Source organism: Bradyrhizobium sp. UNPF46 (genome assembly GCF_006658625.1).
Lineage (GTDB): Bacteria > Pseudomonadota > Alphaproteobacteria > Rhizobiales > Xanthobacteraceae > Bradyrhizobium > Bradyrhizobium nitroreducens.
Map to the genome: position 1 here is coordinate 1 of NZ_LFJB01000048.1, position 56,095 is coordinate 56,095.

Sequence of the window (56,095 nt, forward strand, 5' to 3'; positions counted from 1 at the left end):
GCCGCTCCGACATCAAACTTCCGACCAAGGTCCAACCCAAACGCCAATCAGCAACGAATTTGCCGGTTTTTCAGCAGACTGCTAGTGGCGCAGGGTCGAAATTGGGGAGGAGCGGAAAAGGGCCGTTAACGCCAGTTGCGCCCGGAGCTCCACCAGGATTTCCGGCGCGACGGGCTGGCGACGCACTTCGGGCCGCTCAGCGTGCTCCATGGCCGCAAGCAGCCCCGACAGCCAAAGCCGGCTACCTGCCTCGCTTCGCCAATTCTGGTGCTGCCGTTCTGGCCGCATCGCTTGCCTCGCTCCCTGTTGCCGGACGCGGGAGACAATCCCCGGCACGGCCGCCTGTTCCGCTCATACCCCCGAAAGAATCCGGGGAGATGTGATCCACTTCACATAAGTCTGGTCGGACCTGTCCTAGACCGTCGCCATGAGCAAAGAGACCCAAACCTCATTTGACGTGCAGGACGACCTCCGCACCGATTTTGCCCTGATCGTCACCGGCGTCGGGGCGGCTCTGGTTGCGCTGGTCTATCTCCTGCTGGTCTGAAGCGAGCCGAAGGCTCCCGGCGCGTGCCTTTTTGGCGCGCTTTTCGATACGTCTGCGCGCCAATTCATTAGGTTCAGGGTTTCGGGATATTTCCGTGGCGTGGTCGCGGCCGCTTTTGGCGCCGCGCAGGTTCCGCAAAAATCCGTCAAGCGCGGCGCGTGCTGCGGCTGCTAATCATCCACCGCTTTTAAGATCGGTTGATAGCGGCCAGCTTTTGCTTCCGCTTTGGTCTGCGGCGGCGCTTTATCCCGGCCCCGCATCCGCCCAAGAAAATTGCTAAGCACGTCCGACCATGGCCCTGACTGATTCGAACGTCCTCAAACTCGCGCCCGATGCCGGAACTCCCGCCTATCGGAGCGCTCCGCATAACATCGAGGCGGAGCAGAGCCTCCTGGGCGCGATTCTGGTCAACAACGATGCCTTTTACCGCGTCTCCGACTTCCTGGAGGCGAAGCATTTCTTCGAGCCGCTGCACCAGACCATCTTCGAGACCGCCGGCAGCCTGATCCGGATGGGCAAGATCGCAACGCCCGTCACCCTGAAGACCTTCCTGCCCGCCGACACCGATGTCGGCGGCATGACCATCGGGCAGTATCTTGCGCGGCTCGCCGCCGAAGCGACCACCATCATCAACGCGCAGGACTACGGGCGCACCGTCTACGACCTGTCGCTGCGGCGCGACCTGATCGGCATCGGCGAGGACATGGTCAATGTCGCCTATGACGCACCGGTCGACTTCCAGCCGCGGGCGCAGATCGAGGACGCCGAGCGAAAGCTTTATGAGCTCGCCGAGTCTGGCCGCTATGACGGCGGCTTCCAGAAATTCTCGCAGGCGCTGGCGGTCGCGGTCGATCTCGCGGCCAAGGCGTTCCAGCGCGACGGAAAGCTGTCGGGCATCTCGACGGGCATGCGCGACCTCGATACCAAGATGGGCGGCCTGCAGCACTCCGACCTCATCATCGTCGCGGGCCGTCCCGGCATGGGCAAGACCTCGCTTGCGACCAACATCGCCTACAATGTCGCACGCGCCTACGTCCCGGAACTCCAGGCCGACGGCACCACGAGGGCCGCCAATGGCGGCGTGATCGGCTTCTTCTCCTGCGAAATGTCGGCCGACCAGCTCGCCACGCGTATCGTGGCCGAGCGCACCGGCGTTCCCTCCTCCCACATCCGCCGCGGCGGCATCTCGGAGGCCGATTTCGAGAAGATCCGGGAGGTCTCGATCGAGCTGCAATCCCTGCCCTTCTATGTCGACGCCACCGGTGGCCTGTCGATCGCGCAGCTGATGGCGCGCGCGCGCCGGCTGAAGCGCCAGAAGGGCCTCGACCTGCTGGTGATCGACTACATCCAGCTACTCTCGGGCTCGGGCAAGCGAAGCGATAACCGCGTGCAGGAGATCACGGAGATCACGACCAGCCTGAAGGCGCTGGCGAAGGAACTCAACGTTCCCGTGATCGCGCTGTCCCAGCTCTCGCGCCAGGTCGAATCCCGCGACGACAAGCGGCCGCAGCTCTCCGACTTGCGTGAATCCGGATCGATCGAGCAGGACGCCGACGTCGTGCTGTTCGTGTACCGCGAGGAATATTACCTCGCGATGAAGGAGCCCCGCCCGGGCACGCCCGAACACGAGAAGTGGCAGCTTGACATGAGCCTTGCGCACGGAAAGGCAGAGGTCATCATCGGCAAGCAGCGCCACGGCCCGACCGGCACCGTCGATCTGGCGTTCGAAGCTTCGGTCACGCGGTTCGGCGACCTCGCGCCTGACGCTCAGCTGCCGGCTCGCAGCGGCAACGACTACTGAGTTCCTTGAACCGAGCCTGCCTCTTGCGTAAAACGACGCCATGACAATGGCGTCCGACCCGAAAACGATCTCGCAATCCGGCCTTCTCTCCGCGGAAGCCAATCAGGCTGCCGCGCTCGCTGCCTATGGCGGCGTGCTGACCGTCGATCTCGACGCCATCATCGCCAACTGGCGCAAGCTCGAGAAGACGGCGGTGCCGGCCGAGTGCTCGGCGGTGATCAAGGCCGACGCCTATGGCTGCGGCGCCGAGCAGGTCGCGCGTGCCCTGAGCAAGGCCGGCTGCAAGACCTTCTTCGTCGCCACCATCGAGGAAGCGCGCAAGGTGCGCGCGGCCGTCCCGGAGCCCACGATCTACGTGCTCGGCGGCTATTTCCAGAACACCGGCGAGCACTACGCCAAGATCAATTGCCGTCCTGTCATCGGCGACCTCAACGAGCTCGCCGAATGGGACGTGTTCTGCCGCCGCACCGGCTGGACCGGAGGCGCGGCTATTCACATCGACACCGGCATGAACCGGCTGGGCCTCACGCTTTCGGAGGCGCAGGCCATCATTCCCCGCATCAACGCCGGCGATCACGGCATCACGCTGGTGATGAGCCATCTGGTCTCGGCCGAGCAGCTCAACAGCCCGGTCAATGCGAAGCAGCTCGCGGCCTTCCGCGGCATCGCCAGCGAGTTCTCCGGCGTGCCGGCGGCGCTCGCCAATTCCTCCGGCATCTTCCTGGGGGCGCCGTTCCAGTTCGACCTGGTGCGGCCGGGGGCTGCGCTCTACGGCGTCAACCCGACGCCGGAGGCAGACAATCCGATGCAGCCGGTGGTGGACCTCAAGGCACGCATCGTGCAGATCCGCAACGTCGAACGCGGCGAGAGCGTCGGTTATGGCGGCACATGGACTGCGCGGCGGCCGACCAAGCTCGCCATCATCGCGGTCGGCTATGCCGACGGCTATTTCCGCGCCGCCAGCTCCAATGACGGCACCCGCGGCGCCGAGGTGATCGTCGCCGGCAAGCGTTGCCCGGTCGCGGGCCGAATCTCCATGGATCTGATCGCGATCGACATCACCGATCTGCCGCCGAATGCGGTGCGGCGCGGCCATATGGTGACGCTGCTCGGCGAGGGCATCACCGTCGACGAGCTCGCGCATCATTTTGGCACCATCGGCTATGAGGTGCTGACCAGCCTCGGCCACCGCTACGCCCGCATCTACAAGGGCGGCAATGTCGAGGAATCGCTGGCGAAGCCGGAGCCCGCGCCGAACGCCGCGCAGCCGCCCTCGCCGCCGCCGATCGAGCAGCCCACGGCCCCGCCGCCGCTACCGGGCTGAGTTCTCGTGCCCCCGGGCGCAGCGCCGCGTGACTTCGACGGTGCGCTGCTGGGCCCGGGCCCATCTCTCAACATCGGACCGTGCGGCCCTCTGGGTCCCGGCTCGCGCTGCGCGCGTCCGGGACACGAGGCCGGTTCGCTTACTTCTTCTTCCTGTTGTCCAGCGCCGACTTGCAGGTGGCGCTGAGCTGGTCGTGCTTCTCGCTGAGGCAGGCGACGATGCGACCGCCGCCCGGCGCGATGCCGGCGCAGAATTTGTCATAATCTGCCTTGCAGGCGCCGCGCGGGTCGGAGGATTGTGCCGACGCGAGCCCGGAGAGCGCGACGGCGACGACGATGGCGGCAAAGTTCAACTTGGACATGATGTCTCCGGTATGGGGCGGCAGCAGCCGGTAGCTCTACATGAAGATCGCGACATTCAACATCAACAACATCAACCGCCGCCTGCCCAATCTCTTGGCATGGCTGCGCGCGGCGAAACCCGATGTCGTCGCACTTCAGGAGTTGAAGGCAAGTGATGGCGAATTTCCGGCGGCCGCGATCGAAAAGGCCGGCTATGGCGCGGTGTGGCACGGACAAAGAACCTGGAACGGGGTCGCCATCCTCGCCCGCAAGGCCGAGCCCATTCTCACCCGCGACCGCTTGCCGGGAAGACCCGGCGATCACGAAGCCCGCTATATCGAGGCCGCCGTACGCGGCATCATCGTCACCAGCATCTATCTGCCGAACGGCAATCCGCAGCCGGGTCCGAAATTCGACGCCAAGCTCGACTGGTTCGCACGCCTCAAGCGCCACGCCAAGACCTTCATCAAGCAGGATCTGCCCGTCGTGCTCGCCGGCGACTACAACGTCGCGCCCACGGAGATCGACATCTATCCGACGCGCTCATGGGACAAGGATGCGTTGATCCAGCCGAAGAGCCGCGCGGCGTATGCCTCGCTGGTCGAGCAAGGCTGGTGCGACGCGATCCGCGCATTGCATCCGGACAAGCGCATCTACACGTTCTGGGACTACAAGCGGAACCGGTGGCCGCGCGATGCGGGCCTGCGGCTCGATCATCTCCTGCTCAGCCCTGCCATCGCCCCGCGCCTCGCCAAGGCCGGCGTCGACAGACACGTCCGCGGCGAGGATGGCGCCTCCGATCACGCGCCGGCATGGGTGGTGTTGCGGTGACGGCCTGGCCCCATCAGGGTCGAATCATGGACACGCTACGCCTTGCCCCTACAAGAGCAGCGAGAGCGTCGGCTCACCACAAATTCTTGCCGTCGATCATGTTCACCGGCACCGCATCGAGATCGAAATCATCGAACAGGCGCGCGTTCACCGCGACCTTGGGATTGTCGAAATCGGGTTTGCCGGTCGACCAGTCCGGCGATTCCGAATAGGTGCCGCAGCCGCACGTCGCGCAGAAATGGTGTTTGACCGTGCGGCTTCCCCAGAGATAGGTCGCGACATTCTCCGGTGGCGACAGCAGCCGAAACTGCGCCGGCGTGTAATAGGCCCACAACGCGCCGCGCTTGGCGCAGAGCGAACAGGTGCAGCGCGTCACGCTCGAAGGCGCCTCCGTCACCTCGAACACCGTCTCACCGCAATGACAGCTTGCCTCGATCGGCATGACCCGCTCTCCCCGTTTGTCAGGAGAATGGTCGTAGCCGGCCCCTGCTGCCAACATGCTGTCAGCAGCGCAACCTTAGGGAACTTCGTTCGCGGAGAGCCGCTTGGCATTGGCGGCGACGTGCTCCCGATAGCGCTGGACGATGGCTGCCGGCGTTGCCCCGGCAAGCAGGCTCACGGTTGCCTCGAACGCCGCGGCGATCTTCTCGCTGACCATCAGCACAGCTTCCCGCCCGGCCGCTTCGTCGCCATGGCTGAGCTTCTCGCAGCGCAGCCGCACCACCTCGCCCGCCTCCAGCGCCAGCATTGTGCCGGCAACCCAGGGAAAGCCGTTGTCGGACCCGCTGAGCACTGCGTGGCGGTCGAGGGCGGAGAATGAATGGTGGTCGGGCATTGCGAGCCTCAAATTCTTTGAGCGGACGCTCCGATCAATACGCGTCAAATTCTAAGGATCAGGCCGGGGAACCGGTTGGATTGGGCACCCCTGCAACATCAGCCGTTAACCAAGGCCCTTGACGCGATCTGCGCGGCCGACCGCGAATGAAGCCGTGACGGCCGTGCGCGGCTGTCACGGTCAATGCAAGATCAGGAAGAACATTCCACGGGTCTCGTCATCGGATCCGACCACGCCGGCTGGCTGCTCGAGCAGACCGTGATCGACCACATCCGCAAGCTCGGCCACGACGTCCATTCGGCCGATCAGTGCGTCGGGCATGACGACGTCAACGTCATGTGCATCGGTGCGCAGATCGCCGGCGCCTGGCTCGCCGTCGATCTCGTGTCCTCGTACCTCTCCGCTGAATTCTACACCGACGAAGACTTCCGCCGCCGGGTGGAGAAACCGCGCGTCATGGACGAGCAAGGCTGACGGCGCGCTGCTGCTCTTCTTCCGTCACTGCGAGGAGCGAAGCGACGAAGCAATCCAGAAATGCATCCGCGGAGAATATCTGGATTGCGTCGCTGCGCTCGCGATGACGGTGCTAGACTGCTGCGATTCCCGGAGCGTCCCCTTGGCCTTCCTGTTCGTCCTCGCCGTCGGCCTCGTCGCCGGCACCATCTCAGGCATCGTCGGCACCGGCTCGTCGATCATGCTGATGCCGGTGCTGGTCTATGCCTATGGGCCGAAGGAAGCGGTGCCGATCATGGCGGTGGCGTCCGTGATGGCGAATTTCTCGCGCATCCTGGCCTGGTGGCGCGAGGTCGACTGGCGGGCCTGCGCGGCCTATTCGGTTACGGGGATTCCGGCCGCAGTGCTGGGCGCGCGCACGCTGCTGGCGTTGCCTTCGCATGCCGTCGATCTCGCCATCGGCGTCTTCCTGATCGCGATGGTGCCGGTGCGGCACTGGCTGGCGCGGCACGACCTCAAGGCCAATCTCTGGCATCTGGCCATCGGCGGCGCGGTGATCGGCTATCTCACCGGCATCGTGGTCTCGACCGGTCCGCTCAGCGTGCCGCTGTTCCTGTTCTACGGTCTGTCCAAGGGCGCCTTCCTCGCCACCGAGGCCGCAAGCTCGCTCGGCCTCTATTTCGCGAAGTCCGTCACCTTCGAACGTTTCGGCGCGTTGACCGGCGAGGTCTTCATGAAGGGCCTGATCGCGGGTGCCTCGCTGATGTCGGGCGCGTTCATCGCAAAACGCTTCGTGCTGCACCTGAAGCCGGACGTGTTCCGCCTGCTGATGGACGCGATCATGATCGCCGCCGGGCTCTCGATGCTGTGGAACGCGACGCAGCCATAAGCCGCCGCGATCAGGCGAATTCGGGTGCGATCGGCGGGCTGTCGGCGAGGACGCGGGTCTCGGCCGTCGGCCGCTTCTCGAGCCCCTGCAGCACGGCATCGAGCGGCTGCGGCCGCTGATAGAAATAGCCCTGCCCGAACCTCACGCCCATCTCGCGCATGGCCTCGGCCTGTTCGGCGCGCTCGATGCCCTCGGCGACCAGCGTGAGCCCGAGCGTGCCCGCGAGCGATGCGATCACGCCGACGATCGCCTTGTCTTCCGCGCTGTCGGGGATTTCGCTGATGAACGCCTTGTCGATCTTGACCTTGTCGAGCGGGAAGCGCCTGAGATGCGCCAGCGAGCTGTAGCCGGTGCCGAAATCGTCGAGCGCGATCGTGGCCCCCAGGCGCCGCAGACGATGCAAGGTCTCGGAGGCGCTGGCGATGTTGTTGATCAGTGAGCCCTCGGTGATCTCGAGCTCCAGCAGCGACGCGGGCACATCGAAGCGCGCGCAAGTCGCGCGCAGCTCCGCGGCGAGCGAATGATCGGCGAGCTCGGAGGGCGGCAGATTGATCGCGATCCGGATCTGCGGCCTGCCGGCAGCCGCCAGGCGTTGCAGCGCCCAGCAGGCATCGGTGAGCACGTAGCGGGTCAGCCGAGCATTGTTGCCGCTGCGCTCGATCAGCGGCAGGAATTCGGCCGGACCGATCACGCCATGGTCGGGATGGCGCCAGCGGATCAACGCTTCCAGGCCGACGATCTCCTGGCTTTCGAGGTCGACCTGGCTCTGGTACCAGACCTCGAACTGCCCCTCGGCAAAGCCCGCGGGAATCGCGAGCTCGAGATCCCTGTGGCGGCGATAGTCGCGCTGCAGCGCCTCGTCCAGCACGGCGACCGTGCCGGGCGCCTTGCTCTTGGCATGATAGAGCGCGATGTCGGCGAGCGTCGGCAGATGCGACAGCTCCGGATCGTCGGCGCGGCGCACGGCAAGGCCGATGCTGGCACGCGGCACGACCTGCTTGTCATGAAGCCGGATCGGCTCGGAAATGGCGGCAAGCACCTGCTGGGCGAAGGCATGCGCCGAGGCTTCGTTGCAGACCTCGGGGCGGATGACGACGAATTCGTCGCCGCCGAGCCGGGCGACCCAATCCTCGGCCTCGACCGAGGTGCGAAGACGCCGGGAAATCTGCACGAGGAATTCGTCGCCGGCCTCGTGTCCGAAGGTGTCGTTGATGCCCTTGAAATCGTCGAGATCGATGAAGCAGAACGCGACCAGCGCGTCCGGCCTGCCTCCACCGCGGCTCGCCACGGCCAGCCGCTCCGTCAGGGAGCGCCGGTTGGGCAGCCCCGTGAGCGGATCGTGCCCGGCCATGTGCCCGAGCCGGTCGAGCGCACCCGATGTCGTGTCCTGCATGGCGTTGAAGGCGCGCGCGAGCTGGCCGAATTCGTTGGAGGATTTGACGTCCGCCGGATAGGCCCGGCCGTCCTGCTTGCTGCGCTGGATCGCCGACATCATGGCCGCCAGCGGCCTGCCGATGAAGATATTGGCGGAGATCCGCATGGCGATCAGGGTCGCGAACGTTGCGAGCAGGCCGACCACCAGCAGCAGCACCAGCCGGCTGCCCGCGTTCGCGTAAAGCGCCGCGTGGGAATAGGCGATCGTGATGCGGCCGGCCTGAACGGCCATGTTGCCGTTGCTGTAATGGATCGGACGCGAGACCTCCGCGATCGACGGGCCCTCCGAGCGCGCCACCACGCGGGCAATCGCAGCGCCGGTATCGTCATAGACGGCCGCTGCCGCGATGGTCTCGTCGTGCATGATCTCGTTGAGCACGCCCGTGACCTGGTCGTAGCGCATCTTCCAGAGCGGCTCGGCAATCAGCTCGGCGCGGCTCTCGGCGACGCGGGCCATGCGGGCGTCGAGCTGCCTGACCTGCGACCAGAAGCTCGAAGCCTCGACGCCGGCGGAGGCGAGCAATTGCACCAGCAGAAGAACGGGCACGGTGGCCCAGATCATGGCGCGAACGACCGGGCGCAAGCGCGGCGCGGCCGGCTCGTTGCTTGCGGGGTCGCTCATCGATTCATCCTTGCGCATCAGTCGGCGGCGCCTTCGGGAAGCGGCAGGGACGAAATCAGCGCGTCGAGGGAGAAGTCGTAGTGACCGCAGCGTCCCGGCTTCGCCCTGAACCGCGTAAAGTCGATCCGGTCGAACGCACGGGTCTTGATGAGGTCACCGACCGAGCCGAGATTCTGCCGGGTGATGGCGGAGGTCTTGACCTCGACCCGGGGTGAGACCGCCGCGAAATCGCAGCCATCGGCATAGTCGCGCAGCAGGACGATCGACCAGCCGCCGAGCAGGAAATGCCCGCCGTCGGTCAGCAGCAGACGGCCTGCCCTGATCTCGCGGAGCGCGTCCTCCGACCAGTTGAGGCCGACCAGCTGGATGTCGCGGCCGGGCACGAGGCCGGCGGCGACCACCGCGCGCAGCGCACCCAGCGCCATCGGATCGTTCCCGGCCCAGATGCCGGCGGGCCGGATCTCCTTGCGCGAGGCCCAGCCCAGATAATTCGTGGTGACCTGCTCGGCCTCCGACTGCGTCCAGTTGGCGAACAGCAGCCGGTCCACCACGACGTCGGGCGCGGCATCCACCGCCAGCTTGAGACCGGCATTGCGCGCGATCGAGGCGGGCGTGATCTCGTCGCCGCCGATGCCGAGAAGGTGGATCTTGCCATCCGGGCTCTGCCATTTCTCGGCGCGCGCCGTCGCGATCAGCGCGTTGGCCATCCGCGCGCCCGCGGTCTGAAGATCGGTCGTGATATCGCCGAGCCAGGTCTTGAGCTTCTGGCGCGGCGGTCCGAGACGTACCGCATCCTCGCCGATCAGCGTGTTCGAGAGCAGCAGCGTCTTGACGCCCGCAGCCTCGGCCGCCTCCAGGATCGGGACGGCGGCGGATTCCTCGTTCGACAGGATGAGGAAATCGGGCTTGTCGCGGCGCGCCACCACGCCGAAGCCGAGCTCCTGCATGGTGCGATAATTGCGTTCGCTAGTCAGCACCTCGACATGGGCGTCGAGCCTGCGGCCGGCGGCCTGCATGCTCTGCGCGACCATGTCCCAGAACACCTCGCCGGTCTTGCCGGGATTGATGAAGACGATCTCGAGGGGCTTCGCAGGAGGATTGGCAAGGCTCGGGCCGGCGGGCGCGAAAACGCCGCAGGCGGCGCCCACAGCGAGCAATAGTCGCAGGAATCTCGTCATTTCACTTCGCCGCCCCAGATGGTTCCAAGGTTGGACCTGCGTCCGCTAACACTTCGCAAAATCCACCCGGCCACAACGGCATAGAGCTAATGAAAGGTATATCTGCCGCGCCGAATTGAGGTATTCGAGGCGGCGGCGATCACCCTCGTCATTCCGTGCTATCAGCAAGCTGAAACCGCGACTCAAGCGTCCCCCATGGCCAAGAACACGCTTTCCTTCGTCTGCCAGAACTGCGGCGCGGCCTATAACCGCTGGCAGGGCAAGTGCGAGTCCTGCGGCGAGTGGAATACGCTCGCGGAAGAAGACAGCAGCGGCAGCGTCCCGGTCTCGATCCGCTCCAAGCGCAAGGGGCGAACGTTCGCGCTGGAGAGCCTTGCCGGCAAGAGCCCGGATGCGCCGCGACTGTCCTCAGGCATGACCGAGCTCGACCGCGTCACCGGCGGCGGCTTCGTCCGCGGCTCGGTGCTGCTGGTCGGCGGCGATCCCGGCATCGGCAAATCGACGCTGCTGACACAGGCGACCAGCATGATGGCGCGCGCCGGCCACCGCATCGTCTACATCTCCGGCGAAGAGGCGGTCGCGCAGGTGCGGCTGCGCGCCGAGCGGCTCGGCCTGTCGGATGCGCCGGTACAGCTTGCGGCCGAGACCTCGGTCGAGGACATCGTCTCGACGCTGTCGGAAGGCGCCGTCCCGCGCCTCATCGTGATCGACTCGATCCAGACCATGTGGACCGACACTGTGGAATCGGCCCCCGGCACGGTGACGCAGGTGCGCGCCTCGGCGCAGGCGCTGATCCGCTTTGCCAAGAAGACGGGCGCGGCCATCATCCTGGTCGGCCACGTCACCAAGGACGGGCAGATCGCAGGTCCCCGCGTGGTCGAGCACATGGTCGACGCGGTGCTGTCGTTCGAGGGCGAAGGCTCGCAGCAATTCCGCATCCTGCGCGCGGTGAAGAACCGCTTCGGCCCGACCGACGAGATCGGCGTGTTCGAGATGACGGGCCTGGGCCTGCGCGAGGTCACCAACCCTTCCGAGCTGTTCCTGTCCGAGCGCGATCTCGGCACGCCCGGCACCGCAGTCTTCGCGGGTATCGAGGGCACGCGGCCCGTTCTGGTCGAATTGCAGGCCCTGGTGGCGCCGACCTCGCTCGGCACGCCGCGGCGCGCGGTGGTCGGCTGGGACCCGAGCCGCCTATCGATGGTGCTGGCGGTGCTGGAAGCCCATTGCGGGGTCAAGCTGTCCGGTCACGACGTCTATCTGAATGTCGCCGGCGGCCTGCGCATCCACGAGCCAGCGGCCGACCTCGCCGCCGCGGCGGCCCTGGTGTCATCCTTGGTTAATGCGCAATTGCCGACGGATGCGGTCTATTTCGGCGAGATCTCGCTGTCCGGCGTGGTGCGCCCGGTGGCACAGACCCCGGCCCGGCTGAAGGAAGCGGCGAAACTCGGCTTTCAGCGCGCCGTGCTGCCCGAATCGGCCCGAGGCGAGACCGGTGGCGACGCAGGATTGTCGTTGAACGCGGTCAACAGCCTGACCACCTTGGTCGCCGAGATCGCCGCCCGCGGCTCCCGCCGGGGCGAATCGAATGCGCCAGCGGAGAAAAATGCCACACCGGCAAGATTCCGCCGTGGAGAGGGTTAGCCGGAGGTGACGCCGGAGGCCCCCGCCGCTATACAGCCGTCACAAAAGCAGCATGGGATTGCGTGGTTGCGGCCTTGCCGGGAACGCCGTCTGCCCCTCTTTTAGGGCAGCGGCCAAGCACCGATTCGCTAGAGCACCTTTGACGTACGAGCGGACCAGACCAGCCGATGCCAGTAACCATCCTCGACCTGATCCTGCTCGGTGTGATGCTGATCTCGGGCCTGCTCGCCATGGTCCGCGGCTTCATGCGTGAAATCCTGTCGATCGCGGCCTGGGGCGCGGCGGCGATCGTGACGCTGTACTCCTTCTCGAAACTGCTGCCGACCGCCAAGACCTATTTCAACAACGACACGGTGGCGAGCGTCGTCGTGGTCGCGGGCGTGTTCGTCGGCACCCTGGTCGTGGTCTCCGTGATCACGGTCCGGATCTCCGACATGATCCTGGATTCGCGCATCGGCGCGCTGGACCGCACCCTGGGTTTCCTGTTCGGCCTGGCTCGCGGGCTTTTGATCGTCGTGGTCGCGTTCCTGTTCTTCACCTGGCTGGTGCCGGACAAGCAGCGCCCGGACTGGGTCACGGGGGCAAAGTCCCGTGTGGTGCTCCAGGGAACCGGGGATTGGCTGATGGCCCTCTTGCCTGACGACCCCGAGAACACCATCTTGAAGAGATTCAAGAAAAACAAACCAGATGATGATCAAGCTGATTCCGAGCAGCAGCCTTCGGGCAGTGGCGACGGATACAGTAAACCTGCTCGTGACAGTTTGAAGAAACTGATCGAGAAACCTGCGGCGCGTTGATTGCCCTTAGAGAGAGGCGCGGACGAGATGCGACACCCTGACCAGGACGCCCAACTTGATCTCGATCCAAACGCCGGCCCAGGTCCGGCCGCGCTAGAGGTTCAGGACGATCTGGAGGGGGATACGCTGCGCGAGGAATGCGGCGTCTTCGGCATCTACGGCCATCCTGATGCTGCCGCCATCACCGCGCTCGGTCTGCATGCCCTTCAACACCGAGGCCAGGAAGCCGCCGGCATCGTCTCCTATGACGGCAGCCGCTTTCACAGCGAACGCCGGCTCGGCCTCGTCGGCGACACCTTCTCCCGCCGCGAGGTGATCGACCGCCTGCCCGGCAACATGGCCGTCGGCCATGTCCGCTATTCCACCACCGGCGCCACCATCCTGCGCAACGTGCAGCCACTGTTCGCCGAGCTCAATGCCGGCGGCCTCGCGGTCGCCCACAACGGCAACCTCACCAACGGCCTGACGCTGCGCCGCGAGCTCGTGAAGAGCGGTGCGATGATGCAGTCGACCACCGACACCGAGGTGATCCTGCATCTGGTCGCGCGCTCCCGGCGCAGCCGCTTCATCGAGCGCTATATCGACGCGCTGCGTGAGATCGAGGGCGCCTATGCCCTGGTCTCGCTGACCAACAAGAAGCTGGTCGGCGCGCGCGATCCGCGCGGCATCCGTCCCCTCGTGCTCGGCGAGCTCGATGGCTGCCCGATCCTGACGTCGGAGACCTGCGCCCTCGACATCATCGGCGCGCGCTTCATCCGCGACATCGAGCCCGGTGAAGTCATCGTGTTCGACGAGCACGGCCAGGACATCCACAAGCCGTTCCCGCCGATGGCGCCGCGCCCCTGCATCTTCGAATACATCTATTTCGCGCGTCCCGATTCCGTGGTGCATGGCCGCTCGGTCTACGAGGTCCGCAAGGCCTTCGGTGCCCAGCTCGCGCGCGAGAGCCACGTGCCGATCGACGTCGTGGTGCCGGTGCCGGATTCCGGCGTGCCCGCCGCGGTCGGCTACAGCCAGCATTCCGGCGTGCCGTTCGAGCTCGGCATCATCCGCAACCACTATGTCGGCCGCACCTTCATCCAGCCGACGCAGGCGATCCGCGAATCCGGCGTGCGCATGAAGCACTCGGCCAACCGCGCCGCGATCGAAGGCAAGCGCATCATCCTGATCGACGACTCGCTGGTGCGCGGCACGACCTCCAAGAAGATCGTGCGCATGATGCGCGATGCCGGCGCCAAGGAAGTACACTTCCGCCTCGCTTCGCCCCCGATCCTCTATCCCGATTATTACGGCATCGACCTGCCCGATCGTGGCGGTCTTCTGGCGGCGACGCACTCGCTGGAAGAAATGCGCGAGATCATCGGCGCCGACTCGCTCGCCTTCCTGTCGATCGACGGCATGTACCGCGCCATGGGCGAGCCCGGCCGCGACCCCGCCAATCCGAAATTCTCGGATCACTGCTTCACCGGGGCCTATCCGACCCACCTCACCGACCAGACCCAGACCGAGCAGCAGCCGCGGCAATTGTCGCTGCTGGCGGAGGCGAGCTGACCTTGAGTTGTCATTCCGGGGCGCGCGCAGCGCGAACCCGGAATCTCGACATGGTTTAGTCACCTCTGGATTCCGGGTTCGATGCTTCGCATCGCCCCGGAATCCGGAATGACGGCGTGATGGGACTTGTCCCGGCCATCCACGCCTGTAAAACCCCGCCATGACAAAACCCCTCGCTGACCGCATCGCTCTCGTCACCGGCGCCTCGCGCGGCATCGGCTTCGCCACGGCCCTCGCGCTGGCGAAGGCCGGCGCGCACATCGTGGCCACTGCGCGCACGCAAGGCGGGCTGGAGGAGCTTGACGACGAGATCCGCAAACTTGGCGGCAGCGCCACCCTGGTGCCGCTCAACCTCACCGATACCGACGGCATCGCGCGTCTCGGCGCCGGCCTGCACGAGCGCTATGGCAAGCTCGACATCCTCGTCGGCAATGCCGGCGTGCTCGGCCCCTCCTCGCCGATCGGTCATATCGAGCTGAAGACCTTCAACGACGTGATGGCCGTCAACGTCTCCGCGAACTTCCAGCTGATCCGCTGCATGGAGCCGCTGCTGAAGCAGTCCGATGCCGGCCGCGCCGTGTTCATCACCTCGGGCGCGGCCAACAAGGCGACCGCCTATGTCAGCCCTTACGCTGCCTCAAAGGCCGCCCTGGAGACGCTGGCGCGCGCCTGGGCGCAGGAGACAGCGAACACGAAGCTGCGCGTCAACCTGTTCAACCCCGGCCCGGTCCGCACCCGCATGCGCGCCACGCTGATGCCGGGCGAAGACCCGGCGACGCTCGACACACCCGAGCAGGTCGCCGAATTCATCGTGCCGATGTGCGCACCCGACTGGACCGAGACCGGCAAGTTCTACGACTACAAGACCCGCACCCTGATGAGCTTCCGCGCGCCGGCCTGATTGACTCGCCTGCCTCCCCGCGTTTGACTGCCCGCGCTCACGCGGCAGCAAGCCGCGAGCCAAAAAAGGGAGGTCGCCATGGCGCCATGGCATGGTCGCGCAGGTCATGCGCGTGCGGTCGAAAAAATCTCTCGCGCTGTCCCCATCCTGATCGCCGCCCTCGCCTTCGTGCTCCCAGGCATGGCGAGAGCCGGCGAAGTCCCGACCTTCGCGGTCGACCCCTCCTGGCCGAAACAGCTGCCCAACAACTGGATCCTCGGCCAGGTCGGCGGCATCACCGTCGATGCGCAGGGCCATATCTGGGTGATCCATCGCCCACGCTCGCTCACCGACGACGAGAAGGGCGCAAGCCTCACTCCGCCGCGCTCGAAATGTTGCGTATCGGCGCCGCCGGTGCTCGAATTCGACGCCGACGGCAATCTGCTGCGATCCTGGGGCGGTCCGGGCCAGGGCTACGAGTGGGTCGGCCGCGAGCACGGCATCGAGGTCGACGAACGCGGCTTCGTCTGGGTCGGCGGCAATGCCGACAACGACAACGCCATCCTGAAGTTCACGCTCGACGGCAAGTTCGTCGCCCAGATCGGCAAGATCGCCCCGAGCCTTGGCAGCAACGACACGACGCAGCTCGGCAAGCCTGCCGAGACCGCGATCGACAGGGAGGCCAACGAGATCTACGTCGCCGACGGCTACGGCAACCGCCGTGTCATCGTGTTCGACGCGACGACGCTCGCCTACAAGCGGCACTGGGGCGCCTACGGCAACAAGCCTGATGACGCCAAGCAGGCGGCCTACGACCCCAAGGCCCCCGTGTCACAACAATTCGGCAATCCCGTCCATTGCGTGAAGCTCGCGAGTGACGGCCTCGTCTATGTCTGCGACCGCATCAACAACCGCATCCAGGTGTTCAAAAAGGACGGCAGCTTCGTGAAGGAGTTCTTCTTCGAGAAGAACACGCTCGGCAACGGCGCGGTGTGGGACATCGCGATCTGGCCCGATCCGAAGCAGACCTGGCTGCTCAGTGCCGACGGCGAAAACAACGAGATCAGGGTGATCAGGCGCGAGGACGGCAGCGTGGTCGGCAGCTTCGGGCATAGCGGCCGCAATGCCGGGCAATTCCACTGGGTGCACGCCATGGCGATCGACGCCGGGGGTAACGTCTATACCGCCGAGGTCGACACCGGAAAGCGCATCCAGAAATTCAAGCTGACCTCGGACGCGCTCAAATAGCGTCTCAACGCATTTTGCACAAAAGTTAACCGACGGATGACGCTACGACGCAGCATCATCCGGCTTTAGGCGCATTGCCGCCGGCGCTGGGACAGGCTAGAGCCATCACAAGGACCAAGACTCCGCAAGAGAGCCGTCCGCATATTTGACAATGGAGGAAACCTTTTATGACGACGACGTTCGCGCGCCGCTCCGCGGCCCTTCTGGCTTGTGCCGCCTTCGGTTTTGCAACATCCGCTTACGCGCAGGACAAGACCGTCAAGATCGGCGTGCTCAACGACATGTCGAGTCTCTATGCCGACATCGGCGGCCCGAACTCCGTGGTCGCGATCAAGATGGCGGTTGAGGATTCCGGCCTGCTCAAGAAGGGCTGGAAGATCGACGTCATCAGCGGCGACCATCAGAACAAGCCCGACGTCGGCGTCAACATCGCCCGGCAGTGGATCGACAACGAGAAGGTCGATGCGATCGCGGATACCCCGAACTCCGGCGTCGCGCTCGCGGTCAGCAACCTCGTCAAGGAAAAGAACGCGGTGCTGCTGAATTCCGGCGCTGCCTCCGCCGACCTGACCGGCAAAGCCTGCACGCCGAACACGATCTCCTACACCTATGACACCTATATGCTGGCCAACGGCACCGGCAAGGCCTTGACCAAGGCCGGCGGCGACAGCTGGTTCTTCCTAACCGCGGATTACGCTTTCGGCCACGCGCTCGAACGCGACACCACGGCGGTCGTGACCGCCAACGGCGGCAAGGTGCTCGGCAGCGTCAAGCATCCGATCAACACCGCGGACTTCTCGTCCTTCCTGCTGCAGGCGCAATCGTCCAAGGCCAAGGTCGTGGGGCTTGCCAATGCCGGCGGCGACACCACGAACTCGATCAAGCAGGCGGCCGAATTCGGCATCGTCTCCGCCGGCCAGAAGCTCGCGGCGCTGCTGCTGTTCATCAACGACGTGCACTCGCTGGGCCTGAAGACCGCCCAGGGCCTGACCTTCACCGAATCGTTTTACTGGGATCTGAACGACAAGACCCGCGAATGGTCCAAGCGCTTCTCGGCGCTCGCCAGCAAGAACGCGATGCCGTCGATGACCCAGGCCGGCAATTACGCGATGGTGCTGCACTATCTGAAGGCGATGGACGCGCTCGGCGGCAATCCCCATGATGGCGCCAAGGTCGTCGCCAAGATGAAGGAGCTGCCGACCGACGATCCGCTGTTCGGCAATGGCCCGCTACGCCAGGACGGCCGCCGCCTCATCCCCGCTTACCTGTTCGAGGTGAAGAAGCCCGAGGAGTCGAAGGGACCGTGGGACTATTACAAGCAGATCGCCACGATCTCGGCGGAAGACGCAGCCAAGCCGCTCAAGGACAGCGATTGTCCGCTGGTGAAGAAGTAACTGCGTAGCGGTCGCGCATACCCACCGACATCATGCCCGGGCTTGTCCCGGGCATTTTCGCTGCTGGGCTCCAAAAACGCTGCCGGGTGGGCAAAGCGAAGCGTGCCCACGACTTGCCTGCGATCCGCGAGAGATGGTGGGCACGGCGCTTGCGCGCCTTTGCCACCCTACGAGACCGTCTACGAAACCGTCTTCGTCGCACCCAGCGTCCGCACCGCGATCGCCACGCAGACCACCATCAGCATCGCCGCAAGCAGGAACGGCGCGCCGGGCAGATGCAGCGGCGCGCTGACGCCGATGAAATAGGAAAAGGTCAGCGTGAACAGGAACGGGCCGACGAGCTGCGAGACGCTCTGCACGCTCGCAGTCGCGCCCTGGAGCTGACCCTGCTGATCGGGCGCGACCAGCCGCGTCATCAGCGCTTGCGAGGCGGCACCCGAGATGCCCCATAGCGCCAGAATGGGAATCCCGATCCAGGAGAGCGGCCCGGTCGGCGCAGCGCCGAGGACCAAGAAGCCGAGCGCGCCACAACACAGGCCGATCAGCAGCGCGTTTCGCTCGCCGAGCACGCGCACGATGGGGCCGATCGCGAGCCCCTGCACCACCATGGCGCAGATCCCGACCATCGCCAGCGTCAATCCCACGGTCTTGGAATCCCAGCCGTAGCGATAGGTCGCATAGAGTACGAAGGTCGAGGGCAGCACGACATGGGCGACCTGCGCGATGAAATTGACGACGGACAACGCGGCAAGCATCGCATTGGAGCGCAGCAGGCGGAGCGCACCGACCGGACTGGCGCTCCTCCAGCGGAACGGCGCGCGCTTGTCGGGCGCGAGCGATTCCGGCAGGACGAATAGCCCATACAGCGCATTGGCGAAGCTGAGGGTGGCCGACGCCCAGAACGGCAGCCGCGGATCGATGTCGCCGAGCAGGCCACCCAGCGCTGGCCCGAGGATGAAGCCGGCGCCGAAGGCTGCGCCAATCCGGCCGAACACCGCCGCGCGCCGCTCCGGCGGCGTGATGTCGGCGATATAGGCAAACGCAGTCGAGATGCTCGCCGAGGTGATGCCGGAGATGACGCGGCCGACGAACAGCCAGACCAGCGACGGCGCCAGTGCCATCAGCACATAGTCGGCAGCGAGCCCGAAATTCGACAGCAGCACCACCGGCCGCCGCCCGAAACGATCCGACAGCGCCCCGAGCAGCGGCGAGAACACGAACTGCATCAAGGCCCAGGCCGTGCCGAACAGGCCGAAGATGCGGGCCGCATGCGCGGTGTCGTTGTCGACGAAGCTTTCAATCAGCTTGGGCAGGATCGGCATGATCACGCCGAGCGCGAGCATGTCGAGCAGGATGGTGACGAAGATGAAGGCGACGGCACCACGCCGGACGGGCGCAGCGCTCTGCGCTGTCACCTCGCCGGCGCCCTCGCTCACGACGGCCGCTTGCGCTTGTGCGCGAAGGGATTGGCCTTCTCGCGCAAGGTGATGCGCACCGGCGTGCCCGGCAGATCGAAAGTCTCGCGCATCGAATTGGTGAGGTAGCGCAAATAGGACTGCGGCACCGCGTCGGCGCGCGAGCAGAACAGCACGAAGCTCGGCGGGCGTGCCTTGTTCTGCGTGATGTAGTTCAGCTTCAGCCTGCGGCCGGACACCGCGGGCGGCGGATTGGCCTGGATCGCCTGCTCGAACCAGCGATTGAGCGCCGAGGTCGGCACGCGCCTGTTCCAGACCGCGTAGGCGTCTTGGATCGCCTGCATCATGCGGTCGATGCCCTCGCCCATCAGGCCCGAGACGGCGACGATCGGCACGCCCTTGACCTGCGGCAGCCAATGGTCGGCGTCGCGGCGGAGGCCGGAGATGGCACCGCCACCCTTGGTCTCCATAAGGTCCCATTTGTTGACGGCGAGCACGACCGCCCGGCCCTCGCGCTCGATCAGATCGGCAATGCGCAGATCCTGCTCCTCGAAGCGGTTCTGCGAGTCCATCACCAGCACGACGACTTCGGCAAAGCGCACCGCGCGGAGCGCGTCGGCGACCGAAAGCTTTTCCAGCTTCTCCTCGATGCGCGAACGTCGGCGGAGACCTGCGGTGTCGAACACGCGGAAATCGCGGCCCTTCCAGTTGATCTCGACCGCGATGGAATCCCGCGTGGTCCCGGCCTCCGGGCTCGTCAGCAGCCGCTCCTCGCCGAGCAGATGGTTGATCAGCGTCGACTTGCCGGCGTTGGGCCGGCCGACGATGGCAACACGGATCGGACGCGTCGCGGCCTCCTCCTCCGTGAGCGGCGCGCCCTCGTCGTCGTCCTCGTCCGCGTCGACGGGCTCCGGCATCAGCTTGGCGAGCGCGTCGTAGAGTTCGCCCATGCCCTCGCCGTGCTCGGCCGAGATCTGGATGGGATCGCCGAGGCCGAGCGCGAAGGCTTCCATCGCGCCGGCATCGCCATGCTTGCCCTCGCTTTTGTTGGCGACCAGCAGCACCGGCTTGTTGGCCTTACGGGCGAAATCGGCGAAGGCGCGGTCGGTGGGCGTGAGGCCGATGCGGGCGTCGATGACGAAGAACAGCGCATCGGCCTGCGCAATCGCGGCCTCGGTCTGCTCCTGCATCCGCGCGGTCAGCGAGCCCTTGGCGCCCTCGTCGAGGCCGGCGGTATCGATGATGGTGAACTCGAGGTCGCCGAGCCTCGCCTCGCCCTCGCGGCGATCGCGGGTGACGCCCGGCAGGTCATCGACGAGCGCGAGCTTCTGTCCGACCAAACGGTTGAACAGCGTCGATTTGCCGACATTGGGCCGGCCGATAATGGCTATCGTGAAGGACATCGGTCATTCGTGCGCTGCGAGGGCCGCGCCTGTCAATGCAGTGAAAAAACTAGCGCGAGAAGCTGCCGCTCGGCAGCGGCGCCGGGAAGCCGCCCTGCGTCTGCTGCTGCGTGGTCTGGGTCGGTTGCGCCTGCTGGACCGGCTGGTCCGGCGGCGGTGCGGTGGTGCGCTTGCGGACGATCTTGTGCTTGGGGGGCGGAGCGGCCGTGGCCGGCGCCGCCTCCGGCTGGGCCTCGCCGTCGACCTCGCCGGCGGGCGCCTCCGCCGGCGCAACGGCTGCAGCGGCCGGCTGTCTTGTGTGCTTCGCCCTGGCCCCCTTCGCCGGCTTGGCCGGCTCGGGCGGCGGCTCCGCAGGCAATGCCGCCACCGCAGGCGCATTCGGGTCGGGCTGCTGCTGCGCGCCCTTGTACAGATCCTTCGGCACGCCCTGCTCGAGGCCGGGGACACCTTCCGGGAAGACCGGCTTGCGGTCGCCCGGCAGCTTCTTCTTGGTGTCGAGGAAGTCGAGCATGTCGCTTGGATCGAAGCTGGAGCAGCCGCCCAGGACGCCCGTGAAGGCGATCAGGACGGCGGCTGCGATCAAGCGTGGCGTGCGGCGCATCTTGTGTCTCGTTTACGTCAGAGAACCGTCGTCAGCTGTTCTTGCTCAGCTCTTGGCGACGGGCGGAAGCAGAGCCTGGAGCGCCTCGGCGCGCGAGCGCAGGCCGGGCGGTGTCTCGCCGTCCTCGGCGATCGCGTCGAGCCACTTGCGGGCCGCGGTCATGTCGCTGTTGCGCCAAGCCGACAGTGCAAGCATCTCGCGGGCGCTGTGGCGGAAGGTGGACTTGGACTTGGGCGCTGCAGAGGGCTCCAGCCGCTGCTGCATGTCGGCATAGGACGCGCTGTCGAGCAGCAGGCCGGCGGCGCGGATCTTCGCCAGATCCTGCCACTCACCGCCCACGCCGCGATCGGCAGCAATGTCGTCATACATTTTCGCGGCAGCCTTGGCATCGCGGGGCGCCGCCTCGGCCGCGGCGCGCAGCCGCGCCAGGGTGCGATAACCCGACGGCGCCTTGGCGGCGAGCTCGGTGAAGGCAGCTTCCGCCTCGGCGTGCTTGCCCTGCTCGGACAGCTCGGCGGCCTTCTCGAAGACGGCGCCGGCCTCGGCGGCCTTCTTGGCCTCCAGATATTGATAACCGCGCCAGCCGCCGACAGCGGCCACGATCAGCACCATCAGGGCGATGAAGTAGATCGAATACTTGTCCCACAGCTTCTTGAGCTGTTCGCGACGTACTTCTTCGTCGACTTCGTCAAATAATTCAGACACTTATGCTAATCCCATGCCCGGCCGGGTGCGCGCGCCGAAGCGTCCGCGTCAGGAATCCCGTCCCCCACGTGGCGGCGAGGTACCCTAACGATATGGCGCTGGCAAGGCAAAGCGAGCCCGATCAAGGCGTTAACCACCCGGGAGAGCCCGGATGGACCTGCCCGGCTCAGGCCCCCAACAGCTCCCGCAACTGCCGCTTCAGCACTTTGCCATTGGCATTGCGCGGCAGCGGGTCGGCCGTGATCGCCAGGGTTTCGGGAACCTTGTAGTCGGACAGACGCTCGGCGCACCACGCCCGCAGGTCCGCGTCCGCCACCGGTCCGCGCGTCACCACCACGGCGTGGACGCGTTCGCCCAGCACCGGGCAGGCCTTCGCGATGATCGCACTCTCGACCACGGCGGGATGCCCGGCCAGCACGGATTCGACCTCGGCCGAATAGATCTTCAGGCCGCCGCGATTGATCATATCCTTCTGCCGGTCGAACACGCGGACAAAGCCCTGCGCATCGACCGAGCCGAGATCGCCCGAGTGCCAGAATCCGCTGGTGAAGCTTTCGGCGGTGGCCTTTGGATTGTTCCAATAGCCCTTGATGACGGAGGCGCCCTGGATCCAGAGCTCGCCGATCTCGCCGCGCGGCAGCTCGCGGCCATCAGGATCCATCGCAACGATGCGCGCGCCGGGGCACGGCAGTCCGACGCTGTCGATGTGGCTCTCGGTCAGCTCGCCCGGCATGATCGTCGAGGGGGACGTCGTCTCGGTCGCGCCGTAGCAGTTCATCAGCTTCAGGCCGGGAATCTTCGCCTTGAGCTTCTCGATGGTGGCAACCGGCATCGGCGCGCCGCCAAAGCCGCCGATGCGCCAGCTCGACAGATCATAGCTGTCGAAATCGGGCTGCAGCAGACAGAGATTGTACATCGCCGGCACCATCACGGTGTAGGTGACACGCTCGCGCGCGGCGAGCTTGAGATAATCGGCCGCCTTGAACTCCGGCATGATGATCAGCGCGCCGGCGCAGCGGATCATGGTCGTGATGTTGGCGACGACGCCGGTGACATGGCCGAGCGGCACTGCGGCGATCGACCGGTCCGCCTGCGTCAATCGCAGGCAGGACACGAACACCATCGAGGAATGGACGATGTTGCAATGGGCCAGCATCGCGCCCTTCGGCTTGCCCGTGGTGCCCGACGTGTAGAGGATCATCGCGGTGTCCTCCTCGCTCACCTCGACCGGCGCCGGCGCCGGGGCGTTGTCTGCGAGCGCGGCGAAGTGCGAGCGCGCCGGATCGTCGTCGACGGCGATGCGGCGGATCAGATCAGGCACATCCTGCGCGTCGGGCAGCCGCTCGGCGAGCGAGGCTTCATGGACCAGGATCTTCGCGCCGCAATCGGTCAGCACATAGGCGATCTCCGGCTTCTGCTGGCGCGTGCTGAGCAGCACCGTGACGAGCCCCTCATGCGCGGCGGCGAACAGCAGCAGCGGAAATTCGATGCGATTGCCGAGCAGGATCGCGACGCGATCGCCGCGCTGCAATCCCAACTTGCGAAAACCCGCGGCGATCCGACTCGCCTGCTCCACGGCCTGCCGCCAGCTCAGCCGGACATTGCCTGCGATCAAGGCCTCGCCATCGCCATTGCGGGCGCAGGCGTCCGCGATCATCGCCCACAGGCTCGCCGGCCGGTCGCAAAAGGCCGGCACCACCCGATCGCCGAACCGCGCCTCGAGCCGCATCGGCGGGATCTGAGATTGCGACCAGTCCATCGAAACGCCCTCGGCTTGTTGTGTTCTCACCTTCCGCGCACGGATATCCCGATCAGGTCTTGTGCCGACCGGCTAGACGCCGATCACGGGAACGCCAATCACGACCGGATGGAACGCGAACGCCAGCGCGAGATAGGCGACGATGCCAACTGCGACGGCGATCAGATCGTTGGTGACCCCACCGACCGGGATCGGCGGTCCGCCGGCGTCGGTGCGATGCTTCAGCGAGATGCGGTCATAGACCGCCCAGCCCAGGAACGAGCCGAACAGGATCATGGAGCCGAGATCGCCATTGGCCAAAAGATGCGCCGCCGCCCACAGCTTGATACCGGCCAGCATCGGATGCTTCAGCGTCGCGTAGATGCGACCGCGCAAATAGGAGGCGACCACCATGATCACCGCGGGCAGCATCAAGGCGATCGTGATGTGCTTCATCGCCTTCGGCGGATACCAGACGTCGATCCAGCCGGAGCTGCGGTAATGGGCAAAGCCCCAGATGATCAGCGCGAGCCCCGCGAACGAGACCAGCGCGTAGAGGATCTTGTAAGTCCCCTCGCCCAGCTTCGCGATCGCCTGCGCGCGCGCGTCTCGTTTCGTTGTGAAAACATGGGTGGCAAAGAACAGCACCAACCCCAGGATCATGACCAGCAGACCCACGACATCCTCCCCGCAAAGCAGCCCCCGGCTCTGAGGTATCATCGATTGACCGCCGGTCGCAACTGATGCGCTACTGACCAATCTGCCGGTTGTCGACGTAGCGGATCGCGATCGGCCGCCCCGCCAGGGCACCACCGAGGTTACTGGTGAATTTCAGCGGTAGACAGGCCTTCAACGATGAATTGATCGCATTGAGATAGCTGGTGCGGATATCCGCCGGCACGCCCGCCGTTGCAAAGGTCAATCGCGGCGGCCCGATCAGGCCGCCCGCCTTGTTGAAGCTGAAGCGCACCGCCATCTGCATGCCCGCCCTCGCATTGTCCGCCGGCGGTGACCAGCAGGTGCGCAACTCGGCGAAGAGGTCGCCGATCGTGTCGAGATCGTGATCCGGCTTCCGGTATTTGGCGCGATCGGCCTCGGACGGCACGCTTTCGATCGTCAGCTGAAGATTTTGCCCATAGGGATAGTCTATCTCGGGGATACAGGGGCCGGGCTCGAGCGGGCTGCAATAGGACGGTGTGCAGGGTCGGCCGTCGAGCACGCTGCACGGCTCATGCGCGAACGGGATCGGATTGATCTGGCGCGGGCGCGCGTCCGCGGCGATCGCTGATGTCGCCAGCAGGAAGAGAACAAGGAAGCCGCGCCACATGGAATGAACTCGGTGTCACACGAGTGAAGGTGGCATTGTCCATGAACGCGTCAAGTCCACGCGTGTTCACATGCCCGCGCCGTCATCCTCCGGTTTGACCGGACCTGATTGAATCGACGGGCTGCGGCGTACTGGATTCCCCGCCGGAGCCTGTCATCGGGCTCGCCGAAAGCGAGACCCGGTGGCGGGGAATGACAGCGGAGGGTGAGGTCGGCGGCGGAGCCTATTGCCGCGGAGGCCACGCCGGCAGCGCGCGCCCTACCCCTTCTTCTTGACGTCCTTGACGTTGGTGAACTCGATGCCCTCGGCGCGCTCCTTGGTGTAGCCGAGATAGAACTCGTTCCGTGCCAGATAAACGGGATCGCCGTCGACGTCGTCGGCGATGCTGGAGGTGTTGGCGGCGATGAAGGCATCGAGCTTCTTGCGGTCCTCCGAGGAGACCCAGCGCGCCAGCTGGAACTCGCTGACTTCGAACTCGACCGGCAGGGAATATTCCGCCTCCAGCCGCGCCTTCAGCACGTCGAGCTGCAGCGCGCCGACCACGCCGACCAGCGCCGGTGCGCCGTCGCGCGGGCGGAACACCTGCACCACGCCCTCTTCCGACATCTGCTGCAGCGCTTCCTTCAGCTTCTTCGCCTTCATCGCGTCGGTGAGACGCACGCGGCGGACGATTTCCGGCGCGAAGCTCGGCACGCCGACGAAGTTGAAATCCTCGCCTTCGGTCAGGGTGTCGCCGATGCGCAGCGTGCCGTGATTGGGAATGCCGACGACGTCGCCGGCAAAGGCTTCGTCGGCGACCGAGCGGTCCTGGGCGAAGAAGAATTGCGGGCTCGACAGCGGCATGCTCTTGCCGGTACGCACCAGCTTGGCCTTCATGCCGCGGCTGAGCTTGCCCGAGCAGAGGCGCGCGAAGGCGATGCGGTCGCGATGGTTCGGATCCATGTTGGCCTGGATCTTGAACACGAAGGCGCTCATGCGTGGATCGGTCGCCTCGACCTTGCGCTGGTCGCTGTCCTGCGCGCGCGGCTCGGGCGCGAACTTGCCGAGACCTTCCAGCAAATCGCCGACGCCGAAATTGCGCAGCGCGCTGCCGAAATAGACCGGCGTCAGATGTCCCTCGCGGAACGCTTCGAGCTCGAACGGTTTGGAGGCCTCGGTGACGAGCTCGAGCTCGTCTTTTACCGCCGAGACATCGAGATTGGCATTGAGCTTGGCCAGTTCCTCGATCTCGATCTGCTGCGCCGCGCCGGTCTTGGCGCCGCCGCCTTCGAGCAGGCGCACGCCGCCATTGACGACGTCATAGGTGCCGAGGAAGTCACGACCGCGGCCGACCGGCCAGGTCATCGGCGTGGTGTCGAGCGCCAGCGTCTTCTCGATCTCGTCGAGCAGCTCGAACACGTCGCGGCTCTCGCGGTCCATCTTGTTGATGAACGTGATGATCGGGATGTCGCGCAGGCGGCAAACCTCGAACAGCTTTCGGGTGCGCGCCTCGATGCCCTTGGCGGCGTCGATCACCATGACCGCGGAGTCCACCGCCGTCAGGGTGCGATAGGTGTCTTCCGAAAAGTCCTCGTGGCCCGGCGTGTCCAGCAGGTTGAACACGAGGCCTTCGAACTCGAAGGTCATCACCGAGGTCACGACCGAGATGCCGCGCTCGCGTTCGATCTTCATCCAGTCCGAGCGCGTGTTTCGCCGCTCGCCCTTGGCCTTGACCTGGCCGGCGAGATTGATGGCGCCGCCGAACAGCAGCAGCTTCTCGGTCAGGGTGGTCTTGCCGGCGTCAGGATGCGAGATGATCGCAAAAGTCCGCCGCCGCGCCACTTCAGCGGCAAGCGGGGAACGGGCCGGCGATTCGGCGGTGGTGGCGGCGATGTCGGACATGGCGGGAGCGTTTGGCAGGGAAACTGGGCCTGATCAAGCCTCATTTGGTGATTGCGGAGCCTTCCGGCCAGCCCCATATCGGATCTGATAAAATAGTCTTGGGAGGGACGGCCCTCCTGCTCATCAGCATCTGCCTGCGGGGACGGCCCTGCCGTGAATGGAGGGTCGTCATGGCCTGGAGCATCCTGTTCGTCGCCGGCCTTCTCGAAATCACCTGGGCGATCGGCCTGAAATATACCGAGGGATTTACCAAGCTCGTTCCCTCCGTCGTCACGCTCGCGGCCATGGCCGGCAGCGTCATCCTGCTCGGCCTCGCCCTCAAAACGCTGCCCGTCGGAACCGCCTATGCGGTCTGGACCGGCATCGGCGCGGTCGGTACCGCGACGCTGGGCATCATCCTGTTCGGGGAGCCGGCCACGGCGCTCCGCCTCGCCAGCATCGGGCTGATCGTGGCCGGGATCGTCGGGCTGAAGCTCGTTACCTGACGAAGAGCTGGACCGCCCACCAGGTCAGCGCCGCGACGATGGCCGAGGCCGGGATCGTGATCACCCAGGCATAGACGATCGAGCTTGCCACGTTCCAGCGCACGGCCGAGACGCGCCGCGCCGCGCCGACGCCGACGATGGCGCCGGTGATGGTGTGGGTGGTCGAGACGGGAACCCCGAGATAGGTCGCCATGAACAGGGTCGCGGCGCCCCCCGTCTCGGCGCAAAAGCCCTGCATCGGCGTCAATTTCGTGATGCGCAGTCCCATGGTGCGGACGATGCGCCAGCCTCCCATCAGCGTGCCCAGCGCCATCGCCGCCTGGCAGGACAGCACCACCCAGAAAGGCACCGAAAAGTCGCTGCCGAGATGGCCCTGCGAATACAGCAGCACCGCGATGATGCCCATGGTCTTTTGCGCGTCATTGCCGCCATGGCCGAGCGAATAAAGCGAGGCGGAGGCAAATTGCAGGATGCGGAAGGCGCGGTCGACCGCAAACGGCGTCGAGCGCACCGAGGCCCAGGACACGATCGCAACCAGCATCATCGCGAGCAGGAAGCCGACCAGCGGCGACAGCACGATCGCCAGCACCGTCTTGGTCAAGCCGCTCCACACCGCCGCGGAGATGCCGGCCTTGGCCATGCCGCCGCCGACGAGCCCGCCGATCAGCGCATGCGAGGACGAGGACGGGATGCCCAGCGCCCAGGTCACGAGGTTCCAGACGATGGCGCCGACCAGCGCCGCGAAGATCACCTGGGCATCGACGATCGCGGGATCGATGATGCCGGTGCCGATGGTCTGGGCGACGTGCAGCCCGAACACCATGAAGGCGACGAAATTGAAGAACGCAGCCCAGAACACCGCGAATTGGGGCCGCAGCACGCGGGTCGAGACGATGGTCGCGATCGAATTGGCCGCGTCGTGCAGGCCGTTCAGGAAATCGAACAGCAGCGCGACGGCGATCAAGCCGACCAGGACGGGAAGACCCAACGCGGCATCCACGGCAACCCCGCCCTAAACTTGTTCGATGACGATGCTGTTGATCTCGTTCGCGACGTCGTCGAAGCGATCGGCCACCTTCTCGAGGTGGTCGTAGATCTCGACGCCGACGATGAAATCCATCGCATTGCCTTCGCGATGCTTGAGGAACAGTTCCTTCAGCCCGATGTCATGGAGATCGTCGACGCGGCCCTCCAGCTTGCCGAGCTCTTCCGTGATGGCGGTCAGCATGGCCACGTTCGGGCCGATCGACTGCATCAGCGGCAGCGCACGGCCGACCAGATTGGCGCATTCGATCAGAAGTCCGCCGATCTCGCGCATCGGCGGCTCGAAGCTGCGGACCTCGAACAGCATCACGGCCTTGGCCGTCTGCTGCATCTGGTCGATGGCGTCGTCCATCGACGTGATGAGGTTCTTGATATCGCCACGGTCGAACGGGGTGATGAAGGTGCGGCGCACCGCCGTCAGCACCTCACGGGTGATGTTGTCGGCATCGTTCTCGAACTGGTTGACGCGCTGGCAATAGACCGGCGTCTCCTCGCCTCCGTTGAGCATGCCCTGCAGCGCGATCGACCCCTGGATCACCGTCTGGATATGCCGATCGAACAGGTCGAAGAACCGTTCTTCCTTGGGCAGGAACGCGCGAAACCATCGCATCATGGGGATAGGCTACCGGTTGGAAATGGCCCGGCCCGTCAGGGCCGTCATGAAACTGTCATAGACCATTTTCGATCCGCGTGCGTGTCATCTCACGCCCGCGGAGCCGGATCATCCACCGGATTATCGTGCCAGTAAAACTGGCGAGATATCAATGATTTAGAGTGATCGTCGGAAGTAATGCGCGATTTCGCCGATGACGCCGCGGCGGAAGGTGAGCACGCAGATCACGAAGATCGAGCCCTGGATCACCGTCACCCACTGGCCGAAGCCGGCGAGGTATTGCTGCATGGCGATGATCACGAAGGCGCCGACCACGGGACCGAAAATGGTGCCGAGGCCGCCGACCAGCGTCATCAGCACGACCTCGCCCGACATCGACCAATGCACGTCGGTGAGCGAGGCGTTCTGCGCCACGAACACTTTCAGGGCGCCGGCGAAGCCGGCCAGCGTCCCGGACAGCACGAAGGCCAGGAACTTGTACTGGTCGGTCCGGTAGCCGAGCGAAATCGCGCGCGGCTCGTTCTCGCGGATCGCCTTCAGGACTTCGCCGAACGGCGAGTTGATGATGCGGAAGATCAAGAGGAAGCCGGCGAGGAACCCGACCAGCACGACGTAATAGAGCACCGTCGGTTTGGAGAGATCGAACACGCCGAACATGTGTCCCTGCGGGATGCCCTGGATGCCGTCCTCACCGTGGGTGAACGGGGCCTGGAGGTAGATGAAGTACAGGAGCTGTGACAGAGCCAGCGTGATCATCGAGAAATAGATGCCCTGGCGGCGGATCGAGATATAGCCGGTGATGATCGAGAGCACGAAAGCACCGGCGATGCCGACGAGGATGCCGAGCTCCGGCGGCAACGCCCACACCTTCAGCGCATGCGCGCTGCAATAGCCGGCCGTCCCTAAGAACATCGCGTGGCCGAACGACAGCAGGCCGCCATAGCCGATCAGCAGATTGAAGGCGCAGGCGAGCAGCGCGAAACACAGCGCCTGCATCACGAAGAACGGGTAGACTCCCGTGAATGGCACCGAGGCCAGCAGCAGCGCCATCACCACGAATACGATCATCTCGTCGCGCATTGCACGCGGGGTCACCGGCAGCGCGTCGTCCGTCAAGGCTGTCATATCAGGCCGCCCTTCCCGTCAATCCCGTTGGCTTCACCAAGAGCACCAGCACCATCAGCACGAACACGACGGTGTTGGAGGCCTCGGGGTAGAAATATTTGGTCAGACCCTCGATCACGCCGAGCGCGAAGCCGGTGATGATCGAGCCCATGATCGATCCCATGCCGCCGATCACGACCACCGCGAACACCACGATGATGAGGTCGGCGCCCATCAGCGGCCGCACCTGGTTGATCGGCGCCGAGAGCACGCCGGCGAGCGCGGCAAGTCCGACGCCGAGACCGTAAGTGAGCGTGATCATGCGCGGCACGTTGACACCGAAGGCCCGCACCAGCGTCGGGTTTTCGGTGGCGGCGCGCAGGTAGGCGCCGAGCCGGGTCTTCTCGATCAGGAACCAGGTGGCGATACAGACGATCAGGGAAAACACGACGACCCAGCCGCGATAGACCGGCAGGAACATGAAGCCGAGATTCATGCCGCCCTTGAGCTGGTCCGGAATGGCGTAAGGCAGGCCGGACGATCCAAAGTAGTTCTGGAACACGCCCTGCACGATCAGCGCAATGCCGAAGGTCAGCAGCAGGCCGTAGAGGTGATCGAGCCCCGTCAGCCATTGCAGCATGGTCCGTTCCAGGATCATGCCGAAGATGCCGACGACAATCGGAGCGATGATCAATGCCGGCCAGTAGCCGATACTGAGATAATCGTTGTTCAGCAGGAAATAGGCGACGAAGGCGCCCATCATGTAGAGCGCGCCATGGGCGAAATTGATGATGTTGAGCATGCCGAAGATCACGGCAAGCCCGAGACTGAGCAGCGCGTAGAACGAGCCGTTGATCAATCCCACCAGTAGCTGAGCGTATAGAGCCTGCATCGATCCCGCACCCGATCCCTTCGGCGTTCCCTTGAAAGTCGCCCGCAAGCCTCAGAGGACTGCGGGCCGTTGTCTTACTTCTTCAACAGCGCGCACTTGCTTTCGGACAGCGGCGTGAAGGCCTGGTCGCCCGGCACCGTGCCGACCAGCTTGTAGAAGTCCCACGGTCCCTTGGACTCCGAGGGCTTCTTCACCTCGAACAGATAGGCGCTGTGGATGGTGCGGCCGTTGGGCTGAATCTCGCCCTTGCCGAACAGATCGTCCTCCGTCGGCATCGACTTCATCTTCTCCACGATCTTGACGCCGTCATGCGGATTGCCGCCGAGCGCGTCCAGCGCCTTGAGATAGTGACGCACGCCCGCATAGACGCCGGCCTGCACCATGGTGGGCGGCGCGTTGTTCTTCATCTTCTCGGCGAAGCGCTTCGAGAACGCCCGGGTCTGGTCGTTCATGTCCCAGTAGAACGTCTCGGTGAAGTTGAGGCCCTGCGCCGTCTCCAACCCGATCGCCTTGATGTCGGTGAGGAAGAGCAAGAGCGCCGCGAGCTTCTGACCGCCCTTGCCGATGCCGAACTCGGCCGCCTGCTTGATCGTGTTGGTGGTGTCGCCGCCGGCATTGGCAAGACCGATGATCTTTGCCTTGGAGGACTGCGCCTGGAGCAGGAAGGACGAGAAGTCCGGCGTGTTCAGCGGATGCTTGACGCCGCCGATCACCTTGCCGCCGTTGGCGGTGACGACCGCCGTGGTGTCACGCTCGAGCGCCGCACCGAAGGCGTAGTCCGCGGTCAGGAAGAACCAGCTGTCGCCCCCCGCCTTGACCAGCGCCTGGCCGGTGGTGTGGGCCAGCATGTAGGTGTCGTAGGTCCAGTGCACGGTGTTGGGCGAGCACTGCGCGTTGGTGAGGTCGGAGGTCGCCGCACCCGAATTGATGTAGACGCCGTTCTTTTCCTTGACGACGTTGTTGACGGCGAGCGCCACGCCGGAATTCGGCACGTCGACGATGATGTCGACCTTGTCGACGTCGAACCACTGCCGCGCGATCGCAGTGCCGATGTCGGGCTTGTTCTGGTGGTCGCCGGAGATGATGTCGATCTTCCAGCCCTTCGCAGCCAGGCCGGAATCCTCGACGGCCATCTGGGCGGCGAGGGTCGAGCCGGGACCGCCGAGATCGGCATAGAGACCGGACTGATCGGACAGCGCGCCGATCTTGACGGTCTTGTCCTGCGCGGACGCGACGCCTGTGACGGCGAAGGTGAGCGCGGTGGTCAGCAACAACGATGCAATCGACTTCGTCTTCATGCAACTTCCTTTTTGAATTTTCTCGTTGGCAGTTCTTCTGTCTGAGCACGATTGTCCCGGAAAACCGCCACACGGATCATGATAGCGCGGCCCGCCGGTTTCAGATCATGCTCTAGACACCCAAATAGGTGTGGAGCTTGTCCATGTTGGCGGCAAGCTCGGCATTGGAAAACCCGTCAATGATCTTGCCGTGCTCGACCACGTAGTAACGGTCGGCGACGGTGGATGCGAAGCGGAAATTCTGCTCGACCAGGAGGATCGTGAAACCTTCCTTCTTGAGCCGCGCGATGGTGTGGCCGATCTGCTGGATGATGACGGGGGCAAGGCCCTCGGTCGGCTCGTCCAGCATCAGGAAGCTCGCGCCGGTGCGCAGGATGCGCGCGATCGCGAGCATCTGCTGCTCGCCGCCGGACAGCTTGGTCCCCTGGCTGTTGAGCCGCTCCTTCAGGTTCGGGAACAACTCGAAGATCTGCTCGAGCGGCAATCCGCCTTCACGGACCACCGGCGGCAGCATCAAATTCTCGCGCACGTCGAGGCTGGAGAATATGCCCCGCTCCTCCGGGCAGAACGCGATGCCACTGCGCGCGATCTTGTCGGAGGTCGCGCGGATGATCTCCTGGTTGTTGAACTTCACCGACCCGGTACGCTTGCCGATGATGCCCATGATCGACTTCAGCGTGGTCGTCTTGCCGGCGCCGTTGCGCCCGAGAAGGGTGACGACCTCGCCCGCATTCACGTCGAAGTTGATCCCGTGCAGGATGTGAGACTCGCCGTACCATGCTTCGAGGTTGCGGACTTGAAGGATGTTTCCGCCGGTCGCGGCCTTGGCCGGAGCCTCGGCGATCGCAGTGTCAGGCATGACCGGCTCCCAGATAGGCTTCCTTGACGCGCTCGTCCTTGGTGAGCTCCGAGTAGTGGCCCTGCGCGAGCACCTGCCCGCGCGTCAGCACGGTGATGATGTCAGAGAGGTTCGCCACGACGCTTAAGTTATGCTCGACCATCAGGATGGTATATTTCGCGGAGATGCGCTTGATCAGCGCCGCGATCTTGTCGATGTCCTCGTGGCCCATACCGGCCATCGGCTCGTCCAGCAGCATCATCTCAGGGTCGAGCGCGAGCGTCGTTGCGATCTCAAGTGCGCGCTTGCGTCCATAGGGCATCTCGACCGCGGGCGTGTTGGCGAATTCGCTGAGGCCGACATCGCTCAAGAGCTCGCGTGCGCGATCGTTGAAGCGGTTGAGCACCGACTTGGAGCGCCAGAAATCGAACGACGAGCCGTGCTGGCGCTGAAGCGCGACACGGACGTTCTCCTGCGCGGTGAGATGCGGAAACACCGCCGAAATCTGGAACGAGCGGACAAGCCCCATCCGAGCCACGTCGGCGGGCGCCATCGCGGTAATGTCCTGCCCCTTGTACAGGATTTTTCCGGCAGACGGTTTGAGGAACTTGGTCAGAAGATTGAAGCAGGTGGTCTTGCCGGCCCCGTTCGGGCCAATCAACGCATGAATGCTTCCACGGCGAACCTTGAGCGCAACGTCGCGGACAGCGAAGAAGCCCGCGAACTCCTTGGTCAAGCCTTCCGTTTCGAGAATAAACTCATCGGCCAAACAAATTTCCCCCTGCCCGCGCCAGCTGCGTGGCTGTGCTTGTTGCTTCGACTTTCCGGAGGCCTTGGATCTAGTCCTTGGAGCCAATCCTTGGAGCCCATCCGGAACGCCCTCTCCGGGCGCGGAATATGCCGGAGGTGACGGGGGTTAGGCAAGGCGGAAAGCTGAGCAGATCAGGCCTCCGGCTGGGATACAAATGCTCCCTTAGTCGGAGGCGTTGATGTCGTGCCTGCCCGGCCTCCCGGTTCGCAAAGGCGCCGGTCGTCAAGTCGTCGTTAACGGTCTTTCGTTCCGGGCGCCAGCCTTCATCAAAAATTTTCCCGCAAGCGCGATCATGCGCGGGTCTTGATGGTCTGGGAATATTGTCTTGGATTTCACCAGCGCCGCTCCGTCCGTCGTCAAGTCGATCAGGCAACGTGATCTCCTGAACACGTGGCTGCGACTTTATGCGCGCGAGCGGATCGCACCCGCGGTCTGGGAGTATCAGCCTGCGCGGCTCGAGGAAGAGCTGTCCGATCTCATCTATTATACGGTGGACGCTTCGACGCCGGTGCCGCGGCTCACCATCCAGAGCGAAAACACGCGCATCTCGCGTGCCTATGGACATACCGGCAAGGGCGTGCTGCTCGACGACTATCTCGGGCCGAGACTCGCGCCCTACGTGATGCCGATCTATTACGAATGCGTGGCGCGCGGGCTGCCCGTCTACAGCGTTGCCGACGTCGACGACATCTACGGGCGCATCGTCGCTTATGAACGGCTGCTGCTGCCTTTCCAGACCGACGGCAAGGTCTGTCACGTCATCGCTTCAGTCAAGACCTTCTGCGAGGACGGCGGCTTCGAGATCAAGAATCTGATGCGCGGAAATGACGCGCTACCGCGTCCGAAGCTTCGCGCCGTGATCGATCAGGAGCTGTTTCATCGAGCGCCTGGCCGCATTGCGGCGGCCGAAGTCGTCGAATTTGCGGACCAGCCGGATGCCGGCATCCCCACCGAGATCATCGAGCTGAACTAAAGCCCGACGAGACCTGGATGAAGCGTCATCGCGATTTGGCGCCGACCTCCTTGGCGTAGACATCCGGCTTGAAGCCGACCAGCAGCTTGCCGCGAATCTCCAGCACCGGCCGCTTGATCATAGATGGTTGCGCTAGCATCAGGGCCAGCGCCTTCTTCTCGCTGAGGCCCTCCTTGTCGGCATCGGGCAGCTTCTTGAACGTCGTCCCGGCGCGATTGAGCAGCGTCTCCCAGCCGACCTTGTCGCTCCACTGCTTGAGCTTGTCCTTCTCCACGCCCGCCGTCTTGTAGTCGTGGAATTCATACGCGACGTCATGCGTGTCGAGCCAGGCGCGCGCCTTCTTCATGGTGTCGCAGTTCTTGATGCCGTAGATGATGTTGGGCAAGACCAGTTCCTCGCGCATGCGTGGTGCTTCGGCTGCGGCGTTGTACGAAACTCCGCCTCGCGCGACAATATCGCCACCGACACCGACTCGCCGAACGGACATCCCATGCACGTCACGCACGATCCCGCAGCCGCCGCCGCGCCGACCATCGACTTCAACAGCTTCCTGGCTGTCGATATCCGCGTCGGCACGATCGTCGACGCCAAGCCGTTCCCCGAGGCGCGCAAGCCGGCGTTTCGGCTATGGATCGACTTCGGACCCGCCATCGGCGTGCGCAAGAGCTCGGCCCAGATCACCGAAAACCATCCGCTCGAGACGTTGGTCGGGCAACAGGTCGCGGCCGTCGTCAATTTCCCGCCGCGCCAGATCGGGCCGGTCGTCTCGGAAGTGCTGACGCTCGGTTTCCCCGACGCCGACGGCAAGGTCGTGCTGGTGCAGCCGAGCAAGCCCGTGCCGAACGGCGGACGGTTGTTCTAGCGATTGGCAGCTCAGGCGGCAGCGGCCTTCGCCGGCATTCGCCATGGCATGACCTTCCTCATTTCGGGCCCGTTCGGCGGCACAGACTTGACCCAGCCTCTTCTTGGCGATAAAAATGACTGATCGATCGTTTTTTATAATGTGTACGGGTTCAGGTGCCGCGCTCAGCCCGCGCCTTAAGACGATCGACCGGTCAGTTATTTAGGGACGGCCAATGCCCAAGATCAGCGATAAGCAGCGGGAAAGCCGGCGGCAGCAGATCCTCGAAGCCGCCCTCGCCTGTTTCGCCGAGGACGGCTTTCACCAGACCGGCATGGCCGACATCGTCAAGCGATCCGGCTTGAGCCACGGCGCGGTCTATCTCTATTTCCAGAGCAAGGACGATCTGATCGAGGCGCTGGCCGATGACCGGCATCGCCGCGAAGCCGTGCTCAATTCGGTCGCGCAGGGATCAGGCGATCCGATCGAGGGACTTCACGCGCTGGTGCGCGTCTACGCGCAATGGCTCACCGATCCCGCCGGCGAAGCGCGCCGCCGCGTCGGCATTCATGGATGGGCCGAGGCCCTGCGCAACCGCCGCGTCCGCAACAGCGTCGTCGAAGGCATCGACATGCCGCGCGCGCTGATCGTCGCGCTGGTCGAGCGTGGCCAGCATGACGGCCTCATCAAGCCTAATCTCGGCGCGGACGCCATCGCGCGGGTGCTGATCGCGATCTTCCAGGGATTTGTGCTGCAGAAATGCTGGGGCGAGGATGTCGACGTCGAGGCCTGCATGGCGGCTGTCGCCACCGTGATCGAAGGGTTTCGCACGACGAAGCCCGATGTCAGGCGACGAGCCAGGACGTAGGCCATGTCGTGGCTTCACGAGCTCCTCGCCGGTGGCGGCGTCGGCCTGGTCGCCGGGCTGGCGTCGGGCTTCACGGGTACGAGCCCGGGCGGCGGCCTCGTGATCTTCTCCGTGCTGTTGCTCGGGGCCGAGCAACACGTTGCCCAGGGCACCTCGCTGATCGCGCAAATTCCGCCGACGGGTCTCGCCGGAATACGCCGCTACTGGCAAGGCGGCAATCGCAGCCCCCTGCCGTGGATCATCTGGATCGGCTTGGGATTTGTGATCGGCGGCGCCGGCGGCGGCTATGCCGCGACCGCGGTCTCCGACTCCGTCCTGCAATGGACCTACGTCGTCTATCTGGTCGCGCTGATCGTGCTGTTGATCCTGCGCCGCGACCGCAAAGACGGCAGCTTTGAAGCGGGTAACCGCGATGACCTTCACTGGCTGCCGCTGGTCCTGATCGGCACGATTGCAGGCTTTTCCTCCGGCTTCATGGGCATCGGCGGCGGCCTTGCGATCACCGTCGGCCTCGCCGCCGGACTTCGCGTGCCACAGCATCAGGCGCAGTTCGTCAGCCTCGTCTTCTCGGTGGTCCCGACGAATCTTCCACCGGCCTGGATCTATTGGAGCAAGGGGCTCATGGTCGGCTGGCCGGCCATCATCGGCATTCTCGCCGGCCTCTGGATCGGCACCGACCTCGGCGCACGCTTGGCCAACGGCGTGAGCCGATCGGTGCTCCGCCGGGCCATGATCGCGCTCGTCTCGCTGATGGCGGCCTACATGACCTACAAGGCGCTGACCTGAACTACGGCCGCTCCGGAATGTTCAGCCCGCGCTGCACCGCCGGTCGCGCAAGTCCCCGTTCGAGCCAGGCTCCGACCGACTTGAACTGGGTGAACTCGACGAGGTCGCCGGCACCATAGAAGCCGATCAGATTGCGCGCCCAGCCGAGCATGGAGATGTCGGCAATGCTATAGTCGTCGTCCATGAACCATTGCCGGCCGGAGAGGTGCGCGTCCATCACGCCGAGCAGGCGCCTGGCTTCGGCGACGTAGCGGTCACGGGGCCGCTTGTCCTCGAAATCCTTGCCGGCGAATTTGTGGAAGAAGCCGACCTGGCCGAACATCGGCCCGACGCCGCCCATCTGGAAGTGCAACCATTGCAGCGTCTGGTAGCGGCGCGCAGCATCCTCGGGCAACAGCTTGCCGGTCTTCTCCGCGAGATATTGCAGGATCGCGCCGGACTCGAACAGCTTCAGCGGCCTGCCGCCGGGACCGTTGGGATCGAGGATCGCCGGGATCTTGCCGTTCGGATTGAGCGAGAGAAACTCGGACGTCTTCTGATCGTCCTTGCCGAAATCGACCAGATGCACCTCATAGGGAAGTCCGGTCTCCTCCAGCATGATCGAAACCTTGACGCCGTTCGGCGTCGGCAACGAATAGAGCTGGAGCAGCTCGGGATGCTTGGCCGGCCAGCGCTTGGTGATGGGAAAGGCGGACAGATCGGACATCGGGACTCCGGCTGCGTTCGTGAGATGCCGCCTAATCTAGGCGAGCGGGCGAACGGCGCAAGGTCGAGGAGTCAATCGGATTACAATCGCTTCAGCACATGGTTGGTGGCGTGCACCGCATCGCGCTGGGCGCGTTGCTCGATAAAGAGCTGGCCGGTGATGAGCAGTGCTCCGGTGAAAACTAGCGCGAGCATCGCGGTCGCGAACTGACTGACATCATTCATCGCACGAGCTTCTCAGTCCTGTTGTTCGAAGGGGGAACGCAGATCGGCCGCCGGCAGTTCCTGCAAGCTTCGAATAAATTGCCTCTTTTTCCCGACATGAGGCCGGGCAGTCCCCGGTTCAGTAATTGATCTCCATCCGCAGCCCGCGCGGATCGAGATCGTCCCCGCCGACGCGCTGCGTGCTGTCGCGCGCTGCGACCGCGCAGGCGCAGGCATCGATGAGATCGTCGCGGCCGATGCCGGTGCCGTGGCGAAGCGTCAGCCATCGCTCGATCTTGGTGAAGCCGCGATCTCTCAGCAGCGCAATGCGCTGCTCGCGGCCGCGCGGTGATGTCTTCGGTTCAAGCCGCACCTGCCCTGCCAGATTCCAGAACACCAATTCCGGATGCGCTTCGCCAATCGTCGCCTGCCGCGCCAGCGTCATGAAGTCGTCGACCTCTCGCATCTTGTCCCTGATATTCCAGAGCTGCGCCGACACGCCCCTGCCCATGCCTTCGTGCTTCCAATAGTGGCGATTGGCCGCCGCCATGTCGGGAAATGTCCAGAGGTTGCGACGTGCACCGAGAAACACGGCGGGACCGACCAGCTCGCGTGCGCGCAGATCGCACTCACGATAACCGCACGCGTTCAATCCGATCGGCATGTCGATCATCGCACGCGCATGCGGCATCGCGAGCAGACGCGTCAGGCCCGCTGAATAGTCGAAGCCGTGATCGCCGCGTTCGTCGATCCAGGCCGCGACCCAGCCGAAGCGAAATCCATCGAGACCGAGATAATTCGGCACATCACGCATCCGTCACCTTCAATTTTCGCACGCACATCGCTTGACAGCCGCAAGTTGCGGGCGTATGTCCCGCGCCCTCACGAACACTTCCGTTCGCGACCAACACCATGAACCGAGCGATGTCACACCGCTACGAAAGAATTGTCAGCAAGCCGAATAGCCTCGCGCTATCCGACTTTGCATGCCCGGCTCATGGGAGCGATCTTGCCTGACCGCAAGATCGATCGTCCGCTTCTCACGGACCCTCCCGAGCCTGCCGCTCCGGAGGGTTTTTTATTGCCTCCGCGCGGCCCCATCGAACGACCCGGCCAAGGCCGGAACGAGAGACCCGGATCTCGGGGCTCGCGCAGACGATGCGCGTGCCCAAGCGCGCGGGGCCTGCCGGAGGGAACGAGGCGATGAGCCGGACACCGATGGCAGAGCGAACCCAAATGGTTCGCAACATGCGGCGCGTCGACAGCGCCGCGATAGAATTTTTTTAACTCGGTTTGCCGCGATGCCAGCGGCTCAACCGACGCTGGTGGTGAAGATGTCGGATACTTCTCACGGTAAAGCGGGTTCGAATCCCGCCCCTGACACACGCACCGGGATGCGGCCTTGGGAGAGGCTTGCACGCGGCCCGGCACAGGATCTGTCCGCAAGGATAGCCTGTGTTGTCGTCATTGACGCCGACATCGCCTGTTCCCCAGCGTACCCATCAACGGCCGATGCGAGAGCATCGGCCTGGCGGTGGTGAAGATGTCTGTTACTTCGTCTGTAAAACGACCGCCCCAATGGGGCAGCAGCAGCATCGTCCGTTCCCCGCCAACCCCATCACGGTCCGTAGTGAAGATCGCTGTTACTTCGACTGATAATCGAGAGGTCGCGGGTTCGAATCCCGCCCGGTGTACTGTGCACCGGTAGCTCAGTGGATAGAGCGCTAGCTGGCCTGCAGGGTAAGCTGCAGGCCGGCGTCTCAGCATCGCCTGTTCCCGGATCGTGTCCGTCTCGTCCCCACCGCCGGTGGTGAAGAGCGCTGTTACTTCGGTGTCGGAGGTTCGAGTCCTCCCGGACGCTAGTCCGTAGCTCAGTTGGTAGAGCACGTCAGCCCGCAAGGGCTGTGCAGCCTCGCTTATTCCCCGGCATCCATTTCTTTCTCGTTCAAACCAGAGGAGGCCGTCATGGTCAGGCTCAACAAGATCGTTCGCGCCTTCACGCGGGAGGGCGCCCGCGCCGTGCGCTTCACGCCCGAGATGGAGCTGAAGCGCGCGCTGATGAACTGCCTCCTGTGGGAGGACCAGTTCTACGAGGACGGCGTTTCCATCTCCGACCGCATCAAGGTGCTCGTGCCCAAGGTCGCCCCTGCCCGCGTGGCGCAGCTTGCGATCGAGGCGCGGGAGGTGATGAAGCTGCGGCACGCGCCGCTGCTCGTCATCCGCGAGATGGCGCGCAGCGAGAAGCACCGCGCTCTCGTCGCCGACACGCTTGCCCAGGTGATCCAGCGGCCCGACGAGATGACGGAGCTGCTCGCGATCTACTGGGCCGATGCGCTCGGCCCCATGCAGCAGCGCAAGCGTCAGCCGGTCTCCGCGCAGGTCAAGAAAGGCCTTGCCCGCGCGCTGACCAAGTTCGACGCCTACCAGCTCGCCAAGTGGGATCGCGACGGCGCGGTGCGGATCAGGGACGTGCTGTTTCTGGTGCACGCCAAGCCGAAGGACGCCGACCAGGCCAAGCTGTGGAAGCAGCTCGTCGATGGCGAGCTTGCCTCCCCCGACACCTGGGAGGTTTCGCTCTCGGCCGGCAAGAGCAAGCGCGAGACCTTCGAGCGGCTGATCGCCGAGCGCAAGCTCGGCGGCCTGGCGCTGCTGCGTAACCTGCGGCTGATGCAGACCGCGCAGGTCCCGCGTGAGACCATTGCAGGCGCGATCGAGGCGATGCGGACGGATCGTATCCTTCCCTATCGCTTCATCACGGCGGCGCGCTATGCGCCGGACTTCGAGCCCGAGCTCGAGGCTGCGATGCTCAAGTCGGTCAAGGACCATGTGCGGCTTCCGGGCCGGACGCGGCTGCTGATCGACGTGTCGGGCTCGATGTTCGCAACGCTCTCCGCACAGTCCGAAATGACGCGCGCGGAGGCGGCGTGTGGCCTTGCCATTCTCGCCCGCGAGATCTGCGACGAGGTCGAGATCTTCACCTTCAGCAATGATGTCGTGAAGGTCCCGCCCCGCCGCGGTTTCGCGCTGCGGGACGCGATCATCAACTCGCAGGCGCATGGCGGGACCTATCTCGGCAAGGCCGTGAAGGAGATCGACCGCAAGGGCGATCGCCTGATCGTCTTCACCGACGAGCAGAGCCACGACCAGGTGCCCGAGCCCAAGGCGCGCGGCACCATTGTGAACGTGGCCTCGTATCAGCACGGTGTCGGTCACGGCGCCTGGACCCGCGTCAACGGCTTCTCCGAGGCCGTGGTCGCGTGGATCGCAGCGTCGGAGACGGCATTGAACTGATGCGCGACGACAACGGCCCCGGACGCGACACGCGCCCGGGGCCTTCAAATTCTCTGAAATGATGCGCCCGCCCCGGCTATGGTGCGCACGGAATGACAAGGACGTACGACCATGCGACGACCCGATCCCTACATGGAACGCGCCCGCGAGCTCTGCCTCGCCGCCGGCATCGATCCCGACTCGCGCGTCGGCGAAGGACGCGGCCAGCCCGCTTGGTGCCTGTACAAGGACGCCGCGCGCAAGGAGCATCTCGCCCGCGAGGCCAATGCGACCGCGAGCTCGATCGCCGAGTTCCGGATGCAGGATGCCCGCTTTGAGAATGCGCCGCTGAAGGTGTTCGGCCCGCACGAGGATGCGACGATCGCCCAGATGCGCAACTGCATGGCGATCGGCAACGTCGTCTCCGGCGTGATCTGTGCCGACGGCCATCTCGGTTACGCCCAGCCGGTCGGCGGGGTCATCGCCTATGAGAAGCAGATCAGCATCTCCGGCGTCGGCTTCGACATCGGCTGCGGCAACATGGCGGCGCGGCTCGACACGCGCTTCGACGACATCGCAGTCCGCGTGCCCACGATCATCCGCGACGTCACCAGGACGATCTCGTTCGGCGTCGGCCGCGCCAACGCCGAGCGGGCCGAGCACGATCTGTTCGACGACGGCGATGCCTGGCGCGAGAGCGACATGGAGTCTTACCGCCAGAAGGCGGTGAGCCAGCTCGGCACGGTCGGATCGGGCAACCACTATGTCGACCTCATGCGCGACGAGGAGGGCTATGTCTGGATCGGCGTCCATTTCGGAAGCCGCGGTCTCGGGCACACCTCCGCGACGCGCTACCTCAAGGCCGCCGGCGGCAAGGACGGCATGAACGTGCCGCCCGCCGTGGTCGACGAGGACAGCGAGCTCGGCCGCCGCTACATCGCGGCGATGCAGCTCGCCGGGCGCTACGCCTATGCGGGCCGCGAGTGGGTGGTTGAACGCGTCCGCCAGATCATCGGCGGCAGCGTCACCGAGAGCGTGCACAACCACCACAACTACGCCTGGCGTGAGACCCACGACGGTAAGGATTTGTGGGTGGTGCGCAAGGGCGCGACCCCGGCGTTTCCCGGCCAGAAGGGATTCGTCGGCGGCTCCATGGGCGACGACGCCGTCATTCTCGAAGGCGTCGACAGTCCGGAAGCCAAGGCTTCGCTCTATTCGACCGTTCACGGCGCAGGCCGCATGTTCGGACGGAGGGAAGCCAAGCGCCGCTTCTCGCGCGCGGAAATGGACCAGTGGCTCAACGAGCGTGGCGTCACCCTGATCGGTGCCGACCTCGACGAGAGTCCGATGGCCTATCGCCGCCTGCCCGATGTGCTGGCGCAGCATGCCGGCACCGTGAAGGTGCTGCACACGCTGCGGCCGTTCGCCGTCGCCATGGCCGGCGAAGGCGAGTTCGATCCGTGGAAGGACTGACGCAGACAGCGGGCGGGAGGTGGTGCCTCCCGCCCGCAACGCCTATGCTTCCTCGTCGCCGCGATGCCGTTCGAACAGGCGCTGCGCCAGCAGCGCATGGCCGAGCGTGCCGCCGGCACGGACCGCCGCTGCGATCAATGCGGCTTCCGCGACCTCTTCCCGCGTTGCACCGGCCTTGGCCGCCTGCCCCGTATGCACGTCGAGGCAATACGCGCATTGCGTGGTCAGCGCGACCGCGAGCGAGATCAGCTCGCGATATTTCGGCGGGATCAATCCGTCCTTGCGCTCGACCGCGTGGTTGAAGGCCAGGAACGCGTTGGCTTCGACCGGCGCGAGCGCGATCAACGCCGGAACCGATTTCAGATCGTCAGGCTTTTGATAATCAGTCATGGCTCACCTCGTCAGATATTCGCGCATCAGGGCGCGGGCGCGATGCAGGCGCGCCTTGACGGTCTGCCTGGTCGCACCGAGCGCCATGGCTATTTCATCGATGGTCATCTCCTTGACGTCACGCATCAGCGCGACGTCGCGGTAATGCGGCGGCAGCGCTTCGAACGCCGCGGCCACGTCGAGACGCAGGTCGGCTTCAGGCCGCTGCAGCAATGCGGCCTCAACCTCACTCTCATCGACCGCAGGAGCAATACCTGCCCGGCGCGCCAACCGCAGGCATTCGCGGCGAACCACACTGAACAGCCACGCGGAAAACGCCAGCAGCGAGCGGATCGTGCCGACGTGGCGGAACAGGATCCACAGCGCTTCCTGCGTTGCATCCTCGGCATCCGCCGAGCTCCGGCAGGTTTGGCGCGCATAGCGGCGGATGTCCGGCTGCGCCGTGGCGAGCAGCGAGGCGATCGCGTGGGGATCGCCGAGCCGCGCGGCCTCGAACAGCTTTGGTGAGATCGCAGCCGCGCTCACGACACGCCCCCTCGCTCGATCCCCGCCACCGCGCACATCGGACAATAGCCGACGACGCCGGTCAGCGCGAAGCCGGCGCCGCCCAGCGCCACCAGCCATGCCGCCGCGCCGGCCAGATAAACCACGGCCGCAATCGCCACTGCGACGCCCAGAGCAATCCGCACGGTCTGGTGCAGGCCGCCGATATTCTTCCTGTAAAATGCCATCGCATCCTCCGACATGAGCCGAGGCCAAGTGCCTCGACTATCAAGAGGACGCTCCGGCCGAAAAGGATTCGCGAGCGCGCGCAATTTTTTTCGCGCGCTCAGCCTCCGACGGCCTGATAGGCCAGGCGCTTGAACTCGAAGAAGAATGGATTCCAGAAGCCCATATAACGCTGGGCCATCAGGACGCCCGCGGTATTGGCCTCCGGGCAGATCCACCAATGGGTGCCGGCGAGGCCGCCCCACTGAAATTCGCCGGTGGAATTCGGCGGATCGAACGGCGTCGGCGCGAAGGTGACGGCGCCGCCGAGGCCAAAGCCCTTGCCGGGGATCGGGCCGAGATTGGCAAAGCGGATGGTCTGCCCCGCGGGCAGCTGGTTCGTCATCATCTGCCGCAGCGTTTCCGGCTTCAGTAGCGCATCCGACCCAGGCAGCAGCGCGCGCACCAGCGCGAGCATGTCCGGCAGGGTCGAAACCAGGCCCCCGCCGCCCGAGAGCCGCGGGAACGGCCGGCGATAGGCCTGCGGAAACGGCAGATTGTCGGCGCGCGTGAGGCCCGGCTTCATGGGATCGAGCACGTCGGCGCCAGTGTAGAGCGCAACCAGCCTGCCCTGCTGCGCCTCGGGAACGTCGAAGCCGGTGTCGGTCATGCCGAGGACATCGAAGATACGCGCCTTGAGGAAGGCATCGAGGGACTTGCCCGAGACGACTTCCACGACGCGGCCGAGCACGTCGGTAGCAACGGAATATTCCCAGCCCGTGCCGGGATGATAGGACAGCGGCATATCGGCCAGCTTGTCGATCATATCAGTGAGCGACGTCAGCGGATTGAGCACGCGCGCGTCGTTGTAGCCTTTGAACAGCACCGTGCCGGGATCGAAGATGCCGTAGCTGAGGCCCGACGTGTGGGTCAGGAGCTGACGGATCGTGATCGGGCTTTTGGCCGGCTCGACATCGGCAAGGCTCGACGCGCCCTGCTTGAGCACCTTGCGATTGGCCAGCTGCGGCAGAACCGTCTCGACGAGGTCATCGAGCCCGATGCGTCCCTCCTCGACCAGCAGCATGATTGCGCAGGTGACGAAGATCTTGGTGTTGGAGAAAGCGCGGAAGACATGGTCGGGCCGCAGCGCCGTGCTTGCTTCGCGATCAGCCAAGCCGACGCATTGCTGATCGACCACCTCGCGTCCGCGCAGCACGGCCCAGGATGCGCCCGGAATGATCTCCTGATCGACGTAGCGCTGCATTGCCGTCCGCACGGCGGAAAAATCGATCGTCCTGGCGGCCATGTGTTTCCCCCAAATTTTGGTTGGGATGGATATAGCGGATATTCGCAGGAAATGAAGGGCGCCCCGGAGGGCGGCCTATCCTTCCCTCATGAACGCCGTCACATACAGCCGACGGCGAATCCGCATGCCCTGCCGCTGGTAAAGCGCGATCGCCGAATTGTTGTTCGAGAACACGTGCAGGAACGGAATTTCGCCGCGCGCTTCGATCCGTCGGGCCACCGCCGCAAGCAGTGCCTGAGCGTAGCCTCGCCCGCGATGGTCGGGATGCACGCAGACCGCCGTCATCTCGACGAACTTTCCCGGCTTCATCCGCTCACCCGTCATCGCGACCAGCTCGCCGCCGGCGCGGATGCCGAGGAAGGTGCCGAGCTCGTGGGTGCGCGATGCGAACGGCCCGGGCTTGGTCAGCTCGACCAGCGCCGTCATGGCAGGCACGTCGGCCGGCCCCAGCGTGACGATCTCGGCATCGCGCAGCGAACTGTCGGCGGGCGAGCCGATCATCTGCTCGCCGGTCTCGGCCAGCACGACCCTGAAGCCGGCGGGCATCTCGACCGGCTCCGGCGTGAACAGCGCAGCGACCTGCGTGCCCGACAGGAGATCGCGGAGCGCGGCAAAGCTCGCAGGGGACATGTCGACCATGTCGGCGAACGGCGTCATGTCGATGGGGTAACGCAACGCCAGCGGTCCGCCCTCGGCCAGATGCTTGTGGCTCGTCGTCAGCGCGCTCCAGATCGGGCGATCCAGCAACGCCTCATCACTATCTGACACCGGCCTAGTCCTTGTCGAAGCTGACGATGACAGCGGCGTTGGCGATCAGGATGGGATCGTTGGCGACTTCCGTCGCCGATGGAATCTCCAGCCCGCCCTTGACCGTGGTGACGGTCACGGTGCCGTAGGGAAGCTCCTTGGCAACGGCTTCCTTGTCCACGGCCTCCGGGTTGGGCACGCCGATCGTGACGTCGACGAACATGTCGTTCGCGGTCTTGCCGATCATCCGGAAGAAGCCGAGGCTGGAATGCCGGATCGCGTCCGACACCGCCCGCTTTGCCGCCTTGGTGGCGTCCCGGCCGTGGACGTCGACGCCCATGCCCATCTCGGTGACACAACGAACGCGGGTCATTTCATATTCCTGTGGTTGGTTGGGTGATTGCGAGTGTCGGCGATCGGGGCGCGCGAAACAAGTGCGGTTGTTCCTCTCGTGTCCCGGACGCGCTGCAACGCCATAGCGCGTCGAAGACGCGCGTAAACGCGCTGATGGCATTGCGGCGCAGAGCCGGGACCCAGGAAGCCACGGAGTTTGCCGACGCATGGGCCCAGGCTCTGCAGCGCACCGCAGAAGAGGCACTGCGCTGCGTCCGGGGTACGAGACCGCTGTCATCGCGCTTTCGTCTTCTCATGCGCCCGCAGCTCGTCGACGAGCACCCGCACGTTCTCCGAATAATCGATCGGGATCACGACCAGATGCACGCCGCCCTGCTTGAAGGCGGCGTCCAGCGTCGGGCCAAAGCTGTCGACGCTCTCGATCCGGTGGCCCTTGGCACCATAGGCCTTCGCGTACTGGACAAAATCCGGATTGCCGAACGTCATGCCGAAATCTGCGAAATGATCGACGGCCTGCTTCCAGCGGATCATGCCGTAGGCATTGTCCTCCAGCACCAGCACGACGAGGTTGAGCTTGAGGCGGACCGCCGTCTCCATTTCCTGGCTGTTCATCATGAAGCCGCCGTCGCCAGCGACCGCGAGCACGCGGCGATCCGGATAAAGCATCGCGGCCATCATTGCCGACGGCAGGCCGGCGCCCATGGTCGCCAGCGCATTGTCGAGCAGCAGCGTGTTGGCGACGCGGGTGCGGTAGTTGCGCGCAAACCAGATCTTGTACATGCCGTTGTCGAGCGCGACGATGCCGTTCTCCGGAATCACCTGGCGGATGTCGTGCACGATGCGTTGCGGCGTCGGCGGCCAGCGCGCCTCGGTGGCGCGGTCGGCGATGTGGGCGAGGATCTCCTCGCGCAGCGGCAGTAGCGCCGCAGCCTGCGGCAGCTTGCCTTCGAGCCGGTCGGCGAGCAGCTCCAGGCTCGGGCCGACGTCACCGACGACTTCGGCGTCCGGGAAATAGACCTGCTCGACACTGGCCGAGGTGTAGCTGACGTGAATGACCTTCGGTCCCGACGGCCCCATGATGAAGGGCGGCTTCTCGATCGGATCGTGGCCGATCGCGACGATCAGGTCGGCGGCATCGATGGCGTCATGGACATAGTCACGCTCCGACAGCGCGGCGGTCCCCATATAGAGATTGGTGCCGCCGGGCACGGTGCCCTTGCCCATTTGCGTCGTGAAGAACGGAATGCCGGTGCGCCGCACGAAGCTTGCGATACCGTGGGTCGAGCGCGGCCGGCTGGTCGCCGCGCCCATCATCACCAGCGGGCGCCTTGCCGCCATGATCATCTCGGCGGCACGATCGAGCGCGGCACGATGGGCGACCGGGATCTCGATGGGATGCACGGGGATCACGGGCACCGCGGGCACCTCGTCGCCGGCGATGTCCTCGGGCAGTTCGAGATGCACCGGGCCCGGACGCTCCTCCATGGCGACGCGAAAGGCATCGCGCACCACGGTCGGAATGCTGGAGGCGCTGACGATCTGCCGCGACAGTTTTGTCAGCGGCTTCATGGTCGCGACCACGTCCACGATCTGGAAGCGCGCCTGCCGGCTGCTCATGATCGGCTTCTGGCCGGTGATCAGGATCATCGGCATCGCACCGAGATGCGCATAGGCCGCGCCCGTCGATAAATTGAGCGCACCGGGGCCGAGAGTCGACAGGCAAACTCCGGGCTTGCCGGTCAGCCGGCCATGCGTGGCGGCCATGAAGGCGGCAGCCTGTTCGTGGCGTGTCAGGACCAGCTCGATCTTGGAAGTGCGGAGCGATTCCACCACATCGAGGTTCTCCTCGCCGGGGACGCCGAAGATGCGGTCGACACCTTCGTTCTCCAGCGCGGCGACAAACAGGTCCGATCCCTTCACCTTGTGCTCCTGCCCGCTCATGTCGCCTCCGCCTGCTGCCTGCTCCCATGCTCGGGGAACGACGACATGGTAACGGTCCGTGGCATATGCACAACTCACAAAGAGGCGCGCAACTGCATCAACCCTCAGCTGTTCCCGCCCAGACGTTGCAAGTCGCGTGCAGCATGCTATCGCTCGCGTCATGACGCCGAGAAATTTCGAAGCACGCTGCCTGGGCCTGCCAGGCGCCACCAAGGTGGTGCAGTGGGAAGGCACCTCCGTGTTCAAGGTCGGCGGCAAGATGTTTGCACTCGGTGGCGGCTTTGCCGCAGGCTCCGGCGGCTACATGTTCAAGGTCTCGGACATGGCCTATGCGATGCTGATCGAGCATGGCGTGGCGCGGCCGGCACCGTACCTCGCACGCGCCAAATGGGTGCAGCTCGTCGGCAACAACTCGCTGCCCGATGCCGAGCTCGCCGGCTATCTCGTCCAGGCCCATGCGCTGATCGTGGCAAATCTGACGCGGAAGGCTCGCCGGGAACTGGGGCTCGGCTGAGCCGGCTGAATTGACCTCCGGATGATACCTGACTAAAGTCAGGTATCATGCTGGACCCGATCTCGCGCGTTCGCCGCTTCAACCGCGCCGTCACCTCCGCCGTCGGGGCACTCGATACCTCGTTCCTGGGGCGCGGCCGCCCGCTCGGCGCGGCGCGGGTGCTCAATGCGATCGGGCACGGGCGCTCGGACGTGGCGGAGATTCGCGACTATCTCGGCCTCGATTCCGGATTGATGAGCCGCCTCTTGCGCAGCCTCGAGGACGAAGGACTGGTCGAGACCGAAGCCCATCCGGACGATGCGCGCCGGCGTGTCGCAAGATTGACGCGAACGGGCCGACGCGAGTTCGCAGCCTATGAGGCGCTATCGAACGCGCAGGCCGACGGCTTCCTTGCACAACATTCACAACGCGAGGCGCTGCTGGCGGCGATGGACCTGATTGCTTCCACCCTGACGCGCGAGCGAATTGCTCTGGATGAAATGGATCCGCGATCCGACGAAGCCCGCTATTGCCTCGCCGAGTACTATGCCGAGCTCGGCCGCCGCTTCAGCCAAGGCTTCGACGTTTCTCTTTCGAGGGATCCGGACGCCAAGGACATGCGCCGCCCGCGCGGCACCTTCATCGTCGCGATGTCGGATACGCTCCCGCTCGGCTGCGTCGGCCTGAAGGGAACGGATCACGGCTACGCCGAGATCAAGCGGCTGTGGGTCGCCCCCGCCGCGCGCGGATTGCGGCTCGGCCGGCGCCTGATGGACGCAGCCGAGGACGCCGCACGCAAGCTCGGCATCGCGCTGTTGCGGCTCGACACCAACAGCGCACTGCCCGAGGCCGGCCAGCTGTACCGCTCGATGGGCTGGCGCGAGATTCCGCGCTTCAACGACGATCCCTATCCGGACCTGTTCTTCGAAAAGCGCCTCTAGGCGGGACCTGTTCGCAAGCCTCGCGCGTTAGGGTCGAAGCCCAAGAGGGCTTCGATGAGCTTCGACATGACTCGAAATGACCTCGCCGATCTCTACCGCGCCTATATCGCCTGCCTGAACCGGCAGGATTGGCCCTCGCTCGGCCGGTTCGTGCATGACGACGTCGTGCACAACGCCCGGTCGCTCGGCCTCTCCGGCTATCGCGCGATGCTGGAGCGGGATTTTCGCGAGATCCCGGACCTGCGCTTTGACATCGCGCTGCTGATCGCAGACCCGCCCTGCATCGCGGCGCGCCTGCAGTTCGATTGCACGCCGGTCGGGACGTTCCTGGGGCTTGCCGTCAACGGCAGGCGCGTGTCGTTCAGCGAGAACGTATTCTACGAATTCGTCAACGACAGGATCCGGCAGGTCTGGTCGGTGATCGACAAGGCCGCGATCGAGGCGCAGCTCTGACGCCGCGCCTCGATCCGAAGCTCACGCGGCCGCCGGGACCACCTGTCCTTGCGGCTTTGCGAACGGCTTGAACGTCATCGCCATCAGGAAGGCGCCGAGGCCCATCGCCCAGGAGGCGATGTAGAGCCAGGCGTAGCTGGAGAAGGCGTCGTAGATCAGACCGCCGGCAAGCGGGCCCGTGGCCATGCCGAGGCTGCCGGCCATCGCCGTGCCGCCGATCACCGTGCCCATCATCCGAAGCGGAAAGTTCTCGCGGATGATCACCGCATAGAGCGGCATGGTGCCGGCATAGATGAAGCCGAAGATGGCGCCGACCGCGTAGAAGGTCGCGAGCTGATGCGCGAACACGTAGGCGAGCGCACCGAACGCCTGCAGCAGCAGGCCCGAGACCAGCACGCGCTTGGCCCCGAACCGGTCGCCCATCAGGCCGAACGCGATGCGGCCGCCGAGGCCGGCAAACCCCTCGATGCTGTAGATCGTCACCGCCGCGATCAGCGGAATGCCGCAGCTCACGGCGTAGCTGACGGTGTGGATGATCGGACCGGAATGGGTGGCGCAGCAGAAGAAATTGGTCGCGAGCAGGATGAGGAATTGCGGCGAGCGCAGCGCCTCGCTTCTCGACATCTCGCCCTGCCCGGCCCCCTCGCCCATCGGGGCGGCCGGGCCTTGCGCGAGCGCCGGCGGACGGCGTACCAGGAACGAAACCGGGATCATGATCGCCCCGACCACCAGCGCCACGATCTGCATCGCGGTGCGCCAGTCGTGGCCGGAGACGAGCCAGGCCGCGAACGGTGCCATCGTCATCGGCGCCATGCCCATGCCGGCCGACACCAGCGACACGGCGAGGCTGCGATGGGTGTCGAACCAGCCGGTGACGGTCGCCATCATCGGCGCGAAGATCGCAGCGCAGGACGCGCCGACCAGAAGGCCGAACACGAACTGGAATGCAAGCAGCGAGGTGGCGTGGCTCGCGGCGAACAGGCTGAGCGCCAGCACGGTCGATCCCGTCAGCACCACCGGCCGCGGCCCGAACCTATCAGACAGCGTGCCCCAGGCCATGCTGGTGAGGGCCATCGCCAGAAAGCCGATCGTCATCGCGCTGGAGATGCCGGTCACCGACCAGCCGGTGTCCTTGGTGATCGGCTGCAGGAACACCGGCAGCGAAAACATGCCGCCGATCGCGACGCAGCCGAGCAGGCCGCCGGCGGCGACGATCACCCAGCGATAGGGGGATTGGATCATTTGTGTCTCCCAAGATGATCTTGTCTGAGGGGAAGACGAATGGGAACAGCGGCGGCCGACAGCATCACGCAAGTTATTTTGCGGATCTGCCGACCTAAAATCGCGAAAACAACCCCATGCACAGTAGCCGGCCGCTGCGCAATCAAGGACTTAGCGAGCGAACAGAACGAGCTGCCGGCGCCTCGCAACGGCCCGCCGCGATTTGACCCGTCGGGCAAAACACCGGCGTCGCTCCCGGTCAAACCTCGAACAAGGCCTTGACGTCCTCCTCGGTGAGCGCCGAAGCGATCTGTCCTTCGCGCTCGAACAGGCCGTCAGCCAGCGCGCGCTTCCGAGCCTTGAGCTCGTCCATCTTCTCCTCGATCGTGCCGGCCGCGACCAGTCTGTAAACGAAAACGGCCTTGTCCTGCCCGATTCGGTAGGCGCGATCGATGGCCTGCTCCTCGACTGCGGGATTCCACCAGGGATCGAAGATGATCACGGTGTCGGCAGCGGTGAGATTGAGGCCCACGCCGCCTGCCTTCAGGCTGATGAGGAATACCTGCGCCGCTCCGTTCTGAAAGGCCTCGATCGCGGCTTTCCGGTCCTTGGTGTCGCCAGTGAGGAGACTGTAGCGCAGGCCGTCGGCCTCGAAGCGGCGCCGGATCAGATCGAGCATGGAGGTGAACTGGGAGAAGACTATGATCTTCCGGCCCTCGCTCAACAGCTCCGATACCATCTCGATCAGGCGCTCGAGCTTGGCCGATGGACGTTCCACGCCGTCACGCAGCTTCAGCAGCTCCGGATCGCAACAGGCCTGCCGCATTCTCAGCAGAGCTTCCAACACCACGATGTGGCTCTTGGCGAGGCCACGCTCGGCGATCGCCTGGCGGACCTTGCGCGACATCGACAGTCGGACCGAATCGTAGAGGTCGCGCTGCGGGCCCTCGAGCACGATCGTCTCAATGATCTCGCTCTTGGGCGGCAGTTCCGTCGCGACTTCAGTCTTGGTCCGGCGCAACAGGAAGGGTTTGACGCGCTGCGCCAGGGCTGCTGCACGAATCTTGTCGCCGCGCTTCTCGATCGGCGTGCGCCATTGGCGCGAGAACGCCGTCTTGTCGCCGAGATAGCCTGGATTTGCGAAACTCATGATCGACCACAGCTCGCCGAGGTGATTTTCCATGGGCGTGCCGGTGAGACAGAAGCGATGCTCGGCCTTGATGTCCCGCAGCCAGCGGGTGGTGGCGGCGTCGGGATTCTTGATCGTCTGCGCTTCGTCCAGCACGGCGATATACCAGTCCCGCATCAGAAGCACTTCCCGATCCCGCGCGATCAAAGGATAGGTCGTCAGCACGAGATCATGCTCGGAAATGGAGCCGAACCTCTCCTTGCGGTCGGGCCCGTGGAGAACGAGCACGTTCAAATCCGGCGCGAATTTCTGCGCTTCGGCCGACCAGTTGGTCATCAGGCTGGTCGGTGCAACGACCAGCACCGGGCTTGTCAGCCGCCCCCGCTGTTTTTCCAGCGCGATCAGAGCGAGGATCTGGATCGTCTTGCCAAGGCCCATGTCGTCAGCCAGCACGCCGCCCAATCCGCTCTCGCGGAGCAGGTCGAGCCAGGCGACGCCCAGGGCTTGATAGGGCCGCAGCGTCGCGCGGAAAGTCGGCGGAACGTCCGGCGTCGCCAAGCCCCGCAGCTGAAGCAGATTGGCGAGGCGGCGCAGATTGTCGGCACCGCAAAAGACGAAACTCTCGTTCTCCAGTCCCAGCAGCGGAACGACATCCGCTTGCGACAGCCTGATCTTCTTCGAGCCATCGGCAAGAGTGCCGCTCAGATGCAGGCTATGCAGCGCCAGCACCAAGGGAAGGAAGCGATCGGCAGCCAGTGCCAGCGCCAGCTTGCGGCCGTCTGCCAGCGGCAGATAAAACCGCTCGCCCTTCTCCGCGAGTTGTCGCAGCCGGTCTGGCGTGAAGTCGGGCGCCGAGACCAGCGCGGCGACGTGCGGGGCGAGGTCCTGGCGTTCGCCGTCGATGTCGATGCCGAGCGCCAGCTCGAACCAGTCGATGCCGCTGGATTCCAGCACGGCATCGAAATCGCCCGAGGAGTCCGCAAGCCGGAAGGGAAAATCGTCGTCGATCAGGATCTCGAAGCCTTCCGACTTCAGCTGCTCGGCATGATGCGCGAGAAATTCGAACCAGCGGTCCTGGTCGCGCAGCGTGAGATCCATGGCATGGCGGAAGTCCAGCGCCGGAAAAGCGGTTCGCGCGTCGACGAGACCGACGTCGACCAAACGCTTGCGCGCCTGCCTCTCCTTGCCCTGGCGCCGCGTGATAGCGAACAATTGTCCGGCCTGAAACAACTCCACCCGGCTCGGTCGATGGTTCGGATCGATGTCGAACCCGCCATAGCGGAAGCCGAGGCGGGCGACCGCCGCCGGTCCGCGCGCTTCGCCTTTGTCGCGGTAGTAGTGGAAGCTCGCGAGGTGTCCGAGCCGGAGCCGCAGCACGGGGCGAGGATCTTCTTCGATCGTCACCGCAACGGTCGGCGGCGCGGGCAAAACGCCATGATGAGGCTCGGGCAGCTTCTGGGCGAGGCGGCGCGACACTTCCTCCACCTGCGCGCGCGGGATGGCTGGAGCGGACAGGAGCTGAAAGGCCAATCGTGGCGGCAGGCCGAGCTGCGCCGGTCCGATCAGCCCGGAGGCTTCATCGACATAGACCGGCGGCTCCGCATTGAGCGCAATTGCTCCGGCTACCAGGAGACGAGGTGTGAGACCGCGCTTTCCCGCCGACTGCCATTCGATCCTTCCCTCGCGTGCGTCCCCCCACTTCAGCGGCGCGCGCTTGTGATCGAGCCAGAACGCCCGGCCGGTCGCGACAATCCGCTTCAGCAACTCCTCCGGATAGGGTCCCTGCTCGTAATAGCTGCGGGTGCCGGCTGCCGCCTGCGTCACGATCTCGATGTCGACATCGCGGAAATATTTAGGCGCCCGCTCTGGCTTGAACTCGTACAGGCTGGGGCTGGTATAATTGCCGGCGAAGCCGCCGGCCTTGAGCACGCGAACGGATCGCAAGGACAATTCCAGCTGCGGCATCGTGTGTTCTGACGGCTCAAGACAGTACAGCAAGGATTGGCCCTCATCCCCAGCGCCGCCCCGCGCTGCCCGGCCGACGCTGTCGATCCAGTTGGTGAGCTCCAACGAGAGAACAGGAGGTGCCGTGGGCATTGCGCGCGCGGCTGGCGAGCCCGGCGCCGCGATCTCCTTGCCGCTCAGGGCCTGCAGAAGCGTTGCGGCAACGTGCTTGCAATTGAAGTCCATCGGACAATCGCAATCGCCATCGAGGCTGGTGAGCTCGTCACCGCTGAACGTCAGAGCGATATCGACCTGGTATCGGTTGGACCCGCTGCCCCGCACCTCCGCGGTGACATGCTTCAAGTCGTCGCTCACCTTCAGCTTCGAGACACGGCCCTGCGCCTGATAGGAGACCGCCTTCTCCATCGCCGATCGGCTGAAGTAGGTATAGATCGACTTGCGCTTGAGAACGTCCGAGAGCACTGCAACTCCCATATTCAGGCTTGAAGACGACAGCATAGAGGCCTGCACGGGATCAGTGTAGCCTCCCGTCCGGCTTGCAAACAGGAACCGCAATCATTTCGGCCCAATTGGCAGCGAATCTCCTCGAGAGGGCGTGCTTCAACGATCCGTGAGTGGTAGGAGCCTCCCATGACCATCCGCCCCATCCTCCGCTATCCCGACCGCCGGCTCGCGCTACCGGCCCACCCCGTCACCGCATTCGACGACGACATACGCGCGCTCGCGCAGGATCTGCTCGACACGATGCGCGCCGCGCCCGGCATCGGCATCACTGCGCCGCATATCGGCGTGCCCTTGCGCGTCGTGGTGCTCGAGCTCGACGCCAGGGATGGTCCCCTCACCTACGTCAATCCGCAGATTGAATGGGCCTCGCCCGAGATGATCATGCACCGCGAGGGCAGCGTCTCGATGCCTGGGCTCAACGACGAGGTGCAGCGCCACTTCCGGGTGCGGATCAGCTACCACGATCTCGACGGCAACACGCGAACCGAGGAGTCGGAGGGCTTGCGCGCGGTGTGCCACCAGCACGAGATCGACCAGCTCGACGGCATGTTCTGGATCCAGCGGCTGTCGCGGCTGAAGCGCGAGCGGCTGGTGAAGAAGTACGAGAAGATGGGGCGATCGTAGGGCGGATTGGCGGAGGTGCAGCCGCGAATGAATTGCCCAACCTCTCCCGCTTGCGGGAGAGGTTGGGGAGAGGGGATCTCCACAATCGAGAACCCCCAAGAGGAGAAAACCCTCACCCGGCGCTTCGCGCCGACCTCTCCCGCAAGCGGGAGAGGATCGAACGAGCCCGTGGTTAGTTTATCGCTCCTACGGGCCTACACATCCTCACGCCCGCTTCCCGCCCCTTTTGGTGATCGGCGCGTTGCGGCGCTCGCGCTTGCCGCGGGCGATCTCGGTTG

56 protein-coding genes (1 of these 56 cut by a window edge) are annotated in these 56,095 nt (G+C 65.0%); 22 read left to right on the plus strand and 34 right to left on the minus strand.

Going from position 1 to position 56,095, the window contains the following annotated elements; genetic code table 11:
- The first annotated feature begins 839 nt into the window (after window positions 1-839).
- Together UNPF46_RS20100 and alr are read left to right on the plus strand one after the other, a co-directional pair.
- The gene (locus UNPF46_RS20100; RefSeq protein WP_100175664.1) at window positions 840-2,348 is read left to right on the plus strand and encodes a replicative DNA helicase; all 1,509 of its coding nucleotides are present in this window, start codon (window positions 840-842) and stop codon (window positions 2,346-2,348) included.
- Between the two features lie 46 nt (window positions 2,349-2,394).
- Window positions 2,395-3,672, plus strand: a complete 1,278-nt coding sequence (gene alr / locus UNPF46_RS20105) for an alanine racemase (RefSeq protein ID WP_181770028.1) — start codon at window positions 2,395-2,397, stop codon at window positions 3,670-3,672.
- Window positions 3,673-3,811: 139 nt separating this feature from the next.
- Here the strand turns inward: alr and UNPF46_RS20110 are convergent, their stop codons facing one another.
- Window positions 3,812-4,033: a cysteine rich repeat-containing protein gene (locus tag UNPF46_RS20110; protein WP_100175662.1), complete on the minus strand. Its 222-nt coding sequence runs from the start codon at window positions 4,031-4,033 to the stop codon at window positions 3,812-3,814.
- 40 nt (window positions 4,034-4,073) lie between these two features.
- Between UNPF46_RS20110 and UNPF46_RS20115 the strand changes: the two genes are divergently transcribed.
- Complete coding sequence (locus UNPF46_RS20115; protein ID WP_142251158.1) at window positions 4,074-4,844, plus strand: exodeoxyribonuclease III; 771 nt, start codon at window positions 4,074-4,076, stop codon at window positions 4,842-4,844.
- A gap of 73 nt (window positions 4,845-4,917) precedes the next feature.
- Here the strand turns inward: UNPF46_RS20115 and UNPF46_RS20120 are convergent, their stop codons facing one another.
- Together UNPF46_RS20120 and UNPF46_RS20125 are read right to left on the minus strand one after the other, a co-directional pair.
- Window positions 4,918-5,286, minus strand: coding sequence for a GFA family protein (locus tag UNPF46_RS20120; RefSeq protein WP_142251159.1), 369 nt, complete (start codon window positions 5,284-5,286; stop codon window positions 4,918-4,920).
- 75 nt (window positions 5,287-5,361) lie between these two features.
- The gene (locus UNPF46_RS20125) at window positions 5,362-5,679 is read right to left on the minus strand and encodes a hypothetical protein (RefSeq protein WP_097665933.1); all 318 of its coding nucleotides are present in this window, start codon (window positions 5,677-5,679) and stop codon (window positions 5,362-5,364) included.
- Window positions 5,680-5,862: 183 nt separating this feature from the next.
- Here UNPF46_RS20125 and UNPF46_RS20130 point away from each other — a divergent pair, with 183 nt between their 5' ends.
- Entirely contained in the window at window positions 5,863-6,153 is a 291-nt protein-coding gene (locus UNPF46_RS20130) for an RpiB/LacA/LacB family sugar-phosphate isomerase (RefSeq protein ID WP_142251160.1), read from the plus strand.
- Between the two features lie 142 nt (window positions 6,154-6,295).
- The gene (locus UNPF46_RS20135; RefSeq protein ID WP_142251161.1) at window positions 6,296-7,021 is read left to right on the plus strand and encodes a sulfite exporter TauE/SafE family protein; all 726 of its coding nucleotides are present in this window, start codon (window positions 6,296-6,298) and stop codon (window positions 7,019-7,021) included.
- A 10-nt stretch (window positions 7,022-7,031) separates the two neighbouring features.
- Here the strand turns inward: UNPF46_RS20135 and UNPF46_RS20140 are convergent, their stop codons facing one another.
- Both UNPF46_RS20140 and UNPF46_RS20145 read right to left on the minus strand, forming a co-directional pair.
- Window positions 7,032-9,077 carry a putative bifunctional diguanylate cyclase/phosphodiesterase gene (locus UNPF46_RS20140; protein WP_246668696.1) on the minus strand — a complete coding sequence of 682 codons (2,046 nt, stop codon included), beginning with the start codon at window positions 9,075-9,077 and terminating at the stop codon, window positions 7,032-7,034.
- A 17-nt stretch (window positions 9,078-9,094) separates the two neighbouring features.
- Window positions 9,095-10,255 carry an ABC transporter substrate-binding protein gene (locus tag UNPF46_RS20145; protein WP_142251163.1) on the minus strand — a complete coding sequence of 387 codons (1,161 nt, stop codon included), beginning with the start codon at window positions 10,253-10,255 and terminating at the stop codon, window positions 9,095-9,097.
- Between the two features lie 195 nt (window positions 10,256-10,450).
- On the opposite strand from UNPF46_RS20145, the gene radA reads away from it, so the two are divergent.
- The 6 genes from radA (at window position 10,451) to UNPF46_RS20175 (ending at window position 17,766) form a co-directional block, all read left to right on the plus strand.
- On the plus strand, window positions 10,451-11,896 hold the full coding sequence (gene radA / locus UNPF46_RS20150; protein WP_142251164.1) for a DNA repair protein RadA: 1,446 nt from the start codon (window positions 10,451-10,453) through the stop codon (window positions 11,894-11,896).
- A 167-nt stretch (window positions 11,897-12,063) separates the two neighbouring features.
- Window positions 12,064-12,693: a CvpA family protein gene (locus UNPF46_RS20155; RefSeq protein WP_097665957.1), complete on the plus strand. Its 630-nt coding sequence runs from the start codon at window positions 12,064-12,066 to the stop codon at window positions 12,691-12,693.
- Between the two features lie 27 nt (window positions 12,694-12,720).
- Entirely contained in the window at window positions 12,721-14,244 is a 1,524-nt protein-coding gene (purF, locus tag UNPF46_RS20160) for an amidophosphoribosyltransferase (protein ID WP_097665958.1), read from the plus strand.
- Between the two features lie 160 nt (window positions 14,245-14,404).
- Window positions 14,405-15,145, plus strand: a complete 741-nt coding sequence (locus tag UNPF46_RS20165; protein WP_100175654.1) for an SDR family NAD(P)-dependent oxidoreductase — start codon at window positions 14,405-14,407, stop codon at window positions 15,143-15,145.
- Between the two features lie 78 nt (window positions 15,146-15,223).
- Entirely contained in the window at window positions 15,224-16,372 is a 1,149-nt protein-coding gene (locus UNPF46_RS20170) for an NHL repeat-containing protein (RefSeq protein WP_142251165.1), read from the plus strand.
- Between the two features lie 167 nt (window positions 16,373-16,539).
- Window positions 16,540-17,766, plus strand: a complete 1,227-nt coding sequence (locus UNPF46_RS20175; protein WP_142251166.1) for an ABC transporter substrate-binding protein — start codon at window positions 16,540-16,542, stop codon at window positions 17,764-17,766.
- Between the two features lie 179 nt (window positions 17,767-17,945).
- On the opposite strand, the gene UNPF46_RS20185 is transcribed toward UNPF46_RS20175, so the two are convergent.
- From UNPF46_RS20185 to UNPF46_RS20220, 8 genes are all read right to left on the minus strand, one after another.
- Window positions 17,946-19,202, minus strand: a complete 1,257-nt coding sequence (locus UNPF46_RS20185; protein WP_142251167.1) for a TCR/Tet family MFS transporter — start codon at window positions 19,200-19,202, stop codon at window positions 17,946-17,948.
- Window positions 19,199-20,584 carry a ribosome biogenesis GTPase Der gene (gene der, locus UNPF46_RS20190; RefSeq protein ID WP_142251168.1) on the minus strand — a complete coding sequence of 462 codons (1,386 nt, stop codon included), beginning with the start codon at window positions 20,582-20,584 and terminating at the stop codon, window positions 19,199-19,201. The genes UNPF46_RS20185 and der overlap by 4 nt, the downstream gene beginning before the upstream one ends.
- Window positions 20,585-20,633: 49 nt before the next feature.
- Window positions 20,634-21,185 carry a hypothetical protein gene (locus tag UNPF46_RS20195; protein WP_142251169.1) on the minus strand — a complete coding sequence of 184 codons (552 nt, stop codon included), beginning with the start codon at window positions 21,183-21,185 and terminating at the stop codon, window positions 20,634-20,636.
- A gap of 45 nt (window positions 21,186-21,230) precedes the next feature.
- The gene (locus tag UNPF46_RS20200) at window positions 21,231-21,890 is read right to left on the minus strand and encodes a tetratricopeptide repeat protein (protein WP_142251170.1); all 660 of its coding nucleotides are present in this window, start codon (window positions 21,888-21,890) and stop codon (window positions 21,231-21,233) included.
- A 166-nt stretch (window positions 21,891-22,056) separates the two neighbouring features.
- Window positions 22,057-23,649, minus strand: a complete 1,593-nt coding sequence (locus UNPF46_RS20205) for a class I adenylate-forming enzyme family protein (protein WP_142251201.1) — start codon at window positions 23,647-23,649, stop codon at window positions 22,057-22,059.
- 72 nt (window positions 23,650-23,721) lie between these two features.
- Window positions 23,722-24,306 carry an NnrU family protein gene (locus UNPF46_RS20210; RefSeq protein WP_100175646.1) on the minus strand — a complete coding sequence of 195 codons (585 nt, stop codon included), beginning with the start codon at window positions 24,304-24,306 and terminating at the stop codon, window positions 23,722-23,724.
- A gap of 70 nt (window positions 24,307-24,376) precedes the next feature.
- Complete coding sequence (locus tag UNPF46_RS20215) at window positions 24,377-24,955, minus strand: UCP034077 family protein (RefSeq protein ID WP_142251171.1); 579 nt, start codon at window positions 24,953-24,955, stop codon at window positions 24,377-24,379.
- A gap of 258 nt (window positions 24,956-25,213) precedes the next feature.
- On the minus strand, window positions 25,214-26,836 hold the full coding sequence (locus tag UNPF46_RS20220) for a peptide chain release factor 3 (protein ID WP_100175644.1): 1,623 nt from the start codon (window positions 26,834-26,836) through the stop codon (window positions 25,214-25,216).
- Between the two features lie 170 nt (window positions 26,837-27,006).
- On the opposite strand from UNPF46_RS20220, the gene sugE reads away from it, so the two are divergent.
- Window positions 27,007-27,321, plus strand: coding sequence for a quaternary ammonium compound efflux SMR transporter SugE (sugE, locus tag UNPF46_RS20225; protein ID WP_100175643.1), 315 nt, complete (start codon window positions 27,007-27,009; stop codon window positions 27,319-27,321).
- On the opposite strand, the gene UNPF46_RS20230 is transcribed toward sugE, so the two are convergent.
- The 7 genes from UNPF46_RS20230 to UNPF46_RS20260 form a co-directional block, all read right to left on the minus strand.
- Window positions 27,314-28,321 (minus strand): inorganic phosphate transporter, encoded by a 1,008-nt coding sequence (locus UNPF46_RS20230; protein WP_142251172.1) that lies wholly within the window; start codon window positions 28,319-28,321, stop codon window positions 27,314-27,316. The two genes, sugE and UNPF46_RS20230, sit on opposite strands and share 8 nt — an antisense overlap.
- Window positions 28,322-28,333: 12 nt before the next feature.
- Window positions 28,334-28,978 carry a DUF47 domain-containing protein gene (locus tag UNPF46_RS20235; RefSeq protein WP_100175641.1) on the minus strand — a complete coding sequence of 215 codons (645 nt, stop codon included), beginning with the start codon at window positions 28,976-28,978 and terminating at the stop codon, window positions 28,334-28,336.
- 156 nt (window positions 28,979-29,134) lie between these two features.
- Entirely contained in the window at window positions 29,135-30,103 is a 969-nt protein-coding gene (locus UNPF46_RS20240) for a branched-chain amino acid ABC transporter permease (protein ID WP_142251173.1), read from the minus strand.
- A gap of 1 nt (window position 30,104) precedes the next feature.
- On the minus strand, window positions 30,105-30,974 hold the full coding sequence (locus UNPF46_RS20245) for a branched-chain amino acid ABC transporter permease (RefSeq protein ID WP_142251174.1): 870 nt from the start codon (window positions 30,972-30,974) through the stop codon (window positions 30,105-30,107).
- 74 nt (window positions 30,975-31,048) lie between these two features.
- The gene (locus tag UNPF46_RS20250; RefSeq protein ID WP_142251175.1) at window positions 31,049-32,272 is read right to left on the minus strand and encodes an ABC transporter substrate-binding protein; all 1,224 of its coding nucleotides are present in this window, start codon (window positions 32,270-32,272) and stop codon (window positions 31,049-31,051) included.
- Window positions 32,273-32,384: 112 nt separating this feature from the next.
- Window positions 32,385-33,131 carry an ABC transporter ATP-binding protein gene (locus UNPF46_RS20255; protein ID WP_100175638.1) on the minus strand — a complete coding sequence of 249 codons (747 nt, stop codon included), beginning with the start codon at window positions 33,129-33,131 and terminating at the stop codon, window positions 32,385-32,387.
- Entirely contained in the window at window positions 33,124-33,879 is a 756-nt protein-coding gene (locus tag UNPF46_RS20260) for an ABC transporter ATP-binding protein (RefSeq protein WP_131871509.1), read from the minus strand. The genes UNPF46_RS20255 and UNPF46_RS20260 overlap by 8 nt, the downstream gene beginning before the upstream one ends.
- A gap of 367 nt (window positions 33,880-34,246) precedes the next feature.
- On the opposite strand from UNPF46_RS20260, the gene UNPF46_RS20265 reads away from it, so the two are divergent.
- Complete coding sequence (locus tag UNPF46_RS20265; protein ID WP_142251176.1) at window positions 34,247-34,894, plus strand: hypothetical protein; 648 nt, start codon at window positions 34,247-34,249, stop codon at window positions 34,892-34,894.
- 25 nt (window positions 34,895-34,919) lie between these two features.
- Here UNPF46_RS20265 and UNPF46_RS20270 read toward each other — a convergent pair whose 3' ends face one another.
- Window positions 34,920-35,279, minus strand: coding sequence for an ArsC family reductase (locus tag UNPF46_RS20270; protein ID WP_100181004.1), 360 nt, complete (start codon window positions 35,277-35,279; stop codon window positions 34,920-34,922).
- A 105-nt stretch (window positions 35,280-35,384) separates the two neighbouring features.
- Between UNPF46_RS20270 and UNPF46_RS20275 the strand changes: the two genes are divergently transcribed.
- The 3 genes from UNPF46_RS20275 (at window position 35,385) to UNPF46_RS20285 (ending at window position 37,389) form a co-directional block, all read left to right on the plus strand.
- Entirely contained in the window at window positions 35,385-35,756 is a 372-nt protein-coding gene (locus UNPF46_RS20275) for a tRNA-binding protein (protein WP_100175635.1), read from the plus strand.
- Window positions 35,757-35,970: 214 nt separating this feature from the next.
- A complete protein-coding gene (locus tag UNPF46_RS20280; RefSeq protein ID WP_142251177.1) occupies window positions 35,971-36,603 on the plus strand; it encodes a TetR/AcrR family transcriptional regulator in 633 nt (210 codons plus the stop codon).
- Between the two features lie 3 nt (window positions 36,604-36,606).
- A complete protein-coding gene (locus UNPF46_RS20285; RefSeq protein WP_142251178.1) occupies window positions 36,607-37,389 on the plus strand; it encodes a sulfite exporter TauE/SafE family protein in 783 nt (260 codons plus the stop codon).
- 1 nt (window position 37,390) lies between these two features.
- Here UNPF46_RS20285 and UNPF46_RS20290 read toward each other — a convergent pair whose 3' ends face one another.
- From UNPF46_RS20290 to UNPF46_RS20295, 3 genes are all read right to left on the minus strand, one after another.
- Entirely contained in the window at window positions 37,391-38,095 is a 705-nt protein-coding gene (locus UNPF46_RS20290) for a glutathione S-transferase family protein (RefSeq protein ID WP_142251179.1), read from the minus strand.
- An 80-nt stretch (window positions 38,096-38,175) separates the two neighbouring features.
- Window positions 38,176-38,319: a hypothetical protein gene (locus tag UNPF46_RS37585; RefSeq protein WP_181770025.1), complete on the minus strand. Its 144-nt coding sequence runs from the start codon at window positions 38,317-38,319 to the stop codon at window positions 38,176-38,178.
- A gap of 118 nt (window positions 38,320-38,437) precedes the next feature.
- On the minus strand, window positions 38,438-39,103 hold the full coding sequence (locus tag UNPF46_RS20295; protein WP_142251202.1) for a DUF429 domain-containing protein: 666 nt from the start codon (window positions 39,101-39,103) through the stop codon (window positions 38,438-38,440).
- 1,160 nt (window positions 39,104-40,263) lie between these two features.
- Between UNPF46_RS20295 and UNPF46_RS20300 the strand changes: the two genes are divergently transcribed.
- Both UNPF46_RS20300 and UNPF46_RS20305 read left to right on the plus strand, forming a co-directional pair.
- Window positions 40,264-41,589 carry a TROVE domain-containing protein gene (locus UNPF46_RS20300; protein ID WP_142251180.1) on the plus strand — a complete coding sequence of 442 codons (1,326 nt, stop codon included), beginning with the start codon at window positions 40,264-40,266 and terminating at the stop codon, window positions 41,587-41,589.
- 111 nt (window positions 41,590-41,700) lie between these two features.
- Window positions 41,701-43,041 (plus strand): RtcB family protein, encoded by a 1,341-nt coding sequence (locus UNPF46_RS20305; RefSeq protein ID WP_142251181.1) that lies wholly within the window; start codon window positions 41,701-41,703, stop codon window positions 43,039-43,041.
- A gap of 42 nt (window positions 43,042-43,083) precedes the next feature.
- Here UNPF46_RS20305 and UNPF46_RS20310 read toward each other — a convergent pair whose 3' ends face one another.
- The 7 genes from UNPF46_RS20310 to UNPF46_RS20340 form a co-directional block, all read right to left on the minus strand.
- The gene (locus UNPF46_RS20310) at window positions 43,084-43,431 is read right to left on the minus strand and encodes a carboxymuconolactone decarboxylase family protein (protein WP_142251182.1); all 348 of its coding nucleotides are present in this window, start codon (window positions 43,429-43,431) and stop codon (window positions 43,084-43,086) included.
- Between the two features lie 3 nt (window positions 43,432-43,434).
- Window positions 43,435-43,956 carry an RNA polymerase sigma factor gene (locus UNPF46_RS20315; protein ID WP_142251183.1) on the minus strand — a complete coding sequence of 174 codons (522 nt, stop codon included), beginning with the start codon at window positions 43,954-43,956 and terminating at the stop codon, window positions 43,435-43,437.
- Entirely contained in the window at window positions 43,953-44,162 is a 210-nt protein-coding gene (locus UNPF46_RS20320; protein ID WP_181770026.1) for a YgaP family membrane protein, read from the minus strand. The genes UNPF46_RS20315 and UNPF46_RS20320 overlap by 4 nt, the downstream gene beginning before the upstream one ends.
- 98 nt (window positions 44,163-44,260) lie before the next feature.
- Entirely contained in the window at window positions 44,261-45,445 is a 1,185-nt protein-coding gene (locus UNPF46_RS20325; protein WP_142251185.1) for a serine hydrolase domain-containing protein, read from the minus strand.
- A 75-nt stretch (window positions 45,446-45,520) separates the two neighbouring features.
- The gene (locus UNPF46_RS20330) at window positions 45,521-46,213 is read right to left on the minus strand and encodes a GNAT family N-acetyltransferase (RefSeq protein ID WP_181770027.1); all 693 of its coding nucleotides are present in this window, start codon (window positions 46,211-46,213) and stop codon (window positions 45,521-45,523) included.
- A 4-nt stretch (window positions 46,214-46,217) separates the two neighbouring features.
- Window positions 46,218-46,565 carry a Lin0512 family protein gene (locus UNPF46_RS20335; RefSeq protein WP_142251187.1) on the minus strand — a complete coding sequence of 116 codons (348 nt, stop codon included), beginning with the start codon at window positions 46,563-46,565 and terminating at the stop codon, window positions 46,218-46,220.
- Window positions 46,566-46,819: 254 nt separating this feature from the next.
- On the minus strand, window positions 46,820-48,487 hold the full coding sequence (locus UNPF46_RS20340; protein WP_142251188.1) for an acetolactate synthase large subunit: 1,668 nt from the start codon (window positions 48,485-48,487) through the stop codon (window positions 46,820-46,822).
- Window positions 48,488-48,647: 160 nt separating this feature from the next.
- Between UNPF46_RS20340 and UNPF46_RS20345 the strand changes: the two genes are divergently transcribed.
- The 3 genes from UNPF46_RS20345 (at window position 48,648) to UNPF46_RS20355 (ending at window position 50,374) form a co-directional block, all read left to right on the plus strand.
- Entirely contained in the window at window positions 48,648-49,001 is a 354-nt protein-coding gene (locus UNPF46_RS20345) for an MmcQ/YjbR family DNA-binding protein (protein ID WP_142251189.1), read from the plus strand.
- Window positions 49,002-49,048: 47 nt separating this feature from the next.
- Window positions 49,049-49,921 (plus strand): bifunctional helix-turn-helix transcriptional regulator/GNAT family N-acetyltransferase, encoded by an 873-nt coding sequence (locus tag UNPF46_RS20350; RefSeq protein WP_142251190.1) that lies wholly within the window; start codon window positions 49,049-49,051, stop codon window positions 49,919-49,921.
- A 66-nt stretch (window positions 49,922-49,987) separates the two neighbouring features.
- Window positions 49,988-50,374, plus strand: a complete 387-nt coding sequence (locus UNPF46_RS20355; RefSeq protein WP_142251191.1) for an ester cyclase — start codon at window positions 49,988-49,990, stop codon at window positions 50,372-50,374.
- A gap of 21 nt (window positions 50,375-50,395) precedes the next feature.
- Here UNPF46_RS20355 and UNPF46_RS20360 read toward each other — a convergent pair whose 3' ends face one another.
- Both UNPF46_RS20360 and UNPF46_RS20365 read right to left on the minus strand, forming a co-directional pair.
- The gene (locus tag UNPF46_RS20360) at window positions 50,396-51,616 is read right to left on the minus strand and encodes an MFS transporter (protein WP_142251192.1); all 1,221 of its coding nucleotides are present in this window, start codon (window positions 51,614-51,616) and stop codon (window positions 50,396-50,398) included.
- Window positions 51,617-51,854: 238 nt separating this feature from the next.
- Window positions 51,855-55,151, minus strand: coding sequence for a DEAD/DEAH box helicase (locus tag UNPF46_RS20365; RefSeq protein WP_142251193.1), 3,297 nt, complete (start codon window positions 55,149-55,151; stop codon window positions 51,855-51,857).
- A gap of 168 nt (window positions 55,152-55,319) precedes the next feature.
- Here UNPF46_RS20365 and UNPF46_RS20370 point away from each other — a divergent pair, with 168 nt between their 5' ends.
- A complete protein-coding gene (locus UNPF46_RS20370) occupies window positions 55,320-55,817 on the plus strand; it encodes a peptide deformylase (protein ID WP_142251194.1) in 498 nt (165 codons plus the stop codon).
- Window positions 55,818-56,021: 204 nt separating this feature from the next.
- Here the strand turns inward: UNPF46_RS20370 and UNPF46_RS20375 are convergent, their stop codons facing one another.
- Window positions 56,022-56,095: the 3' end of an ArsR/SmtB family transcription factor gene (locus UNPF46_RS20375; RefSeq protein WP_100175609.1), read on the minus strand. The gene runs 289 nt beyond the window's last position; only the last 74 of its 363 coding nucleotides appear in the window; the start codon falls outside the window, past its right edge; the stop codon is at window positions 56,022-56,024.

Coding starts and splice junctions, on each gene's coding strand:
- UNPF46_RS20100 (WP_100175664.1), top strand. CDS start 840: ATGGCCCTGACTGATTCGAACGTCCTCAAACTCGCGCCCGATGCCGGA.
- alr (WP_181770028.1), top strand. CDS start 2,395: ATGGCGTCCGACCCGAAAACGATCTCGCAATCCGGCCTTCTCTCCGCG.
- UNPF46_RS20110 (WP_100175662.1), bottom strand. CDS start 4,033: ATGTCCAAGTTGAACTTTGCCGCCATCGTCGTCGCCGTCGCGCTCTCC.
- UNPF46_RS20115 (WP_142251158.1), top strand. CDS start 4,074: ATGAAGATCGCGACATTCAACATCAACAACATCAACCGCCGCCTGCCC.
- UNPF46_RS20120 (WP_142251159.1), bottom strand. CDS start 5,286: ATGCCGATCGAGGCAAGCTGTCATTGCGGTGAGACGGTGTTCGAGGTG.
- UNPF46_RS20125 (WP_097665933.1), bottom strand. CDS start 5,679: ATGCCCGACCACCATTCATTCTCCGCCCTCGACCGCCACGCAGTGCTC.
- UNPF46_RS20130 (WP_142251160.1), top strand. CDS start 5,863: ATGCAAGATCAGGAAGAACATTCCACGGGTCTCGTCATCGGATCCGAC.
- UNPF46_RS20140 (WP_246668696.1), bottom strand. CDS start 9,077: ATGAGCGACCCCGCAAGCAACGAGCCGGCCGCGCCGCGCTTGCGCCCG.
- UNPF46_RS20145 (WP_142251163.1), bottom strand. CDS start 10,255: ATGACGAGATTCCTGCGACTATTGCTCGCTGTGGGCGCCGCCTGCGGC.
- radA (WP_142251164.1), top strand. CDS start 10,451: ATGGCCAAGAACACGCTTTCCTTCGTCTGCCAGAACTGCGGCGCGGCC.
- UNPF46_RS20155 (WP_097665957.1), top strand. CDS start 12,064: ATGCCAGTAACCATCCTCGACCTGATCCTGCTCGGTGTGATGCTGATC.
- purF (WP_097665958.1), top strand. CDS start 12,721: ATGCGACACCCTGACCAGGACGCCCAACTTGATCTCGATCCAAACGCC.
- UNPF46_RS20165 (WP_100175654.1), top strand. CDS start 14,405: ATGACAAAACCCCTCGCTGACCGCATCGCTCTCGTCACCGGCGCCTCG.
- UNPF46_RS20170 (WP_142251165.1), top strand. CDS start 15,224: ATGGCGCCATGGCATGGTCGCGCAGGTCATGCGCGTGCGGTCGAAAAA.
- UNPF46_RS20175 (WP_142251166.1), top strand. CDS start 16,540: ATGACGACGACGTTCGCGCGCCGCTCCGCGGCCCTTCTGGCTTGTGCC.
- der (WP_142251168.1), bottom strand. CDS start 20,584: ATGTCCTTCACGATAGCCATTATCGGCCGGCCCAATGTCGGCAAATCG.
- UNPF46_RS20195 (WP_142251169.1), bottom strand. CDS start 21,185: ATGCGCCGCACGCCACGCTTGATCGCAGCCGCCGTCCTGATCGCCTTC.
- UNPF46_RS20205 (WP_142251201.1), bottom strand. CDS start 23,649: ATGGACTGGTCGCAATCTCAGATCCCGCCGATGCGGCTCGAGGCGCGG.
- UNPF46_RS20215 (WP_142251171.1), bottom strand. CDS start 24,955: ATGTGGCGCGGCTTCCTTGTTCTCTTCCTGCTGGCGACATCAGCGATC.
- UNPF46_RS20220 (WP_100175644.1), bottom strand. CDS start 26,836: ATGTCCGACATCGCCGCCACCACCGCCGAATCGCCGGCCCGTTCCCCG.
- sugE (WP_100175643.1), top strand. CDS start 27,007: ATGGCCTGGAGCATCCTGTTCGTCGCCGGCCTTCTCGAAATCACCTGG.
- UNPF46_RS20235 (WP_100175641.1), bottom strand. CDS start 28,978: ATGATGCGATGGTTTCGCGCGTTCCTGCCCAAGGAAGAACGGTTCTTC.
- UNPF46_RS20240 (WP_142251173.1), bottom strand. CDS start 30,103: ATGACAGCCTTGACGGACGACGCGCTGCCGGTGACCCCGCGTGCAATG.
- UNPF46_RS20245 (WP_142251174.1), bottom strand. CDS start 30,974: ATGCAGGCTCTATACGCTCAGCTACTGGTGGGATTGATCAACGGCTCG.
- UNPF46_RS20250 (WP_142251175.1), bottom strand. CDS start 32,272: ATGAAGACGAAGTCGATTGCATCGTTGTTGCTGACCACCGCGCTCACC.
- UNPF46_RS20255 (WP_100175638.1), bottom strand. CDS start 33,131: ATGCCTGACACTGCGATCGCCGAGGCTCCGGCCAAGGCCGCGACCGGC.
- UNPF46_RS20275 (WP_100175635.1), top strand. CDS start 35,385: ATGCACGTCACGCACGATCCCGCAGCCGCCGCCGCGCCGACCATCGAC.
- UNPF46_RS20280 (WP_142251177.1), top strand. CDS start 35,971: ATGCCCAAGATCAGCGATAAGCAGCGGGAAAGCCGGCGGCAGCAGATC.
- UNPF46_RS20285 (WP_142251178.1), top strand. CDS start 36,607: ATGTCGTGGCTTCACGAGCTCCTCGCCGGTGGCGGCGTCGGCCTGGTC.
- UNPF46_RS20290 (WP_142251179.1), bottom strand. CDS start 38,095: ATGTCCGATCTGTCCGCCTTTCCCATCACCAAGCGCTGGCCGGCCAAG.
- UNPF46_RS37585 (WP_181770025.1), bottom strand. CDS start 38,319: ATGAATGATGTCAGTCAGTTCGCGACCGCGATGCTCGCGCTAGTTTTC.
- UNPF46_RS20300 (WP_142251180.1), top strand. CDS start 40,264: ATGGTCAGGCTCAACAAGATCGTTCGCGCCTTCACGCGGGAGGGCGCC.
- UNPF46_RS20305 (WP_142251181.1), top strand. CDS start 41,701: ATGCGACGACCCGATCCCTACATGGAACGCGCCCGCGAGCTCTGCCTC.
- UNPF46_RS20310 (WP_142251182.1), bottom strand. CDS start 43,431: ATGACTGATTATCAAAAGCCTGACGATCTGAAATCGGTTCCGGCGTTG.
- UNPF46_RS20320 (WP_181770026.1), bottom strand. CDS start 44,162: ATGGCATTTTACAGGAAGAATATCGGCGGCCTGCACCAGACCGTGCGG.
- UNPF46_RS20325 (WP_142251185.1), bottom strand. CDS start 45,445: ATGGCCGCCAGGACGATCGATTTTTCCGCCGTGCGGACGGCAATGCAG.
- UNPF46_RS20335 (WP_142251187.1), bottom strand. CDS start 46,565: ATGACCCGCGTTCGTTGTGTCACCGAGATGGGCATGGGCGTCGACGTC.
- UNPF46_RS20340 (WP_142251188.1), bottom strand. CDS start 48,487: ATGAGCGGGCAGGAGCACAAGGTGAAGGGATCGGACCTGTTTGTCGCC.
- UNPF46_RS20345 (WP_142251189.1), top strand. CDS start 48,648: ATGACGCCGAGAAATTTCGAAGCACGCTGCCTGGGCCTGCCAGGCGCC.
- UNPF46_RS20350 (WP_142251190.1), top strand. CDS start 49,049: ATGCTGGACCCGATCTCGCGCGTTCGCCGCTTCAACCGCGCCGTCACC.
- UNPF46_RS20355 (WP_142251191.1), top strand. CDS start 49,988: ATGACTCGAAATGACCTCGCCGATCTCTACCGCGCCTATATCGCCTGC.
- UNPF46_RS20360 (WP_142251192.1), bottom strand. CDS start 51,616: ATGATCCAATCCCCCTATCGCTGGGTGATCGTCGCCGCCGGCGGCCTG.
- UNPF46_RS20370 (WP_142251194.1), top strand. CDS start 55,320: ATGACCATCCGCCCCATCCTCCGCTATCCCGACCGCCGGCTCGCGCTA.